The organism is bacterium (assembly GCA_037147175.1).
Lineage (GTDB): Bacteria > Cyanobacteriota > Vampirovibrionia > Gastranaerophilales > UBA9971 > UBA9971.
On the sequence record JBAWVS010000014.1, the window covers coordinates 1 to 52,897 of the forward strand.

Genomic DNA, 52,897 nt, shown 5'->3' on the forward strand with positions numbered 1-52,897 from the left:
AGACGTGAAAAAAGAAAATTTGTTCTAAACTTTTAACTTAACTGAACACTAGTTATAAAAACATGATGGACGCTCTCGTCAAAAAAAGTGATAATCAAACAAAACAACAGGCTCAAGATAACTTTTTGAAAGAACTTCTCCTTTCAGACGCAACAGATGACGGACAAGTAAACGGAAGTGTTATAAATAAAAAAAATCTAACGTCTTCTCAAGATAAAAAGGATTTAAATAATTTTTATAAAAATGAAAATAACAATAATTTATTACAAATTCTTCTTAACTATTTGTCGAGTTTAGACAAACAAACAGCAGATGGAGAAACAGAACAAATCGATACTATAGACAACAATTTACAAACAGACACGCATATGTCTTTTGAAGATTTGATGAATTTATTAGTAAATTTATATAATTCTCAAGAAATAGGTCTCAATGGTATCGAAAATAAATTTATTACACCTTATTTTAAAAAACGTAGTTTACAAAATGATAAAATAAATGTTCAGCCGTACAATCCTACAGCAAGCGCGGCTTCAAACGGGTCAATTATAAAATTCAATCAGTCAAAGAATCTCGGCATCCCTCTCGGAGGAGGGAAACTTTTAACGGTAAAATGTAAATCAGGAGCAAAATTCAATGTCAACGAAAAAGTTGCTCCCCAATTTCAGGGCTTCATAAACGAACTTGAAGCAATGGGCTATAAAATAAAACCAGGTTCGTCCGGTGGCTTTAATTTCAGAAAAATAAACGGTTCAAATAATTACAGCCAACACGCTTATGGCAACGCTATAGATATCAATACTGCTGAAAATGCTATCGGAAAGAACGGAGATCTTCCTCCAAATATTGGTGAAATAGCTGCTAAATACGGTATTTCATGGGGCGGAAATTTTAAAAACAAAAAAGATCCTATGCACTTTGAAGTAGCCGAACTCCGCAGTTAATTTTAAAAATAAAATTGTTTAATAAAAATTATCCTTTATAATTTTATTAATTAGAGTTGCAGAGTATATTTTATGCGTTGTAAAAGATTTTCAACAGTAATTTTCAGTGTCTTTATTGCTTTAATTTGTTGTACAAATTACTCTCCGGCTGATAATGCGCATTATCTTACAATTATTCATACAAATGACGTTCATGGTCGTTTAAAGCCTATTGATTATGGGATAAGACATGATGTCGGCGGATTTGTCGCACGTGCAAATCTGATTCAACAATTTAAATCTCAAAACAAAAATGTTTTAGTACTTGATGCAGGTGATATAGCACAGGGGACTTTGTTTTTTAAATTTTTTAACGGTGTTCCTGATGTAAAATTTATGTCGGAAGCGGGATATGATGCAGCAGAGCTGGGAAATCATGAATTTGATAAAGGACTTGTGGTCGTAAAAAACATGATTGAATCGGCAAATTTTCCGTTTTTATGTTCAAACATAAGATTTTTAGACAATCCTGCACTTCAAAAAGAAATTAAACCATATATTATAAAGGATTATAACGGATTTAAAGTGGCAATTATAGGGGTTATAGCTCAAGATTTAAATACACTGGTCGGCAATTATACTGATTTTAAAACAATAGATCCGATTGAAAGCACAAAAAATATAGTTAAAGAAATAAATTCAAAAGTCGACTTTATTGTAGTTCTTTCTCATACAGGCTTTGAAGAAGATATAAAAATTGCAAAAGCTGTTCCTGAAATAAATGTTATAGTCGGAGGACACAGTCATACATTTTTGAAGCAGCCTAAACAAATTTTTCACGGCAAAACGGAAACTTTAATAGTTCAAGATGGAGAATTTGGAGTAAATATAGGACAGCTTGATTTAAAATTTGAAAATAAAAATATAGAAAAATATAATTATAAAAGCCTTCCTGTTAACGGAAAAGATGAAAACAAAGTTTTTTCAGAAAAAATAGCAAACCTTTCACAGGAAATTGATTCTGTTGCAAATCAAAAAATCGGACAAATAAATACACCTCTTGATGCCGAAAGAAATAAAATTAAAAGTCGGCTGACAAATGCAGGTACACTTATTGTTAAGTCAATGAAAGCAAAATGTCTTGATTCTGACATTGTTTTGCTGAATGCCGGCGCAATAAGAGCAAATAAATCTATAGAAGCAGGTTTTATAACAAAATCTGATATTTTTCAATTATATCCCTTTGATGATACTGTTGTAACCGCAGAAGTAAAAGGCAGTGCGATTAAGTCTATCCTCGAGACAAGCTCAAAAGAGTTGCCAAAAGCTTCAGACTCATTTTTACAGTCCTCAGGGCTTGAATACAGTATAAATACGGCAAATTGTCCCCAAATCCTTTCAAATAATGGATTATATATTTTGAAAGAAGGGGAAAGGGTTTCGGACATAAAAATCAACGGAAAACCTTTAATAGCGGATAAATATTACAAAGTTACAATGAATGACTATATTTTTAGCGGCGGAAACGGTTATTCGCAGTTTAAAAATTCAAAAAACATAAGAAAAACAGATATATTAGTTCAAGATGCCATTGTTGATTATATAAAAAAAAATTCTCCTATTTCGGTTGAAGTGGAAGATAAGATTAATTTATACTAAACTAAAATCACAAATTCAAACGAATCCCTGTATAAAAAATTAAAATTTAAAAAGGTAATTATTAATGAAAAATATATCGAAATCAACAATCCTGTTTTTTCTTATAGGACTTGGATTGTTGGTTCTTACATTTATAAAAAACCCCGGTTTTTTTGATTTTCAAAATATTGAAAAAGCAAGAAGCCTTTATAGAACAGCTAGAGAATACCAGAAAAACGGCGAATACAAGAACGCATTTTATACTTACACCAAAATATCTTCCGGTTACCCTGCTTATGACGCTGTATTGTTTTATCAGGCAAAATGCGCTGTTGAACTCCAGGATGAAAAAACAGCGATTTTAAAATTTAAAAAGCTATTATCAAACTATTCTGACAGCCCACTCGCTCCTCAAACAAGTTATAATTTGGGTCAGGCATACATAAGAACCAAAAGTTATTCGGAAGCAGAAAGCCAATTTGCTGAAACAATAAAAAAATATCACGGAACAGACTTTGCTATAGGCAGTTTTTATTATCTCGGACAGGCAACAAAAGAGAAAAACAAAAAAGCAGCAGCGCAATACTGGCTAAAATATATAGAATTAGCACCTTCTGGACGTTTTGCCATGGATTGTTACGAAGAATTGAAGCATTTACCCTGCAAATATTCCTCTATACAACTAAAAGAAATTGCCATAGCTCTTTATAATGATGAAAATTATACAAAATCAATTTTTTATCTTAAGAAGGTTCCTCTAAAATACAGCTGGTACTATCTTGCAAAAAATTATGAAGAACTTGGCGACAAAAACAAGGCACTTTATTTTTATAAAGAAGGTTTAAAAAAATCTTCTTCGGATTGCGAAAAAAGAGAAAATTTTGAACAAGCAATGCAATTTTATGTTTCATCTGATTCTGAAGGCTTAGATAAACGATGGGATGATGTTTTAGGATTTTCAAACACAGCAAGAGACTTTGCGTTGTTTCACAAAGCGCAGATAACACCTAAAAACAAGTCTCTTAAATATTATTGGGAAATAATTAACAAATATCCTAAAAGCAACTTTGCTTCTGAAGCATTATGGAACATTTTTTGGGATTCTTACCTTAATAAAAGAGATAATTATGAATTAGCAATAAAATTAGGTAATAACCATATTTCAAAATACGAAAATACCAAAGCTTCTCCTGCAATTTATTTTTGGTTGGGGAAAATATATGAAAAAAGAAACGAAAAATCTAAAGCATTTTATTATTATCAAACAGTGCTTTCTAAATATCCCGACAGTTACTATGCTTTCAGGGCTGATGGAAGACTAAAAGCTCTAAAAACAGGGGTTGATCACGGATGGAGAACAAATTTATATAACAGGATTCCGGAAGACCGGACTGAAATCAAATTACCTTATTCCGGCGGAGAAATAACAGGATTATATGGCAAACAGGCACTGGAATTAATAAATGTCGGTGATTATGAAACAGTTTTATCCTTTTTAAAAGATGATGCGTTTCTGGAAAGCTGGATAGACCTTCAGAACGGAATAATATCAAGGTCGATAGTTATCGCAAGAAACAAAATGGATAAGCTCTCCGAAAAACCAAATTGGAATGACGCCAGATGGAAACTTCTTTATCCCGTTTATTATCCTGAAAATATAAATAAAAATTCGGGATTAAATGCTCTTGACCCTGTAATAGTCCTTTCTTTAATGAAAGAAGAAAGTTATTTCAATACTTTTGCCCTTAGTTATTCCAACGCAAGAGGTCTTATGCAAATTTTACCCTCAACGGCAAAAGATATAGCAAGATGGAAAAATCTGGGAAGCTACAGCGGTGTGCAATTATTTGATCCTGATATAAACATAAAGCTTGGTACAGCTTATTTAAGCCATGTAAAAAGTTCTTTGCACAATAATATGCTTTTTGCTGTTGCTGCTTATAACGGAGGCCCTCATGCAGTAGAAAAATGGCTTAATGCTAACCCGAACAGAGATACTGATGAATTCATAGAGAATATTCCTTATGAACAGACAAATACTTATGTAAAAAAAGTTTATAAAAGCTACTGGAATTACAAACAGATTTATAATTTAAGATAATTGAGAATTTTAAAATATGGCTTCAGATAAAATGCAAACAGTAAAAGTTAAAATCCCTGTCCAACAGGAATATTTTTATCCGATTATTATCGGAGAAAATCTTCTGAATAAAATCGGGGAGCTTGTCAAAAGATATTCGCAAGCCAAAAAGCTTCTTATAGTGACCAATAAAACAGTTTATCCTATTTATGGCGAAAGAGTAAAAGCTTCTTTGACAGAAGAAGGGTTTGAAATTGGTTTCGTTATTCTCGAAGACGGTGAAAAATACAAGAATAGTCAATCACTTGAACTTATCTGGCGAAAAGCTATTGAATTTAAACTTGAAAGAAAAGATGCCATAATAGCTCTAGGCGGCGGTGTTGTAGGAGATATTACAGGATTTGCGGCCTCTACTTACTTAAGGGGAATTGATTTTATTCAAATTCCTACCACTTTGCTCTCTCAAGTTGATTCTTCAGTCGGAGGCAAAGTCGCAGTCAATCACACGCTTGGAAAAAATCTTATAGGCAGTTTTTATCAGCCTAAATTTGTTTTAACCGATATTTCAACTTTAAAAACTTTACCTGAAAGCGAGCTTAAAGTAGGACTCGCTGAAGTAATTAAATACGGGTTGATTGAAAAATCATGCAAATTGAAAGCAGAGGGCGAGCAGCCAAGAAGCGGTTTAAGCCCCCTTGATACAAATTTTCTTGAATATTTAACACAAAACAAACAAGCAATATTTGCTCTTAATATTGATATTATCCAAGAACTTGTAAAATATTGCTGTGAACTAAAAGCTGCTGTCGTAAACAAAGATGAAAAAGAATCAGGATTAAGAGCAATTCTTAATTTTGGACATACCATCGGGCATTCCATCGAAAAATGTTCGAATTATGAAAATATAAACCACGGTAATGCAATCGCAATAGGAATGAAAGGGGCTTTGTTCATAGCAAAAGCAAGAAAACTTATTGACGAAAATTATTACAAATCCTGCATTCAAATCTTTGATTTATACGAAATGAATTATAAAATTCCCGAATTTATAGAACAAGAAGCGCTTTATGAAGCCATGCTGGGTGACAAAAAAGTTTTGTCGGGAAAAATCAGATTTGTTCTATCAATAGAAGAATCAAAAGTTGATATTTTCAATGATACAGATAAAGAAACGATTTTTGAGGCAATAAAAACACTTTATTAATTGGAGGATTTGGTTTTGTTAAAGAAAAATTCAATAATTAGATCCATAATATTATTTTTGTCGGGAACAATTCTTTTTTGGGGCGTTGGCTCAATTAACCTGAGCCTGATTGAAAAAAACATAGTTTATAAACCATCAAATCAATTATTTAAATTAATACCTCAACTTGCCTCAAAAGCAGAAGAAAGAAGTTTTCTTTCAAAAGACGGGATAAAAATATCTTATATAAGAATAAAAGGAAATGAAAAACTTCCGACAATTCTATTTTGCCACGGTAACAGCGGAAATATGACACGGGATGACAATCAAAATAAAATTGAATTTCTTGTAAAACAAGGTTATGAAGTTTTTACGTTTGATTACAGAGGGTTTGGAAAAAGCAGCGGAGAAGTCGATGAAAAAGGTCTTTACAAAGACTTAGACGCGTTTATTTCTTATTTAAACACTCAATATAAAATACCCTCCAATAAAATTGTTTTATGGGGGCATTCTCTGGGTTCTGCCATAGTAATTGACGAAGCCTCAAAAAAGAAATTTGAAGGTGTGATTACCGAAGGAGCCTTTACCAGCGTTGAAGATATGAAAAATTACAGGATTGCACATAAAAGAAACGGAAATCCTGTTCATCTTTTTATAAGAGATTTTCTTTTCAATAGTATGCCTATTACTCAGCAATTCAGGTCTAAAGAAAAGATAACAAAGATAAAATCCCCTATGCTTATTATTCATGCACAAAATGATGAAATGATTCCTGTTGAAATGGGGAAAAAACTGGCTGAACTTAAGCCCGATGCGCAGACTTATTTTTCAAAAATCGGACATCACTGCGATTATGGCTGGCAAAACAAGCCTATTCTTGAATTTTTAGAAAAATTGCATTAAAAACATAAACTTCGTATAAAGTTTTGTAAAACAATAGAAAACAAAATATCAACTTTTTTTTTCAGGGTTTTTTATGCAAATAGAAGATGTGAGAGAAGAAAAGATTATGTTGAAAAGTTTGTCAGGGAATTCAGTAGCATTTGGTGCTATTAACTATGAAAACAAAACAGCATCGGGAGAAGTAAAAACAAAAACCGCGTTATTTGGCGTAACCGATATACATGGCAACTTTTCGGCAATGTCCAGATTAGTAACTGCCTCTAAAGAATTTACACAAAAATATAATTCAACTCAAAGAGATACTTTTAAAATATCATCGGGTGATATAGGTTTATCTTCAAGTGAAGACAGACAAAGGCACAGTCTTGATTTTCTGAAAAAAATAGGAATAGATATAGCTACCCTTGGAAACCATGAATTTGATGTTGGTTCAGCGAAACTTGCAAAAATAATTCTGGAATCACCGATTAAGTTTGTCTCTTCAAATTTTGATGTACCGGTAGACAACCCCTTGCATGCTTTAATGTCCAAATGTAATTTCCCTGACAATAAAGATTCAACGAAAAAGATTTTTAAGTCATATATTGAGACAAAGCCTAACGGAGAAAAATATGGTTTTATTGGCTCTTTACCGACAGATATGGATAAAGTTGTAACTGGGTTTGAAAAATTAAAAATAAACGTCTTTGATTTTGATAAAACAAAAAAAGCACTTGCAGAAGAAATTAATAACCTGAAAAAACAGGGAATTAATAAAATAATTTTTGCGTCCCATCTTAGGGATCAACAAGATGAAGAAATAGCCAAAGACAAAGAAACTGCCGGAATAGATGTTATCATCGCCGGTCATTCTCACAAAAAAATAGAAAAAGTCGTCATGTCTGCCGCCAATGAGCCTGTAGTAATTATGGAAGCAGGAGAAAACGGGGCTAATTATTCAGAAATGGAAGTGGATTTTGACAAAAACGGAGTTATACAAAAAGCTGTCGGAGAAGTCAAAGAAACAAAAATCCATAAAGAAGATGCTGATTTCGAAAAAGAAACAAGTAAAAAATACGGAAGCAAAGAGCCAATAGGACAAATAATTGATGGTATAGGTTCAACAGGAACAGTAGACGAAAAAAACGCAGCTATGTCAGGTATTGTTACTGATATATTCAAACAAGAAACGGGCGCGCAGATTGCTTTTACAAATATTTCAGCTTCAAGAAAAATCCCTGACGGTTCTATTAGTGCAAGAGAGGTAATTACAGAAATATTTCCGTTTGAAGAGGCATTGATTAAAGTAAGGTTAACAGAGAAAGAACTTATCGAGACTCTAAAAATCAGTGCTGAACAACCTAAATTCAATATGATGCTTCAATCGTCAGGATTGAGATATACAATAGATTTGAACTCGCCTCAAAAGATTAAAGATGTAAAAATAGTAGATATTCAAGGTAAACCTGTTGAATCTTTGAATGCCGAAAACCCGTCAGACAAAAAAACTTATACGGCCGTTTATGTAAAAGGTTTCTTATATTCAGGCGGCTTAGGGTATACAAGCCTTAAAGATAAACCAATAATTCAGGAATATTCGAAAACCTTTAACGATTATTTTATTGATTATGTAAAATCCCAAAAAGAGTCAATAATATTAAAACATCATGAAAGTTTCTCTATAATAAAATAATTGTTAATCACTCGAACATTTCTTGAATTAAACTTTCATAACGCTTCTGAATTTCATTTTTACGAAGTTTCATTGTCTGCGTCATTAAACCGTTTTCAATAGTAAAAGGCTCATTAAGTATCTTAAAATATTGTATTTTCTCAAAAGGTCTGTAATGCGGTCTTGATTTAACGCATTCCGTCAAAACTTGTTTAAAAAGTTTTTTAACTTCAGGCTTTTTCGTTATTTCAGAAGATTCATGATCTTTGATATTGCGGTTTTCAAACCATAATTTTATTGATTCTTCGTTAGGAATAACTAAAGCACCCAAAGAATCTTTATCTTGCCCTACAAGCATAATCTGGTCGATAAAAGGGCTTTTCAGACAAGCTTCTTCTATAGGTTGCGGCTCTATATTTTCTCCGTTAGACAATACTATTATATCTTTAGCCCTTCCTGAGAGTACAAGCTCACCGTTTCGAGTAATCCAGCCCAGATCTCCCGTATTTATCCAACCGTCCTTAGATAAAATTTTATCAGTTTCCTCGGGGTTTTTGTAATATCCGCTCATTACTTGCGGACCTCTGACCAATACAACACCTGTTTCGTTATTTTTCACAGGGATAAGTGTTTCAGGGTCAACGATTTTTAATTCTGTTTCATCAAGCGGTCTTCCTACAGAGCCTCTTAGGTTTTCTTCCAGCGAATTTGCTGCTATTCCGGGGCTTGTTTCAGTTAAACCGTACGCATTTAAAAGATTTATTCCTATGATTTCATAAAAATCATCAAGATGTCGCGCAATTGCACCGCCGCCGGTTATTCCCTGATACAAATTACCTCCGAAGACAGACCTGATTTTATGGTAAAGGGATTTGTCAGCAAAATTATGGATAGGACGAAGCAAAGCAGAAATAAATAAAGCATTTAATCTCGAAACCAAAGAGGCATTGTGATTGTAAATGTCGGCATTTTCAGCCAGTCTCTTAAATTTGATGTACATTTTGCTAATTTTTAAACAAGATTTTATAAAGTTTTTCTTCGATAGAGACTGTTTTTCAATTCCTGCGGTTATTCCTGTATAAAAAGCCTCCCATAATCTTGGTACAGAAAAGAAACAATCAGGTTTGAATATTTTTATATCATCTTTAAGATTAAGCAAATTTGTATAAGCAAGAGTCCCTCCGCTGGCGAGAATACAATATTCGCCCGTTCTTTGATAAGCATGCCATGTCGGTAAAACAGAAAGAGAAACATGTCCTTTTACAAATTTTATACGAGATAAAAGAGCTTTTATCTGGTATAAAAAATTACCATGCGTTAACATTACTGCCTTAGGGCTGCCTGTTGTTCCTGAAGTATAAATAAGTGTAGCAAGATCATCTTTTTTGATTTTAATAGGATTATGCAAAGAAGTTTTTCCGATTTCTATAACCTCATCAAGCCTATAAACAGGAATTTTTTCTGTAATAAAACTGGAAATATCTTCATCTGAAAGGCAAACAACAAATTTTAATTCTAAATTTATCAGATTATCTTTTAATCTGGAGATTACGGAAATATTTTCAGCAATTAAACCTACACTATCACTGTGTTCTAAAATATATTTAAGTTCTTCATCAGGAGAAGCAGCACCTCTTACAGCATCAACAGCACCGGCAAATAAAATCGCCTGATCGGAAAGTATCCACTTAGCTGTATTTTCCGAAAAAAGAGAAACATGTTCACCCTTTTTTAAACCCAAAGATTGTAATCCATAGGAAAAAAACTTTATTTTTTCGTAAAATTCTTTATAAGTAAATTCATAACCGGAATATTTATCTATAACCACTTTAACATCAGCATATTCTACAGAATAAGACTCCCATAACTCTATTATAGATTCTGCTTTTTCATCAAAAAAAACTGAAAATTGTTTTGGAGTGGTTAATTTTATTTTATTTTTATTATTTTTTCTTGTTGATGTACGCATTTTCCGGTCATTCTCTCAAGTTGCATTTTTTGTGTCATCTGTATTTTCAGCAAAGATACTAATTGTATTGTCCTCTATATAGTACACAAAGGCAAATCTTTTTATAATACTCAAAGTAATAATTTTTTATATTTAAATATAAAATTAAAATAAATTATCTATTTTTATTCAAAATATTTACAAATAGAGAAACACCAAAAGAAAAAATTATTTTCAAACTGATTATTAATTCGCTGTTAATTGCTTTTCAAGCAATATTTTTTCTGCTCTGGCAAAATCTTCAGGGGTATCAATATCTACAGATGCTTCCATTTCAAAGATACCGACATTTTCACCAAGGAAATCCCCTGTTTCTCTTAAAGCATCTATTCTTATAGCGTAAAAAGCCCCTGTTTCATGGTATATATCTTCCATAAGATGACGCTCCTGGGTTCTTGGTCTAAAGTGATAATCATAAATAGCTGTATTTTGACCGTCAAAACCTTTTTTCCACAGAGGCATATTTTTTCTTAAAAGAGATCCGCCAAAAATAGAATCCTTATCAGAGTTTATTAATTGTGTAAGTGCCGCATCAATTAGTTTTTCATCTCTTGTCGGGCAAGTTGGCTGCAATATAACGACAATATCAGGAACATATCCGGTAAGTTCAAGTTTTTCAAGCACATTTATCATTACCGGAGCAGTTTTTGCAGTATCAATAGCAAGCTCATAAGGTCTTTCAACAACTTCCGCCCCATAATCCATTGCTACTTGTGCAATTTCAGCATCTTCTGTTGAAACAACCACCCTGTTAATAAGTTTTGATTTCAAACCTGCTTCTATTGTATGCGCAATAAGAGGTTTTCCGGCTATCATTTTTATATTTTTTCTTGGAGTTCTTTTTGATCCGCCTCTGGCAGGAATTATTCCGAGTATTTTCATTTAAATCTCCTTTTATTAAAATAAAATACTAAGAGCCTATCTTGCTAAAAATATAAAAATTCAGATATATAAGCTTTTAAGGCTCGTTTTAGGGACTGCGGTTAAAATCATAAACGGCTTGTTTGACAAGGCGATTTTGATTTTAACAAGACAGCTTCTAATATAATTTTAATTATAATTTATTTTTTGTATTTAAAAACACTAGCAAAAATATGATTTTTATTTTTTAATATAAAAAGTAATTTGTATTTATTTCATATAAAATATACGAATGAACATTGAAATATGGTATTCACTATTTTCCGTTTTTTAAAAGCTTTAACTTAGAAGCTATCTTGTTAAAATCAAAAGCTGCTCTAAAATAAAAATTAAATTATTTAAAACTAAATTTATTCATCTGCTTGTTACTTTAAATAAATACACGGGGGGTAATTTATGGCTGAAACATCAGAAATCAGGAATGTTGGTTTAATTGGGCATGTCGGAACGGGAAAAACTTCTCTTGCTGATGCAATTTTGTTTAACGCGGGTCAAAATACAAGACTCGGAAAAGTCGATACAGAAACGTCCCTTATGGACTATGAACCCGAAGAAATAAAAAGAAAAACAACCATAAGCTCTGCAATAGCAAATTTTTCGTGGAAAAATAGGCAAATAAATCTTATAGACACTCCGGGCTCGGCAAATTATATTGCTGATTCCAAAAACTGCATGCAAGGAATCGATTCCGCGCTCCTTGTTCTGGACGGTATAGACGGAATAAAAATTCAGTCCGAAAAACTTATAAAACAGGCGAGAGAACTGGATTTGCCAATTACTGTGTTTATAAATAAGCTTGAAAGAGAACACTCCAATTATAAAAACGTAATTGCCAATCTTGAAAAATCTTTTCAGGCAAAACCTGTTTTAATTCAAATGCCCATAGGAGAAGAAGCTTCTTTCAAAGGTATTGTGGATTTATTGGAAGAAAAAGCTTATGTTTTTGAACAAAATGAAAACGGTAAGTTTTTAACTCAGGATATTCCTGCTGATTTAAAAGCGGAAACTGATTCTTTAAGAGAAAAATCTCTTGAATCAATAGTGGAATGTGATGATGAAATTCTTGAAAAATATCTGGAAGGTCAAACATTAACTCCTGATGAAATAAAAAAAGCTCTTAAATCAGGAATTAAAAACTGTCAAATTACTCCCGTTCTCTTTGGATCGGCGTTAAAAAATATCGGGATAGCTCAAGTCCTTGATTTTATTAATAATTATTTACCTTCCCCTTCTGATAGGGGCGAAATAAAGGCATTAAATCAGGATGAATCAGAAATAACAATTAAACCCTCATCATCAGAACCTCTTGCTGCTTTAGCCTTCAAGACCGTAATTGATCCTTACGCAGGTCAACTCACTATAATCAGGGTGTTTTCAGGAAAAATATCACCTGATTCAGTAATTTATAATGCTACAAAAAAATCAAAAGAGAGAATCGGGCAAATTCTCCACCTTGTCGGCAAAAAGCATGAACCTGTTCACCAGGCTTTAGCGGGGGACATAATTGCAATTCCCAAGCTGAAAGAAACACATACAGGGGATACCATTAGTGATGAAAAAAAATCCGTAACCATCCCTGCTGTTAAAATGCCTGCCCCTGTTATATCTTTTGCTATTAAGTCAAAAAATAAAGGCGATGAAGAAAAAATATATGCGGGTTTAAAAAAACTTATGGAGGAAGATCCGACTCTTCATTTAAGCAGGGATGCCCAAACAAAAGAAATGATTTTATCAGGCATGGGACAGGTGCATCTTGATGTTGCAATTGAAAAATTAAAAAGAAAATTCGGCACGGAAGTACTGCTTGAAGCGCCTAAAATTCCTTATAAAGAAACAATTTCCGGGAGTACAAAAGTACAGGGCAAGTATAAAAAACAATCCGGTGGAAAAGGTCAGTATGGCGACTGCTGGATAGAACTTCATCCGCTTAAAAAAGGTAAGGGCTTTGAGTTTGTCGATAATATTGTTGGAGGATCGATTCCGAGACAATATATTCCTGCTGTAGAAAACGGTATAAGAGAAGCTATGAATGAAGGCGTTCTTGCAGGATGTCCCGCAGTGGATATACAGGTAGTACTTTATGACGGAAGCTATCATCCTGTTGATTCTTCAGAAATGGCATTTAAAGTAGCCGGTTCAATGGCTTTCAAAAAAGGCTATATGCTGGCAAATCCTGTATTGCTTGAGCCTGTAATGCATGTTGAAATCACAGTTCCCGAACAAAATGTCGGAGACGTTATGGGTGATTTGAACAGCAGAAGAGGAAGGATGCTTGGAATTGATACAGAAGGTCATACACAAACTGTCAAAGCAGAGATTCCAATGTCTGAAATGCTTCAATATGCCGCAGTATTAAATTCAATGACGAGCGGTGCAGGAATGTTTGCAATGGAATTTTCTCATTATGAAGAAGTTCCTGCGCATTTATCTCAAAAAATTATTGAACAAAATAAAAAAGAACATAAAGAAGAAGATTAAATGTATAGAAAAACAGCGGGTAATTTTATCCGCTGTTTTTCTATGCATTGATTGTTTTTATTAAATCATACAAAGAAATTTGAGCTTCTCGATGATTTGACTTTAATTTAAGAACTTTTAGAAAATATTCTTTAGCAAAATCATAATTTTGAGCTTGTGAATAAATTAATCCGAGTTTATAACATGCCTCAAAATCGTTGGGATTTGAGTTAATAAGGCTTTGATATTTTGCTATTTCATTTTCTAAATCAGGATCTGCTAATTTTTGGCTGTCTGTTTTATTCATCAACAGCATTATTTTAGAAAATAAAGTTTTAGCTTCAAGATGATCAGGAGTAACCTCAAGAATTTTTTTCAACTCATCAAGAGCTCTATAATATTCTCTTTTTTCTATATAAATAAGAGCCAGTTTATAGTAATATTTGGAAGGTTCACCTGCATTATTTATTATTTTAATTACTTTGTATAAGGCATCCTGGGCTTCTTTATGATTAGGATTAAGTAATAATGTTGTTTTAAGACTGTCTATAGCATATAAATATTCTTTCTGCTTTATATAAACAACGCCCAAATTAAAATGATTTTGCGGCTCTTTAGGGTTTTCTTGAATGGCTTTTTTAAGCGCAATAACTTCTATTTTATACTGCTCTTGTTCTTTAGCTTTTGAAAATGCCGTATAACGCTCTGTGCCCGAATCAGAAGCTGAAACATTTATTTGTGTATTATCCAGAGATAATTTTATCTGTGTTCTGGAGAGTGCTGCTTTTATTTGAATATTGTTCGGTTTTATAGCTAATGCTTTTTTAAAACACTCAAGAGAATTAGCATAATCTTTGCTTGAATAAGAAGACACACCCTCGTTAAATAAGTTATTCGCCTCATTTAATAATATTGTGGTTTTATTAAGCAATTCAACAGCTGCCTGATAATCATTTTTAAAGGCTAAGGCTTTGTTTAATTCCTCAACAGCCAGCTCTAGCTCACTTACCTTTAAAAACCCTACAGCTTTCCTAAAACATTCTTCAGACACTGCTTCTAAATCCACAGTAGGTTTTTCAGTATCTTTTTTCAGAATCGTCTCATGTTGTTTTTCGTCTAAAATTACTTTTTCAGGCTCTTCTTCAAGAAAAGATTCCTGAATATTTTTATCAAAATCTTTTAAAGCCTGTATAGCTCCTTCATGTTCAGGATTCAAAGATAAAGTATTTTTAAAGTTTTCTTCAGCAAGATTAAATTCTTTTAATTTCAAGTAAACATTACCCAAATTAAAATAAATTTCCTCATCTTGATCGTTTAAGGAAAGTGCGTAAATAAAGTTCTTTTTTGCCAAATCATACTGTTCATCTGTATAATACGCATAAGCAAGGTTAGATGCCACTCCAATATTATTTTTATCAAGCTCGAGAGCTTTTTTGAAACATTCAATAGAATCTTTGTACATGTTCATTGAAAAGTAAGAAATTCCAAGGTTATCATAAATTTGATAATCACAGGATTTTATTGCTATAGCCTTTTTATATAATTGAACAGACTCTTCGAACTGAGATTTTGTATAATAAACAATCCCCAAATTTTGCAGAGCGTCGGCATCTTTTGGATTTAGAGCGATTGCTTTTTCAAAATTGGCAATAGCCAAGTCATATTCTTCTGTTTTTACATAAGCAAGTCCCAAATTATAATAAAATTGAGGTTTTGATGAGTTTTTTTCAATAGCTTGTTTAAATAAATTTATTGCCTGCTCATATTCACCTTTTTCAAAGTGGCTAATTCCTTTATTATAGAAAACTTCTGATGATTTATTAGTGAACATACCCTTGCCCTCGAAATGCCTAAAAATTTTTGATAATGCTATAAACTTCTTATTGAAATAAATTTGTTTAATTTGCTATAATTCATAAACAAATTACCTGCAAATTATTTTAACATAATCATATTTAAAGAAATACTATAAAAAAAGTATAAATAAAATAATATAAATTTTGAAATCAGGAAAATGTAAATATATTTACATTTTCCGTTTCTTATAGTAACATTTATAACTGAATAAGTATCTGCACTAAGCTTGAAGATTAATCAAAATCACAATCCTGTGTAGAATCTTCGGTATAATTTCAAAATTTACGAAGACTTATCTGAAAATGCCGAAGTGGTGAAATTGGTATACGCGCATGATTCAGGTTCATGTGGGGCAACCCGTGCGGGTTCGAGTCCCGCCTTCGGCAAGATATCTCAGTAAAGCCTCGATATGATAATTTCATAAGCGAAGCGGGAGTAAAAAGTCTAAAAAGCCTCAAACAAAAGACTTAAGCTCATCCTCATACCAGGTTACAAATATAGGAGAAAAGTTATTAGCAACATAAAACCAACAGGCCCGGTCAAAACGGTGCCTATAATAAACGAAAGAATAAAATCAAAAGAAGTTAGATTAATTGACGATGAAGGCATAAATCACGGCGTTATAAAAACAAGTGAAGCTTTAAGCATGGCTATAACAAAAGACCTTGACCTTGTTTTAGTTAGCCCTGATCAGGATCCGCCAGTTGCTAAGATTTTAGATTATGGCAAATACAAGTTCGAATCAGAAAAACGCGCCAAAGATGCAAGGAAAAAACAACATACGGTTGAACTAAAAGAAGTCAAAATGCGCTATAAGATTGATACGCATGACTATGAAGTTAAAATTAAAAATATAAAAAAATTCCTGCTTGCTGGTAATAAAGTTAAGATCATGGTAATGTTGAAAGGTCGTGAAATTCAGCATACTAATCTGGCTTTCGATTTGATAAAAAGAATAACAGAAGATTTACAGGATGAAAATTACATTCTGGAGAAGAAAGCTTCAATGGAAGGTAAAAACGCCGTAATGATAATTGGACCTGTAGGAGCTTCATAAATACGAAGCAAGCGGATTTGCCGGCTTCAAATATTTGAACTCATTCTTTATAAATATCTTTAATGTTATTTTAATTTTTTTCATACTATAATATATGCTAAACCAAAATTTGTTTTTGGATTTATTAAACAGGTACTGGTATAAAGAACAAAAATCTAAATTAATGGAGAAAAATAATCATGCCTAAAATGAAAACTCATAAAGCTGGAGCAAAAAGATATAAAGTTACCGGCAGTGGAAAAATATTACGCAAACAGGCAGGCAGAAAGCATTTGTTAGGTCATAAAGCTACTGCAAGAAAAAATCGTTTAAGCGGATTCACGGTAGTATCCGAAGGCAATCTTGAAAAAATCAGACTTGAATTGCCTTACATAAAATATTCAAGATAAACATCTGGTAATTAACGAAAAAAAGATATAACAACAAGGAGTAATAGAATATGGCAAGGGTAAAGCGAGGAAATGTTCTTCGCAAAAGACATAAAAAAATATTAAAACTGGCAAAAAGTTTTAAAGGCGCAAGAAGCAGATTATTTGTTGTAGCAAATCAGGCAGTAATGAAAGCTCTTAAATTTCAATACAGAGATCGCCGCAACAAAAAAAGAACTTTTAGACGTCTTTGGATTGCAAGAATCAACGCAGCAGTCAGACAGCATGGCTTAAGCTACAGCAAATTCATAAATGCACTAAGCAAAGCAAATGTTGCAGTAAACAGAAAAATATTGGCTAATATAGCAGTAAAAGATCCTGATGCTTTCAAAAAAGTCGTTGACTTAGCGAAAGAAAAACTTACAGCATAATTAATTTAAAAAATATAAAAAACCTCTTTGTTTAAAGAGGTTTTTTATTTATACTAAAACGAGTTTATAAACAGAAAGAGATGACCCCTTGATAAGTACGGAAAAACTGCTTGAAACAGCAAAAGAAGCCGCTTATGCAGCAGGAGAAATCCAGCTTTCATATTTTGGAAAGAAAAAAGAAATTTCTCATAAATCAAACGAATATGATCTTGTAACAGAAGCCGATAAATTATCTGAAGAAAAAATTGTATCAATTATTCAGGCAAACTTTCCTGACCATGCCATTCTTGGAGAAGAAACAGGAGAACATGAAGGTCATAAATCCGGTTATTTATGGGTGGTTGATCCCCTTGACGGTACGACCAATTTTGCACATAATTTTCCGCATTTTGCAGTCTCTATAGGGCTTGTTAAAGACAATAAAATCATCATGGGAGTGGTTTATGATGTCTGCAAAAATGAACTGTTCTGGGCGGCAGAAGGAACAGGAGCTTACTTGAATTCCGAACCGATTAACGTAAGTAAAATCGTGGAACTGAACAAATCTTTGCTTGCTACAGGATTTCCTTGTTCAAGAGAAAAAACTCTGGAAGAAAATTTTGTTTATTTTAAAAAATTTGTTTATAAATCTCAGGCAGTAAGAAGACCGGGTGCTGCTGCACTTGATCTTTGTTATGTTGCAGCAGGAAGGCTCGACGGTTTCTGGGAATTAAATCTCTGTCCCTGGGACGTAACGGCAGGAACTTGCATAGTTCGAGAAGCAGGAGGCAAAGTAACCAACTTTGATTCTGAAGACTTTAATTCTGAAATTAAAAATATTATCGCCTCAAATTTAATTATTCATGACCAAATGAAGGAAGTCTTATATTCTTGCAGATAAAAAATACTTAACCGGACTAATTAATATAAGTATTGCCAAACAAAACAATAAGCAGTTAATATCTTATATAGAGATGTTTAGGAGTGACAGAGGAATAAAATGAAAAATATATTAAGATTATTTATAATATGTTTAACGTCATTACTTGTTTTAGGAGTAATTATTAAACCTGTATCGGCACAAGTTACGATTTTGCAGGAAAATCAAACCAATCAATGCGTAAAAACATCACGTATTAAAATAAATGCCATAAACCCAACACCTGAAACAAATCCTCTGGGAGCATATTATCCCGGATTTAGGGGCAGTAATCAGCTTGTTGTTTATACTTCCGGCTTTGGGGAATACACAAACACTAATGAATTTGGCAAAGAAGCTATAGTAATAGAAGATAAAATATTTGGATTCTGCGGTTCAAACTGTTATATACCTAAAAATGGTTTTATAATAAGCGGTCATGGCTCTGCTAAAAAATGGATAAATGAAAAATTAATGGAAGGCGCAACCGTAAAAATTTATCCGAATACTATGACGCTGGAAAGTACTATTACTCCTGAAAGTTATTTATATAAAGCAGGCCAAAGAATAAACGATGTTAAAAAAGTTATAATAGAATATAAAAGAACACTTCCCGGTTATCAGTCTAAAGTTTCCGAGAATTATCTTGATCAGGCTATACAAAGATACAATGAAGCCAGATATATGCTTGATAAATTACAGTATGAATCAGGCAGAGACCTCGCTAATGCCGCACTTAATATGGCTGATATGTCCTTTTATTATGCCGTCCCTGCTGTCCAGAATGAGTTGCATGGGGTATGGTTAAGACCTATTGAAAAAAATCAGGCGGAAATAGAAAAAACACTTGATAGACTTAAAAAAACAGGTATAGATAATATATTTTTAGAAACCTATTTTCAAGGATATACTATTTTCCCGAGTATAACAATGACTTCTTACGGAGTGAAAGAACAAAAGGCAGGTTTTGAAGGCTGGGATCCTTTGAAAGTATGGGTTACTGAAGCCCATAAAAGAAATATGAAAGTACAGATATGGTTTCAAACCTTTTATGTGGGCAGTGAAGCGATATCTAAAAGCTCAAAGCACATACTTGCCGTTTATCCCCAATGGGCTAACTGCCAAAAAAGAAATGCTGTATGTAACAAACCTATGCCTTCTATAAGTGAGCATGGCGGATATTTTCTTGATCCTGCAAATCCCGATGTCCAGAAATTTTTGACGGCGCTTCTTACCGAAATCACTACTAACTACAACATAGACGGCTTGAATATCGATTATATAAGATATCCTAAGAGCTTATCACCAAACTTTTCCGAATATCTTGATTCAACATGGGGCTATACGACTTTTGCAAGGAACGAATTCAAAAATCTGTACGGCAAAGACCCTATAGACCTTGAGCAGACAGACCCTTTAATGTCTAAATGGGTTACATACAGACAAGATAAAGTAACCGATTTTGTTTCAAAACTCCGCTCAATAGTCGGAAACAAAAATATAATGATTTCAACCGTAATCTTCCCCGGTCAACAGGACACAGCCACAACAAAACTACAAAACTGGCCAATTTGGGCGCAAAAAGGCTATATAGACGCATTTACTCCGCTGATAATGAGCAGTGACAAATACATGGCAGGCAATTCTGTCAGAGAAATCCGCAGCCTTGCCGGTAGCAATGTTTGCGTATTTTCAGGGTTATTTGAGCCTTTCACGGCAGGAAGCCCCGCTGATTTGCTCGGTCAAATCACTTCTGTAAGACAGGAAGGGTCTTCAGGAATCATACTTTTTGATAATGCGCATATTACTGATGATTTTATTACAGCCCTAAGCGCCAGAATCCTCAGAAAAGACTAGAAAAGTGTTAAACCACTCAGGATACGGCATATTATCCTTCTGAGCGAAGCGAAGAATCTTTCCGGTACTACATAAAATCAAAACACCACTTGCGAGCAGAAGCTTGAGAAGAAGCTTTACCTCTTCAGAATGCTGTTTATAGCGAGCAACCAAAGAATATGCCTAATCAACTCGAATTTCTAAACAAAATAATCAAACTGTCATTGCGAGGAAGCTCGAAGAGCTGACGTGGCAATCCATTTAGGCTTCAAACATACATTAAAATCAGATAGATTATCACGCTCCTGTTAATTTCTCAGAAAGAAAATACTCTTTTTATTATGTGATTTTTTTAAAATATTTATATCTCAGGATGTTTAGTGTGAAAATCTGTAGACTGTTCAAAGTTGTAAGCAGCTCTCAAAACAACTTCTTCTGACAATGCAGAACCAAGAAGCTGAAACCCTATAGGAAGCCCGCTGCTATCAAATCCGCAGGGAACACTTATTGCAGGAAGCCCTGCCAGATTGGCAGTAATTGTTCCAATATCCATAAGGTACATGCTTAAAGGATCAGAAATTTTTGAGCCGAATTCAAAAGCTGTTGTCGGACAAACAGGTGAAATAAGCAAATCGACTTTTTCCCATGCCCTGTCAAAATCTTTTTTAATTAAAGCCCTTACCTGTTGGGCCTTTTTATAATAAGCATCATAATATCCTGAGCTTAAAGCATAAGTTCCAATCATGATTCTTGATTTTACTTCTTCTCCAAAACCTTCTGACCTTGTTTTCAGATACATTTCCATTATATTTTTGGTGTCTTTTGCTCTGTAACCGTATTTTACACCGTCAAATCTTGCCAGATTTGCGCTGGCTTCAGCCATAGCAATAACATAATAAGTCGCAACAGCGTACTGGTTATGAGGAATAGAAATTTCTTCTATTTTTGCCCCGAGAGTTTCATAAACTTTTATTGCACTGAGAACAGCTTGTTTAACCTCAGGGTTTGTACCATCTCCAAGCATTTCCGAAATTACACCGATTCTTAAGCCCTTTATATCTTTTTTTAAGGTGGCTGAATAATCAGGAACAGGCATATTTATTGAAGTTGAGTCTTTACTATCATATCCGCTTATTGCCTGAAGGGTAAGCGCTACATCTTCCACACATCTGCCGAATGGACCTATCTGATCAAGACTGCTTGCGTATGCAATAAGCCCGAATCTTGAAACCCTTCCGTAAGTTGGTTTCATTCCTACAACACCGCAAAAACTTGCAGGAAGCCTGATACTTCCGCCTGTATCCGAACCCAGGGAAATAACAGATTCTCCTGATGATACAGCCGTAGCAGAGCCGCCGGAGCTTCCTCCGGGAACCATATTAAAATTCCACGGGTTTTTTGTTTTTTTAAAAGCGCTGTTTTCCGTAGAACTTCCCATTGCAAATTCATCAAGGTTTGCTTTGCCTATCAAAGGAATAAAATTTTCTTCAAGTTTTTTTGCTATCGTAGAATCGTACGGAGGAATGAAATTTTCAAGAATTTTGCTTCCTGCCGTGGTATGATAACCTTTTGTACACATATTATCTTTAATCGCCATAGGAATTCCGGCAAGAGGCGGTAGATCCTCTTTTATTTTAATTCTTTTATCTACTTCTCCGGCTGTTTTATACGCCAAATCCTTAGTAAGAGAGATAAAAGACTGAACTTTATCATCAATTTCTTCTATTCTTTTATATGATTCGTCAACAAGCTCAACAGCAGAAATTTCTCTGTTTAAAAGTGCTTTCCTGAGTTCTTTGACTGTTTTAAAACAATGTTTTGTATCTAACATTATTAATTCCTCAACATATACCCTTATAAACATTTTACCGCACGCAAAATGTAATAAAAAGTTTTTCTTTAGCTGAGGATAATAGTCCTGTTTTGTTATCTTAATATTATTTTAAATCTTTTTTATTTTTTGCTGTAATTTGACAAAATCCGCAAGAATTTCATTGCTTACAGGATTTCCGGAAATTTTATCTGAAATTTTTAAATTTTTAGGCTGTTTTTTCTCTTGCGAAACAGAAGTCTCAGCTTGAAGATTCGATTTAACAGACTTAGCAAGATTCAATTCATTTTTTTTCTTTTCTGTAAGTTTATTTGTAATAAATTTATTCAACATTGGCGTAAAGAAACCCAGTGCAAGCGTTGAATATGCAACACCCGTAAAAATTGAAAAATTAAGTCTATGGGACAAAGATTTTTTCATGGTTTCATTTATTTTTCTATTTTTAAACATAGCATCAATTTCCGCATGAGAGATAAGACTTTCATTTGTAAGGAAATGTCCTATTCTGGAAAACAAATTTGCTCCTTGATTAAGCGGTTTCGAAGTATTTATAAGCTTTCCGCCTGATATTTTTTTACCGAACCATTTTGAAACAAAACCTCCAAGAACAAGCCAATTTAAAAATCCGGGTATATCTCTTATGTTTGTTTCCCTTAATTCATTTTTATCAGATGACGCTAAAACACGTCCTATCAAAATAGACGGATAAATTAATGATCTTAATTGGTTTAAATTAGGCCAAATGCTGTTAAATTCAAGTTTTTTTATAAGATTCCGCGGTTTTAAAGTTTGTGAAATTTTCTTAGGATTAATCGACCAGGCGAGAGTAGTAGCGGCCAAACCAATAAAAGCTGCTGCAGAAAAAGTTTTTGCAATAACAAGTTTTATTTTTTTATTTTTATCGTTTTTTTCAGCTTCAGCCTGTTTTTTGCTTTCTTCAGAAAGTCCTACAAATGCATCACTTCCCGTTCTTTTTTTTGTCATATACCTATTAATAAATTGTTGTGAGATACCTAAACCTACAACAATAGCCAGAGCAATTAGAGTTTTTACGGGAGTTACTTTATTAATTTTTTTTATGACAGGCTCAACTTTATCGGGTTCGAATTTTGTAAAAATCTCTCTGCTTACCTTGTGCATATTTTTTATAAGCCTGTCAGCATTTATTTTAAGCTGTTTATCCCCATCAATCACTTTAAGGTTTTCACTTGCTCCTAATAATTGAACAAGTTTGTTTTTCATATTTTTTAGGTCTCTTCCCGAAGCTTTTTCTGTCCTGATAAACAACTCTGCAACTTCACCTGCAAGAGATTTAACTTCTTTTTCAGGCTTATTGGCAAGCTCAAGCCATTCTTTTCCGACAAGACCGTGTGTTTTATTAAAGACATTTTCTATAAATCTCTGAACGACCTGTTTTTTATCAGCGCCTTCCTCCCAGAATTTATGTCCGTCAACATTTTTCCACGAGTTATGAAACATTTCAAGCGTATCACTACTGATAGGAATAGCAGCATTTATTTTTAATTCCGGATTAATAAACTTGCCGAGCATCCAGCTCACTCCAACAGCGATAAAGCCTGGAATAACACAATTATTAAGAAAACCGCAAATTTCTCTAAGGCCTGTTTCTATTCCGGCATCTTTACTGCGTGTAGAATCAACATAAGTTCTCGGAGCAATCATAGAGACAATATCTACAATTGAAGGTCCAAGAATTTCACCGGTCTGAACCTGCGTACAAAAATTACTGGCAAGAGATTCAATTCCCTTAAAGGAAATTTGATCTTTGTCCTGCTTCTTTTTCTGCAATATATATTTGTTCTCTGCCGTATAGTCAGAAGAAACTTTAAAAGTCATTTAATTCGCCTTTACGAATAACTGCCTAACTTGAATACTACTTACTTTAATAAAAACAGAAAAACAAAGAAAGTTGCTTTTTTATACTTAAACAAGACTGTTTTTTACAAAAAGTAATAAAAACTTTGTCCACTACTCGAATTACAAGACTCTAATCTGCTCTTATAATGTTAAGACAATTTAAAAAAGAAAGCGAAAAATGAAAGATAAAACGAATAGGCGAGCAGTGGCCTCAGGAAACAAAAAACTAATCACAACCACTTCTTTGAGCGAGTGGGTGTTAATAATAATCCAATAAATACGTATTCAAAAAGGTATAACTTAGATTTAATGGAGAAATTTTTATGAAAAAGCACCTGATTATAATTGGTGGCGTTGCCGCAGGAACAAAAGCCGCGGCAAAAGCAAGAAGAGAAAGCCCTGATATGAAAATTAGCCTTTATACCGAGGGTCAGCATATTTCATATTCGGCATGCGGCATGCCCTATTATATAGAAGACCTTATAAAAGATGAAAAAAAACTCCTTGTAAGAACTCCAGAGTATTTTAAAGAAAAAGAGAATATTGATATTCACATAAAACATCGTGTTACGAAAATTTTTCCCAAAGACTACAAAGTTGAAATTGAAAATCTTGAAACAGGAGAAAAATTTTTTGATGAATACTCGAAACTTTTGATTTCAACCGGCTCAACAGCTTTTGTTCCTGATATTGAAGGTGTTAATTTAAAGAATGTCTTTGTTTTAAAAGATATAGAAGATGCCGTAAAAATTAAAAACCGGCTGAAAAAATCAAAAAAAGCGGTTATAGTTGGCGGAGGCTATATAGGGCTTGAATTATTAGAGTCTTTTCAGGCTCATGACCTTGATTTAACTATAATAGACCGTTCTCCGCAAATTTTAAACACTTTTGACCTTGATATCTCTTCTCATATTCAAAAATATCTTATAGAAGAAAAAAATATTAAGCTGATAACAAATGTAAGTTTAAAAAGGCTTATAGGAGAAGACGGAGGCTCTGTCAGACAGGTAGAAACCTCCGAAAATAAACTTATTGAGACTGATATGGTCGTACTTGCTCTTGGAGTAAGACCAAACATTAAGCTGGCAAAAGATGCCGGCATCGAAATCGGTGAAACAGGAGCTATAAAAGTCAATAAACGAATGCAAACCAATTTTCCCGATATTTTTGCGGCAGGCGATTGCGTTGAAACTACAAATACCGTAACAGATGAAAAAGTTTGGGTTCCTTTAGGTTCAACGGCAAACAAAATGGGAAGAATCGCTGCTATAAATATAACCGGAGGATACGAAGAATTTAAAGGAATTACAGGCTCAATGGTTGTAAAAATCTTTGATTATACAGCCTCAAAAACAGGTTTAAGCGAAAAAGAAGCAAAAAATTTTGGTTATGATTACGTGATTGCAATACTTATGCATCGTGATAAATCAGGCTATATGCCTGATGCCAAAGAAATTACCATAAAAATGATTGCTCAAAAACCTTCAGGAAGGATTCTGGGCGCTCAAGTTATAGGCAAAGGCGATGCTGATAAAAGGGTAAATATTGTAGCTGCCGCTTTAACAGCAAATATGAACGTGGAAGACTTTATGGGAATAGATTTAACCTATGCACCGCCTTATTCTCCGTCTATAGATCCTGTTCTTATTGCGGCACAAATTCTTTACAGCAAGCTAAAAAAAGAAGTGGGCAGCATAACACCGGAAGAACTTCAAAAACATCTTAAAAAAACTGAGAAGGCTGCAATTATCGATATAAGAAACCGTTCAGAGTTCAAAACATGGCATATAGAAAATTCCCGAAACATATCTTTTGATAATCCGGAAGAAAAAATTGCTCCGTCAGATAAAGAAACCATAATTTGTTGCGAAGGAGGCATGGAAAGCTATCTGTTAACTTTAAAATTAATGGAAAAAGGTTATCAAAACATAAAATTTGTTGATGGCGGTATTAATTTCTTTAAGAATATTAATTAAGAAGCTGTCTTGCAGGGAGCTTTGTTTTGTCAGGATTTACAACAAGGGTTTTTTCATGAGTAAAAATAACAAAACCCGGCTTTGAGCCTGAAGGCTTCTTGACGAATTTTCTTTTTGTATAGACCACAGAGACATTTGACGATTCTCTTGCCTGACTGTAATATGCTGCAACATAAACCCCTTCATGAAGCGCTGCTTCAGACACTTCGTTGTTGTTTTGAGGGACTTTTATCAAGACATGAGAGCCTGGAATATTCAGGGAATGAAGCCAAATATCTTCGGGAGCGGCTATTTTTAGTAAAAATTCATTCTGTTTATTGTTTTTTCCCGCTAATATACTGAACCCGTCAGAAGAAATAAACTCTGTAAGTTCTAGATGTTCTTTTTTTTCTTTTTTGGAGCCTTGATAATTACTTGATTTGATTAAATTTTGAGCCGTTAATTCCTGTTGAACTTCTTTTAAATCCGACAAACCCTCTGCTAAATTTATTGATTCTCTTATGGTTTCAAGATAAGCAATTTCCTGCTGTATTTTTTCAGCTAATTCTCTTCCATGCCTGGCTGCATTTTTAGCTTTGTTATAGAGTTTATAATACTTTTGGGCATTTGCGTTAGGAGAAAGCATCTTATCAAGGGGAATTTTTATGATTTTATTTTCGTCAAAAAAGTTTTCAAGTTCAACATATTCATCGCCACGCATAATTTTATAGAGATTCGACATTATAAGATCGGCATATTGACGGTATTTTTCCTGTTTTTCATTATTATTTTCAGGAAGTGCATGAGAATATGAAAGCAACTGCTTTTCTTGCTTCTTAAGCTCTTTTTTAAGAATACCTGCCAGATAATTTTTAAGTCTTGTAAAATTATCATTAAAAACCTGATGACCAAAATACAAATCTATCATTGCATTTACAGAATCTACTGATCTCCATTTTATCGACTTATCAAGACCTGTAATTGAATAATATTTTTTATCTTCGCTTATAGAAGGATTAATGTTATCAAAATTTATTGTTTCAGTTATCAAATCATATAAATCAGATATTTTTTCCTGCGAAACAGCCGATGTTTTGTCTTTTTCAATATTTATCCCGAGAAAATTACAAAATTCAGTGGCAAGAGCTTTGCTTATAAATCCAAATTTTTCGTTAAGCCAAATATTTATCGGCATATCGATAATTTTTGCCCACTCCGAAAACTTTTCTTTGCTTAACGTAATAAAGTCATATTTATGCTGTTTTGGGGGATAAATATACGGCAAACCTCCTGCAAGTTCTCTTTCTCTGCTTTTTTCGTGGCTTACGGGATGCGCACAGCCCTGAATCACGTTATTATCATAGTTATACAAAATAATATTGCTGTGTTTGCCCATAAATTCACAGGAAAGAATCATTGGAGTTCTTTCCCCGAGTTCATTATAACTGTCAAATTTGATTTCAAGTATTCGCTCATAATCAGGCTGCGTAACAGCATTGATTTTACAGCCTTCCATGTGTTTTCTCAGAAGCATACAAAACATAGGAGGCTTTTGAGGAATTTCAATATTTCTTAACTCTTCTCCTTCGAGACTCAAAAGCGAAACATGCGGATATTTGGGGTCAACGCATATATAAAGCTTATGAGTTTGTCGCAAAGCTCTTATAGTCAACAAAACTTCATTTTTAGAAGGCTGCTGAACTTTTTGGACACGCCCTTCCGTCAAAATCGGTTCTATCTCGCTTATTAAGGCTTTTAGTGAAAGTGAATCAAAATTTATCATTATTTAAACTCAGGCTTTCTTTTCTCGAGAAAAGATTTTATACCTTCTCTGGAATCCTCTGACTGTAAAGCTTTTAAGAAGTTTTCAACCTCTGTTTCTTCGACAGCAGTCTTTTTTAAGACTTGATCAATAGTATTTTTTATTAAATAAAGAGAATTTGAAGATTTTTCAGCTAAATTTTCACAATATTCCATAGCTTTTTCTTCAAAATCCGAATCATTAAAAATTTCTGCCACAATCCCTAAATCCATAGCGTTTTTAGGAGTTATTTCTTTACCTGTTGAGACAATTTCAAAAGTTTTGTTTTTTCCGACTATTTTTAATAATCTGCTTATTCCTCCATAGCCTGGAATTAAGCCGATATTGACCTCGTTTAATTTAAAAGAAGCTTTTTCTGATACAAGAATTAAATCGCAAGCAAGTGCCAGCTCAAAAAAGCCACCGCATGCAATCCCATCCACGCCAATAATTACAGGTTTTTTAGACTCCTCAATTTTTGTCATTAGTTTTCTGTTCTTTTTTAACAAATTCTTAAATTCATTTGGATTTTTATCAAAAAGCTCAAACTTTTCATCATATTCTTTAAGATTCACTCCGGCAGAAAAAACTTTTTTTCCTGTTTTTGATTTTCCACAAGCAGCTTTTATTAGAATTATTTTAATATTATTATCGTTTTCAAAAGCATCCAGAGCAAAATTTATTTCATTAAAAGTATCTGATTTAATTATATTTAAATTCTCGGAATTATTTAAACATATAACACCGATTTTACTGTGATTTTTTATTTTTATTCTTTTAAATATCAAGATTTTATACCTTATCAGATTTATTATTTGACAATATTATATAAATATTAATTTTATTATTACTTAAATTAACCGGCAGATTTTTTTAAAAATATTTTTGTATTATATTATTTACTGCCTATATTAATATTAATTCTTTTAGGCTTTTTAGCGTTATACAGTTGATTAATCAGGTTATTATGTTTTTTATTTATTTATGATTTAATAATCTTAAATTAAAAACTGTCGACAATATAATTATTATATGTTAATAATTTATCTGTAATATTATTATTTTTTTATAAACATTTCAAGGAATTTATATAATATGTGTTGTTAATAAAATATAAATAAAAACGCGTTTTATTAAAATGACTATTAATTTATAAATTTTGTAATTTTTCGTTACAACTAAAATACGGAAATTTGAAAAAGAATATTAAATAATGCTATGTTAAAAACAGAGGTAATAATAAATAAACAAATTTAACCGTTTGGGATTATAAGGTAGTGAGAAATGAGAACAGAATCTATGACAATTAATTTAACTCAAGCACAAGACTCAAAGGGATTAGACCCTGAAAAACCAATGTTTCCTATCAGTGTTGTGGCAGACTTATTGAAAGTTCATCAAAGAACATTAAGAATTTATGATGACGAAAGGATTTTAATGCCTTCAAGATCTCCTAAAAACAGAAGACTTTATTCTTTTAATGATATTGAAAGAGGAAAGTTTATTCAGTACTTGACCAGAGAACTTGGAATTAATCTTGCAGGAATCAAGATTATTGTTCATTTGCTGAAACAACAAAACATTCCTCCGGCTGACTATCTGGTTCACATCAGCAAAGTAGCCAATGAATTAAATATTTCTCCTGAAGTTCAGGAAGAAAACAGAATAAAACTTTCCAGAAGAGGACGAAAATCCAAAACTTCTGATGAAGAAAATGAAGAATAAAAACAAACTGTCATTTCAAATTTGATAGTATTATTTGGAAAGATATTTAAAAAAGTCGTTATTTTCAGCGACTTTTTTGCGTTTTAAAAGTTTTATAAACATAATTTTCGCCATCCGAACTTATTATCACCGCAAAATCCCTGTCTGTCCTGAAAGTTTTAACGTTAAATTCTTTTAATTCTTCTAAAATTTTACCGTTTGGATGTCCATACATATAACCTTTTTTACCAACTGAAATTACGGCTAATTGAGGTTTTAAATAATCAAGAAAATTATAATTTAAGGAATTATAACTTCCATGATGACCTATTTTTATTATATTTACAGGTTTTTTTACATATTTTTCAATATCATAGAGCGAATCAGCTTCGCTATCTGCCATTAAAATTGATGAAAAATCTTTATAAAAAATGTATAAAATAATACAGTCTTCGTTTTCATTATTTTTGTATTTTTTATAAGATCTTATAACTTTAATCTTTACATCTTTGTCTAAATTTATGTTTTCACCGTCGTATAAAATTCTGTTTTTAATATGATTTTTTTGAAAATAATTTTTTATTTTCAGGCATGTTTTTGAATTTTCCCTCAACCCGTTATGAAGAATCTCGTTTACTTTAATATTATCAAGTATTTCAAGAGTTCCGCCGACATGATCGCTATTTGGATGGGTTAAGACAACAGCATCAAGCTTTATAATTCCTCTATCCCTTAAATAAGGGACAATAGAAGTTTTAGCAGGAATATATTTCCCGTTTGGACCCGTATCAACCAAAATATTTTTATTGTTCGGAGTATGAACAAGAATAGCATCGCCCTGTCCTACATCAAAAAAAACAAATTCAAGTTTTCTGTCAAAATTATCTTTAAAAACAAAAATTAATAAACTTAAAAATAAAATTAAAGACACAACATTTAATTTTTTAGAAGAAAAATTTGCCTTAATTACAAATAATAACGCAATAATAAAGCCGTAAAAAATTATGACTGCAAAAACATCAGGTTTTGCAAGGTAATAAAGAGCATGAGGAAGATTGGAAACATATTTTGAAATAAAAAGAATAATATCTATAAAAGGCTCAGATATTTTATCGAAAATCAGGCATAAATTTCCTCCTATCACGGGTACAAAGCTAAAAACGCTTCCAGTAAATCCCAAAAAAGTTATAATCCCGACAAAAGGAACAACGAGGATATTTGCTAATAACGAATAAGTTGAAAAATTATTAAAGTGAAATATTTGAATCGGTGATGCCCAAATTTGCGCAACAAGAGGAACTACAACAACTCCTGATACTGCTTCGGGAATAGGATTTAATTTTTCTAAAAGAGGCGTAACGCATAACAAAATACCGAAAGTTGTTATAAAAGACAGCTGAAAACTTATATTTGCAAGCAGCAAAGGGTTAATTAAAAGCATAAGAGCGCATACAAAGACTAAAATAATTAAAGTGTCCGCTTTTCTGTCAAGCAATTTTGCCAGAATAAGAAATTCTGCCATAACGGCCGCACGCATTACAGAAGGAGGTAAACCGGTCAAAAGCGAATAGAAAACTACCAGAATTGCACCTGTAATCATCTTGGGTTTGTAAGAAATTCTTAACTTTGACGCAATAAAAAACCATGCTCCAAAAATAAAACTCACGTTCATTCCTGAAGCTGCAAGCAAGTGCAAAAGACCTGATTTCATAAATTCCTGTTTTATTTCATCGGGAGCAGGAACCGCAAAATCCCCAAAAACCATTCCTTCAAGCACTTCCAGCTTAGGTGATTTTATATATTTTGAATTTTCAAGAATAATTTTGTTTTTTATTTTATTCAAACTCTGTATTAATAACCATTTACCCCCTTTAGGATGCTCAATAATATTGAAATCATTATATTTTACATTTGTAATGGTAAAAACACCCTGATTTTGTAGATAATTTTTATAATCAAACTGTCCGGGATTTGTCGCCTCAAAAGGAAGTTTTACAAATCCTTTAACTTCTAAAATATCCCCTATAAGAATCTTTTTGAATTTTTTCTCTTTATCATAAATATTTACAATGGTTTTAGCTTTTATTGGTTTCCAATTATCCTTAAATTTGTATGAATAAACTTTAAACTCAAATTTTGTTTTGTTTATTGACTTTGAGCTAGGTTCAGCTATTACCCTGCCCTTTAAATAAACACTTTTAGGAGCCAGCTTACATAATGAATCGGGTCTTGGAGTTCTTAAACCACAATAAAATACCGAAAAAACAACAATTATAAGACATAATACAGAAAATTTTATTGAAAAGACTTTTTTATAGGCAAGAATCGAAATTAATAAAACAAAAACTATAACCAGCAAAGGAATTAAATTAAGCAAATATGCTCCAATTCCTGCAATAAAAGCAGAGCAGAGTATCATTGTTTTTTGCGGTTTTGTTAAAGGCATTTTTTTTCCTTTATAATATGATTTTTTAATTATAAAACAATAAAATTCAAATTCTAAAAACGTAATAGATTGAGCAGAGTTTTAATATATGTTAAGATTATTGTATCTTTCAAAATTGCCGGATTTAATTCTTAAAACTTATAAAAAGGAGTAGATAAATGCGAAAAGGTTTTACACTTGCTGAAACCCTTATTACAATGGCTGTAATAGGAATAATTATGGCTTTATCAATTCCTGCCGTTATTCAATCAACAAACGATACAGCGCCCTTGTTTAAAAAAGCGTATAATACCGTAGAAGAAGTTACAAGTGAACTCATAAATGACACTTCTCTTTATCCGAGCGGGGATCTTAGCAGTGCGGCAAGTGGAACAGCTAATTGTTCTGCGACAGACTTAACAAATGGAGAATGTTTTTGTAAAAACTTTTTTGCAAAGTTAAACACTGTAGGAACAATAACTTGTACTGCCGCAGCTGCTGTCACACCTACCGTAACAGTAGGCAGTCCGAATACAACAAATGCTGATGCTTCAACAACAAATGCAATGAATTGGTATAATTTACATTCTGCCGTAGCAGATAAAGCCGCTTCCGGTTTTAATACAGGAAATTGTAATACCGGTTCTACAGGCATTGATACAAGTACAAACACCTGCGTAAAAATAAGCGTTGATGTTAACGGAATGAACAAGGGCTCAAATACAAATACACCTCAGGCTAATCAAGATATTTTTAACATATATGTAACTGCAACAGGAAAAGTTGTTGTGGAAACCAGTAATTCATTAACTTATGATGAAGCATATATTCTTCAACATTAAGAATCAGACTAATACAACATTTTTCCATCCTGAAGTGCTTTTGCGGCACATTCTAATCCGCCATTATAAGCATTGAGGGGACAATCATTTGCTCCATAATAAGAAACAGCCGTATTTTTTGTCCCAATATCTCCGTTGAAAATAATTTTACTATTGATGTCTCTGTTTGTGTTAGTTGGATCAACGACTTTAACTATAAAAAATCGGAAGATATCCACACCAAATCGATTAGGTCTATTAAAACCGTTTACATCAACGTCAACTTCAGCGCAGGCTATATTATTCGAACCGGAATCTTTAACAGTACTATCTGTGCATGCGGTGCTTAAAGCCTTAAAAGCTAACATTGAGCCATCGTTCAAAACAGCCATTGAATATGTACTCAAATCTAAACCGTTTGCGCTTCCGTCAAATTTATAATAATTAGCCGACCAACAATTTGTATGAGCAGCTCCGGCATTACATAATTGTGTGATTTTTAAAAATCTTGAATATAAATTTCTTAAATTATCATTTGCATTACCAGTTGTACTCCACGCATTTTCCATTACTCCCGAGTTATTTGATTTTATTTGCTGCGTGGCAAAATCAAAATCAGTATAAAGCTTCCTTAATGCGTTTACATATTGATTTTTTTGGGAAGTACCGCCTACAAAAAAAGTCGGGATGGTTAAAGCTGCCAATATGCCTAATATGGCAAGAGATACAACCATTTCAGCAAGGGTAAAAGCTTTTTTTGACGTTTTATTCATAAAATCATTTTCCTTTTTAACGACTTCTGTTTTATGCATGGGAAATTATACTTAATTATTATGTACTATAGTTTATCTCCTGCCTGTTAAGAACTTGGGAGGCACACCCATAACCATCTTTTAATGTATTCTTAGTATTACAATTGCCGGCTGCATTATAAATAGTATGGGCTTCTCCTCCGGCATAAAGACCGTTTGAACCTAACAAAAACATAAAAATATCCTTGCCAATAATATTTGGTCCATTAAAACCGTTAACATCCGCAACTATATAACCGCATAAAATTTTGTCCGTGGCCGCATAAGGAAGATTTAAACTCACACCTGTTCCATTACATGAAGTATTTGGTATATAAAAAAGCAAAAAAGTTCCGTCAGCAAGAACTGCTCCCTGATAATTTGTATTAGCATCAAAACTTTCTACCGATGCTCCAATCGATAATTTGCCGGTAAAATTTGCCCAACAATTTCCTACAACGCTACCAACTGAGCATGTTTTATTGTATTCAAGGATATTGCCATATTTATTGTCCCTTGCATCAGTTGAACTCGTAAAAGCACCTATTAAGGTACCTGCATTGTTTGACATAATTTGATTTGTGGCTGTATCAAGAATCCCGTAAGTTTTTTTAAGCCCGTCGATAAAAGAAGCCTGATTGGTACTTTGAAACAAAGTAGGAATAGTCAAGGCCATTACTGTACCCATTATAGCCAATGTTATCAAAACTTCTGCCAGAGTAAAAGCATTACTGTAATAAACTTTTTTTTGTTTTTGCATTTTTTATAAATTCCTCATCATAAAAAAATTCATTGTTTAATACATCTTTAATTTAATATACAAAACATCTAATAGTTCATCGTACCTTCTGTAAGGATTCTTCCTGAACATGCTACTCCATTAATTGAATCAATAGATGAAGTATCACAATAAGTACTCCAGGGAGTAAATCCTTTTAAACCATCAGGGAATAGACCTTTACTGGTTATTCTGAAGATAAAAACATCTCTTCCAAACCTATTTGGAGGATTAAATCCATTTACATCAACCCAAAAAGATCCGCAAGCGATATTTACTCCATTATCTACGTAGCTATTATCAACACCGCCTGTACAATTAGGATTTGCTAAGGACATCGCAATAAGCATGCCATTAGATAATATAGCTGTCGGAACAATCATTATATCCCAACCCAAATAATTTCCTTGAAGATTATTTACATTAGGACTAAAAAAACAACCACTTGTTCCGATAGAACATTTTTTTACACAATTTAATCTTGTACAATATTTATCTAATAATTCACTTGAATTACCTGCGATTTTAAGCATCGTTCCGCTGTTATCAGTCATTATTTGGCTGGTAGCCGTTTTAAGTATTAAATATGCTTTTTTTAAACCGTTAACATAATTGTGTTCATTCGTTGTATTTATAAGATTAGGTATTGTAGCCGCAATTATTATTCCTAAAACAGCTAAGGTAATAAGGGTTTCTGAAAGTGTAAAACCTTTTTTTCTTTCCATAAAAATCTCTTTTCCTGATTTAACCATACTAATTAGAATAGGTATATTTAAGTTTATCAAACTTTTAAGGCTTTTGCATATATATTAAAAAACAAAATTACAAATAAGCTGCCTGATGAGAAAAAGGCAGCTTATTTGCTTAATTATGACTTTCATTATCTTCCGAGGTTTACAATAGTATCCATTATCTGGTTTTGAACGGAAAAAGCTCGGCTGTTTGCCTCAACAGCTTTTTGTGCAAGAATCATATTTGCAAATTCTGTCGGCAAATCCACGTTTGAGGTTTCAAGAGATCCTGAATCAATAGAACCAAGCCCTCCTGATCTGCCTATTGCAAAACTGGGATTTCCTGCTGCGGAATTGATTGAAAAAAGGTTTCCTCCGATTGCTTCAAGTCCTTTAGGGTTAACTACTTGGGCAAGCTGAAGTTGTAATTGTGCCGGATCAATAAAATTCCCTGCTGACTGAGTAACATTATTTCCCGAAACTTCTTTACTTCCTGATGAAACATATTTTAAAGTTCTTGACGGCTCACCTGTAACGCTAAGCTTTGCTCCGTTTGAATAAGAAACCTCTATTGCTCCGTCATTAAGTATAGAATAAGAAGACACTGTATAAGTATTAGGCAGTGCGGAACCTGCTGCGCTGGCTTCACCTATATCTACTTTCGGAGTATCAGATAATGTTGCGCTGGTATACGTAGGAGAAGAACCGGTAAAATTTGCAACCGTTGCAAAGTTACTTGTGTCGGCTGCATTGCCAAATGTTACTGTATCAGATCCTGATATCACTATTTTATTTGAACTTAAAGTCGCTGTACTTGATGTAAGTTTCGAATTAATTTTATTTACTATATCCTGCATTGTATCAGTTTTAAGAACATCAACCTGTTTTGCTGTTCCATTAACAGTAACAGTAAATTGCAGAGGGGATGCAGTTGTTCCACCTGTTACAGCCGTGGTTCCATCGGAAATTACGTTTGTTTCATTGAGAACTAAAGAAGTAGGTATATTAATAGTTGTATCACTTCCTGTTGAACTTGTTGTACTGGCAGTGCCTGCAACTTTATAACCAACAGCGTTAACCAAATTTCCTCCGGAATCTACAGAGAAATTTCCGGCTCTTGTAAGCAACATTTTGCCTGAAGGATCTACAACAGTAAAGAACCCTTCACCCTGAATATTTAAATCAGCGGATTTTCCGGTGGATTGAATAGCTCCTCTTGTAAAATTTCGACTTATTTCAGCTATCGTGACACCCAATCCGACTTGTTTCGGATTAACTCCTCCGCTTGTAGTCGTTGGGGTTCCTCCTGCAGAAATAGTATTTGAAAAAATACTTGCAAAATTCATTTTACTTGATTTAAAAGCTGTTGTGTTAATGTTTGCAAGGTTATCCCCGATTACATCTAACATCGACTGGTTGTTTGTGATACCCGAAATTGTTGTAAATAATGACATTAAAGCCTCCCCTTTTATATATTATTTTCCAGAATTTTATTATTTTTTATCGCATTATATATTTAACCGCTGCTGGCTCCGCTGCTTGTAGAACTTGTGCTTGCTTCTTTAACACTCAAAATATTATTTAGCGGGTATTCGTTTCCGTTTACCACAACACTTGCCCCGCTTGAATTAATTTTAGCTTCGCTTACCGTTCCCGAAATTGTCTTTTTAGTATCATTCGGATCAGTTAAACTTACGTCTTTTCCGATAAGAGTACTTGCCTGCATCATTTGATTGGATGACGTCACCGACTTGTTAAGCTTTTGAAGCTCACTGATTTGGGTAAATTGAGCTTGTTGAGACATAAACTGATTACTGTCTGTAGGATTTAAAGGATCCTGATTTTTCAACTGAGCCATTAACAACTGCAAAAATGCATCCTGTCCCATGTCAGAACTTCCTGCGGTTTTGGCATTTTTTTGAGCCTGCACTGCGGCCGTATTATTTTGTAAAGTTGTTAAAGAATTGGTTATGTCTATTGCTGATGTCATAAAACCCCCTGCCTCCGTTATATTTATTATATTTTGTAATCAACTGTTCCTGAGTGGAAAACTTTATTTTCTCCGACTGAGTCACCTGTTTCATTTTCTGATTCTTCATTAAACTCATATGATGCATTATTTAAATACGCTGAAGAACTTTCTCCTGAATGCTTTTGCTTATCAGATTGATAATTCATGTTTGATGTATTTGAATTTGCCTGTTCAAAGTTCTTTTGATTCTCCTCAGAATTCATATTTTGATTAGATGAAGAAGACTCCTGAACATTAACAACCATTTTGCCAACATTAATTCCCTGTTCTGCCATATTTTGCCTCAAGGTTTCAAGACCTTTGGTTAAAATATCTTTAACCTGAGTATTTTCTGCGGTAATTTGAGCTGTTAAGACCCCGTTCTGCGAAACAAGATTAATATTTACCTTGCCAAGATTATCAGGTCTTAACACAATCGAAACTTGAGACTTATTTGTTGATATATCTGACGAAATTTTATCCTTAAGCTGGTTAAGAACAGAATTTTCAGGGGTTTGTGTTTGTTTTGTGTTTAAAATTTTATCAAATTGAGAAGTTTTTTGAAGATCGATTTTTTGCAAATTATTTTCATCTGAAGATATAACCTGAACCTGACTAATATTTGATTTTAATTCCTGCTGGTTTTGTTTTTGGTTTTGACCGTCAGAATCCTGTTTTGAAGAGTTGGTTTGAACCTGAATATTTGTTATAACAGGTTTTGCGTCTTCATTATTAATAGTATCAGCCAATTTTTCAGAAACAGGTTTTAAATTTTCGGAATGAGGCTGTTTAATTTGAGTTTTATCTATGGCATTAAGCTTATTTAAAACATCTTCTGAAGCCAAAATCTCCGGTTTTTTAGATTGATCTTGTTTTACAGTTTGATCGATGATTTTTGTATCTGTTTTTTTAAGTTCTTCAAGATTTATTTTATTTATTTGCTGCTGATCTTTGGAAGTTTCTTCTTCAACGTCTGTAGATTTTTGTTGTAAGACATTTTCTGCCTGTTTATTCGTTATTTTTTCGTTTGCAATTTGTTTTTGAAGTGTGGTTAATTCTTCAGGCAAAGTTTTTTCTAAATTAGCAGTCTTAAGTTCCGCTGTATTGTTTTTCGGCAACGAAACATTAGCTTCATCAGTATTTTGCAATGCCGTTTGAATCTGTTCTTGTTGATTTAAATTAATATTTTCGGCAACTGTCTCAGTATTATTATTTTCCTGCTGATTTAAACTTGTTGTTTCTTCTTTAACTTCAGAAACAGCATCCTTTTGGTTTTCTTTGGTTTCAGAAACAGTATCTTTAGCTTCGATATCTGCATCTTTTTTCTCTTCTTTAAGTTTAAAGAAGACTTCTTTCTTTATTGAATTATCAATATTTTTGTTATCGGCAAGTTTATTGTGAAAATTTTCATAATCAGACTTAAACCCCTTTAAATTTAAGTTTTTACTATATTGATTTAAGTTTTTTTGTGAAAACTTTTCTGTTTTATCAAAGGAAAAGTTAAAACTTTTATTAGTCGATTCAAAAATATTTAAAAAACCGTTGCTATTGTCTTTTGAATAATTTTTTTGCGTATATTCATTATTTTTAGTATTTGAATCAAATTTAACAGTATCAATTAAATTCTCAATAGCCATTTATAACCCTCTATAAAATAAATCCCCGAATTTTGTTGTCCTATCCCCGACCTGGCTGAATAATTTTTACCCCTGCTTTGCATATCTGCCTGTTGCAATTTCATCGATTAATAACATTTCATGCCTGTTTATGTTTTCTTTAAATTCGTCTAGTGCTTTCTCCTTTAGCTTTTCCATAACTTTTTTTGCTTTTAGTGCTTCTAACATAAGCTGATTTTTTTCTTCGAGTTCTTTTTCTGCCTGTTCTATGATTGTTTTTTGCTTTTTTATATTTTCTTTAAGTGTAAATATATAATTTTGATGAATTAAGATGATTGTATTATCTATATTCCCTGCTTTTAAAACTTCCTCTAAACTTAAATTTGTTTCATCAAGGGCTTTAACAATATTTGCCATCACAAGATTTTCGCAGTGAAGTTTGTTTTGAGCTTTTGCAAACCCGAGCTGACAATCCTCAAGTTTTTTTTGCCGTGCATCAAGAACACTCTGCAATCTAAATTTAAAACCTTTCACCCATTAACCTCGACCCGCAAATTTACTTTTATACCAATTATCGTCCTCGTTTTTGGTTCCTGTTTTCAGAGCGGTAACCTTTAACCTGATTCATACCCGAAAACAAATTCAAATTGGGCATAAAAACATGTATTTAGAGATTAACCCATGCACAGGGTCGATTCATCCCCTAAAAAAAGTATTTGGACTATAGCCCTTTTTAAATACGTATTCGTCAAATCATTATTTAGCCCCTTCCTTGAGAGAGGGGGCTAAAGTCAATTCGAACGGCTAAATAAATTAATCAATCTGTCATTGCGAGGAAGCTTGAAGAGCTGACGCGGCAATCTATTCAGGCTTTAAATAGGTATAAAATCAGATAGATTTTCACGCTCCTGTTAGCCCTCAAAATGACAATACCAATATTCATTTAGATTTCGACTATTTAGCAATTCGGGTTATTTATAACTGTTAACAAAATTCTTTACTGACCTGTCCCAGCTTTTTTCTGCATCGAGAGGAAAAAAGCAGCCAGGAATCTCTTGTTTGCTGCGATGATAAGCTACACATTCGCAGCAAATACCTTTTCTTGAACACCCGTCATAGCTGCAAGTGCAGTTTTGGATATTTTTTGCGGTTTTGCATTCCATATATTTTCCTTATAAAACGTTACTGTTTGCACCACAACATTTTTTGAATTTTTGTCCGCTTCCGCAAGGACACGGGTCATTTCTTCCAACTTTTTCACCGGAAGCTATAAGATTCTCAGTCAAAAAGGCAGGTACAAAATTCTCAGCAGCCCTTGAAAGAGGAGTTTCTATCACATCAGAAGGTTCTTCCTGCATATGCACAACCTGAACTTCAAATTTTGTCCTGAAAAGATGTGCAACGGTTTCTCTCTGAATTTCATGCATCATATCATTAAACAGGTCGAAAGCTTCTCTTTTATACTCTATAAGAGGATCTTTCTGTCCGTATGCCCGCAGCCCTATGCCTTCTCTTAAAATATCAATATTATGCAAATGGTCAATCCATTTGCTGTCAATGATTCTAAGGAGAGTATCTCTTTCCAGCATTCTCATTACACTGTTTTCAGAGCCCGGTATTTGTAATGAATATTCCCCTTCGTCATGGTTTTCTAACATAATTTTGTTATAAAAAGCCACTATGTCATTTTCATGATTTTCATAAGCGGAAATCGTCATATTTTTGAGTTTTTCAAGCAAATCAGAATACTTAATGTTTTTTACATCCTGAAGAGAAAGATTTGAAAGCTGCGGAATAACTGAATGAATAGCTTTTAAGAGGGAATTGAGCGTTTCGTCGTCATATTCCAGATAAGGAGTTTCAGGACTGATATAAACAGACATAATCCTGTTTAATTCCTGTTCAATCATATGAATAATATCTTCATTGATATTTCCGCCTTCAAGAACCTTTCTTCTCTGCGCATAGAAGAGTTCTCTCTGTCTATTCATAACATCATCATATTCAAGAACGTGTTTTCTTATGTCAAAGTGGTATACTTCAACCTTTTTCTGAGCTGATTCTATACTTTTGCTTACTATACCTGCTTCTATTGCCATATCTTCTTCTACATTAAGCATGTTCATTAAGCCGCTAATTTTGTCCCCGCCAAAAATTCTCATCAAATTGTCTTCAAGAGAAAGGAAAAATCTTGTAGAACCGGGATCGCCCTGTCTTCCTGCTCTTCCTCTCAGCTGATTATCAATACGCCTTGATTCATGCCTTTCTGTACCGATGACACAAAGACCTCCGGCATTAACAACCTTTTCATGCTCTTCCTGCGTAATCAGGTAAGCTTTATCGAGAGCTTCATTTTTAAGTTTTTCGTATTCTTCAGAAGAAATTTCTTCTTTGTTGACACCTTCAAGCATTTCTTTTGCAAGAAATTCAGGGTTTCCTCCGAGAATAATATCAGTTCCTCGACCTGCCATGTTTGTTGCTATTGTAATAGCCCCGTATCTTCCCGCCTGTGCTATAATTGTCGCTTCTTTTTCGTGATGTTTTGCGTTTAATACGTTATGTTTAAGCCCTTTTGCCTTAAGCATTCCCGATAAAAGCTCTGATTTTTCGATACTGATTGTACCTACAAGTATGGGTCTTCCCTGCGAATAAAGGTCTTCAATTTCCAGAACAAGAGACTTGAATTTTTGTGTTTCTGTTTTGTAAATAACATCAGGAAGATCCTGCCTTATGTCAACTCTGTTTGTCGGGATTTGTGTTACTTCAAGATGATATATTTTGCCGAATTCCGCTTCTTCGGTAACAGCAGTACCTGTCATCCCCGAGAGTTTCGGATAAAGCCTGAAAAGATTCTGGAATGTAATACTTGCAAGCGTCTGGCTTTCATCCTGAATTTTGACGTTTTCTTTTGCTTCAACAGCCTGATGAAGCCCGTCACTCCAGCGGCGACCTTCCATCATTCTTCCCGTAAATTCGTCAACTATAATAACTTCACCGTTTTTTACAACATAATCAGTATCTTTCATAAAAAGCTCTTTTGCTTTCAAAGCTTGTAAAAGATAATGGGCAAGCTGTGTTGAAGCATCAAAAATATCCTGAACGTTTAAAAGTTCTTGAGCTTTGTCTATGCCGTCTTCTGTAAAAATTATGTTTCTGTTTTTTTCTTCAACTTCATAATGAATATTTTTTTCAAGCTGAGGGGCTATTTTTGCCATTATTTTATATGTTTCAGCAGATTTTTCAAGCCTTCCGCTTATAATTAAAGGAGTTCTGGCTTCGTCAATAAGAATACTATCGACTTCATCTATGATTGCAAAGTTGTAAGGTCTTTGTCCACATTGTTCAAGGCTTCCCGACATATTATCTCTTAAATAATCAAATCCGAACTCATTATTTGTACCGTAAGTAATGTCTGCCTGATAAGCTTTTTTCTTTTTTTCAAAGTCTTTTTCTGCCATATTTGAAAGAACAAGTCCTACTTCAAGACCTAAAAATTTGTAAATTTTACCCATCCATTCGCTGTCACGCTTTGCAAGGTAATCATTTACCGTAACAATCTGAACGCCTTTGCCTGTAAGTGCATTTAAGTATGCAGGTAAAGTTGCGACAAGTGTTTTACCTTCACCTGTTCTCATTTCTGCAATTTGTCCTTGATGAAGGACTATTCCGCCTATTAACTGCGTATCAAAATGACGCATATTAAGGGTTCTTTTTCCTGCTTCTCTCACTACAGCAAAAGCTTCAGGAAGAATACCATCGAGAGTTTCTTTTTCTAGGGCTTTATCTCTTTGAGGATCGTCAGATCTTTGTCTTTCTTGAAATCTTTGTTTGAATTCCGCTGTTTTTGCCTTTAATTCTCCGTCAGAAAGCCGGCTTATTTCCGGTTCAAGCGAGTTTATATATTCAACTGTAGGCTGAATTTTTTTAATTTTTCTTGCGTTTGGATCTCCCAAAACTTTTAACAATAAATCTATCATTTTTTATATATATCCCCGAGCTTATAAATTATTCTCATAAGATTTTACCATATACAAAATTTCTTACACATTGCATCTATAATCTAATTGACTATTGAAACGGATATATTATTTTTTACCCTGCTTAATAATATAAATTATACTGGAACTTAACAAATAAGCTTTTGCTTCGCATGTACATAATTTAATTGTATGATTCTTCTTGAATAAAAATGCGGTTTAATAGAAATAAACTTAAAATAAATACGGAGTGAAATATGGATTTAACATCTTTAATAGGTCCTATAGCCGGTATTGCGCTTGTTATCGGGTCTTTCTTGATGGAAGGTGGAGATATTGCGTCACTCATTCAGGTGACTGCTGCGCTTATAGTCTTTGGCGGAACTTTTGGCGCAGTTGTTTTTAGTTTTTCTCAGGAACAACTTATTTCTGCAATGAAAGCGACAAAAAGGGTATTTTTTAATCAACATATTGATCAAAAAGAAATTATTGCAGAACTCGTAAGATATGCAACAAAAGCCAGAAAAGAAGGCGTTATTGTCCTTGAAAAAGAAGCAAAAAACGCAAGTGATCCTCTTATAAAACTCGGACTTGAAGCAGTAAGCGACGGAGCTGACCCTTCTCTTGTCAGAGATTTGATGGAAACGCAACTTGCACAAATGGAAACTTCTTCAACAAGTGATATGAAAGTTTGGGAAGCAGCAGGTGCTTATTCCCCTACCTTCGGAATTATCGGTGCAGTAATGGGACTTATTAACGTAATGAAAAATCTTGCTGACCCTTCTGCTCTCGGAGCAGGGATTGCTGTTGCCTTCGTTGCTACTATTTACGGTTTAATCGGAGCAAATTTAGTATTTATTCCAATGAATACAAAAATTAAAAATAAAGATCATCACATCTTTTTAGCTAAACAAATGATGATTGAAGGAATACTTTCAATTCAAGCCGGCGAAAGTCCTGCATTGATTGAAAGAAAGCTTCAGGCTTTTATCCTTGAATCAGCTGCTTCACATGATGGCAAAAAATCTGCTGAAGAAGCTATGGCCTAACAGAAAGAAAAAAGATTATGGCAAGAAAAAAACATGCTGAAGAACACGTAAACCTTGAAAGATGGCTTATATCTTATGCCGATTTTATTACATTACTGTTTGCAACGTTTGTTGTGCTTTACGCTCTTTCCCAGATTGACCTTGCCAAATTCAAAGATTTAAAAATTTCCCTTGCTAAAGCTTTTTCTTCATCTCCTACTATCCTTCAGGGCGATCCGGGTATGCTTAATAAAAGTAATAAAGTCATGGATTCAGGAGGACAGCAGGATAACCAGAATTTGATTCCTCCAATGCTTGATGCACCTTATGCAAAACAGGAAGAATCCAATTTTGAAGAAGCAATGAAGAGCCTGGACAGTCAAAATTTAAATGAGACCAATGGAATCAAGACAGAAGTAACCGAAAAAGGTCTTGTAATAAAATTGCTTGGAGGTATTGTTTTTGAATCATCAACAGCAACAATAAAAAAAGATTTTTATAAACAACTTGGAAAAATAGGAATTATTCTTAAAAATAAATTCCCGAATCATTTAATAAGAGTTGAAGGGCATACGGATAATTTACCGATAAACTCCTCTGTTTATCCTTCTAACTGGGAATTATCATCTGCAAGGTCAGCTTCTATAATTCGTTATATGATGAAAAATTTTGGCATTTCAAAGGACAGATTCAGTGCTTTAGGTTATGCGGACAGCAGACCGGCAGCTTCTAACAATACAGAAGCCGGAAGAAAAGAAAACAGAAGAGTTGAAATTATTATATTAAGAAATAATTTGTTAAAAACCGAAACAGTATCTAAAGAATTTAAACAGGATCTCAAAAAAGAAATTGATAAATTTAAAGAAGTTACAAAAATAGAAGGAAACGATTCTTCAACAACCAGCGATGCTGTCAAAAATCTGCTAAAAGAAGGCAAATCAAAAGGCAATGTTATAATACTCGATAACTCTGACGATGCCTACAAAAAAGATGCGCAACAAATACTTAAAGAGATTAAAGAAAAAGAGCAGCAAGCAGAAGACGACTCAAAAGCCAGAAAACAGGCATTTTTTAACAACGTAAAAAAACAATTTTAAAAATACGTTGAATAATATCAGATCGTATCAGAAAGGTTTACCTGTACTTTTCCAACGCCATAGCTTGTTAATTCTACGATTATATTATTTATACCTTCTTGTAATTTCAATCCGCTTTTCATAACACAGGTAATTTCTTCATTGAGCTTGACAATCAAGGGATCTTCGGAAGAAATTTGTTCGGCTATAGTTTCTACACCTGATTTTATGATTTGAATAACGGAAGAATTATAAATATCATCATTAATTTTGACAAAATTAATCCCTGTTATAAGTCCCGGAGCTAAAATATTTTTCAAATCAAAGGCAATGCCTTCTTCTATGTGCCTTAAACTACCCTTTTTGTAAATTTTTTTGAGTAAAAAGCTCGGGATAATAGTCAAGTTGAACCTCTCTTTTTTGTTTTTCAAAACTATCAAACAAGTTCTTCTATAGATACAAGACTAAAAGTTTTAATATTTCCTATCTTTATTTTAACATATAATTGTGCTTGTTCATAGTCTTCATTATTTTGACTATTATCTTTCCTCCATACTATCATTGAAAGTTTATTCTCCGGTTCCAAAAACCCTTCCGGCAAATAAAACCTGCTCTGAGGTCCTTTTGATTTCCAGAATTTTCCTATCAAATTACCATTCAAATAAATATCAGCTTTGTTGAAAACTGCTTCCGATAAATCTAAAAATAAAGGATTATATTTGTTATTATTTTCCTCAAGCCTGAAATTTGCACTCAGCCACGTTAAATAAAAATTTTCCGAAGCATTTTCAAGATCATTTTCAGGAGCAAAATCCCATTCTTCAATCAGCGGAGTCAAGCCGCCTCTTATTTTCCACTCAATTACTTTTTGGGACTCCTGCCTGTTCTCCATAAACTGCGTTTCATTCAAAGGCTGAGGGGGTTTACCTTCCATTTGCTGCGAGCAAGAGGTTGTTTTAAACGATAATATCCCTCTCGGCATAATGACTTCATTTTGAAAACCCTTGTCAAATCCGAGGTTCTGGACGAGAACCGTTAATTCATTGACTCCTGCCTTGTTCAAATTCTTTTTATCAACATTAAATGTTATAGTTTCCGAAATTTCATTGCCATGCTCAAAGGCAAGCGAATCATGCGCATATATTTGTTTTCCGTTTAAATAAATAGCATAACAGTGCTTTGCATTTATTTCAATCTGGTCAAAAGCCTCTTTAAAACTGCCTTTGTACCAAATATAACCGTCATAAATTTTATTGGAAACGCAATCAAATTTCTCTATTTCGCTTAAACAATCCCAATTTGAATAATCATAATTCACATCAATTTCAGGAGCGCAGCTATAACTTTTCCAGCCTGTTAATTCAGGCAAAGTTTCTTCCTGCAAAGCTTTTACTGTTTTTGTTTTCAGGTTTATTTCTTGGTTATACGCTTTAAACTGCATTTCGGGAGAGTAATTCTCTTCTTTTAAATCTGCCTCGATATTTAAAATTTTTACTTCTGTATCCTTGCTGAAAGCTGCTTTATCAAAATTATTCGTTAAAAAATCAGCACCTATAAGGACTTTGTTATCAAATAGCCATGTTTTATCAGCAGTTTCAGGATTTATAAAAATAAATTCCGTTATTTTATTATTTTTAGTAAATTTAAAAGAATCTAAATCTTTTAAATCAGTAGATTTAATATTTAAATTTAAGTTTTGTGAATTAGTTTCATAATCAGAAACAAAAATCTCTGAATTTTCATCAATAATAAAGAAAATTATTTCGTGATTATCTTTATTAATTCTGCCAAAAATCTCAAAAGAAGAAAAATCTATTTTACATGCGTTTAAATTCAGCTCAACAGGCATGATTTTCATATCAAAAGGCTTAATAATCAGATTATATTTATCCAGAACTTTTAAATTTTTGGGATTTGCCTGATTGCTCTCATTATTTAGATTCCTGACAAAAAGCCATTTGCAATTATTTAAATTATCCTGCCTGAGTCTGACAAAAATATTTTCTTCCATAATATCTGCTCCATCAGAAATCAAGTCTGTTGAAGCAAAGTTAAAAGAGTTTAAAAAATAATTTATTTCTTTTGCCTTGTAATAATTTTCTCTGGGGATGCCTGATTCAGAAATAGGCGCCGCAAAATCATAGGAAGTATAGACTTCAGAGCTTGCAAGTTTATCCCAGGAAGTGCCTCCGCAGCCCATATAATGGTTAAACATTGTTATACCCTGAGAAAGAGCTGTTTTTGTGACAATATTTATATGTTCTTTTTTAAATTGCGACCATATTTTTTCATACCCTGCACCGCCCCATTTATCAAACCAGCCTGCCTGAAGTTCCGCTATAAAAAGCGGTGAATTATCGCAACAGTCAGCCAGGTTGCTTTCTGCATTATCCAAAACACCGAAGGCATCAGGGAAATTTTTCCAATCATAATCCAAATTAATTGTCGGATATGTATCAAAAGCATAAATATTCACAATATCCGAATATAAACCTACCGAAAGTGCATCATTATGGAATATTGGAGCTTTTACACCAAGAGAACGCGCCAGATCATAAAGCTCCTGCAAATAATCAGGTTCTGCTTCATTTGTAAAGTATTCATTTTCTATCTGAAAAGCGATTATATTATGATATTCGTTTATTATCGGAATAATTCTTGAATACCATTCCTTTAGAGGCTTCATATACGCCTCTGAATAGATAAAATCCCCGTCTTTTTTGTTTCTGATGATAACATCCGGAATGTTTAGAAGCCATTCAGGAAGACCTCCGAGAGAAAGTTCGGCATTTATAAACGGGCCGGGTCTTGCAATAACAAATAAACCAAGTTCTGCCGTCAAATCCAGAAGCGCTCTGATATCTTTTATGCCGTTAAAATCATAAACACCTTGCTTGTGTGAATGATAACCCCAGCAAAAATAAAGGTCTACGGTATTATAGCCGCAGGCTTTAATTTTACTAAGCCTGTCTCTCCATGTATCAATCCCCGGACACCTGAAATAATGAAAAGCCGCACTATTTATTAAGGTCCTCTTGTTATCAAAAATTAAAGAATGTTTATCATAATCTATTATCATAATAGACTTATTTTTTAGTATATTTGATTTTTAGTCAAGACCCCCGAATTGTGAAGAATTATAAAATTTTTTTAAAAACAGCAGCAATTATTTTTGTGTTTTGGTTTTATATAAATGCATGATTAAATAATCCTACGGATGGAAATGTTTTAATGTTAACTCCAATAAGGCAAAACTCATATTTATATAATACAACATCAGAAATTCAGAAAAATGCCGTTCTCAATCGGGGATTTATTGAATCAATGGGCGTAGAAGTGCCTTTTGCCTTAATGGCAAATAATAAAGATGAAAGAATCGAACGTTTGATGAGAGCAGTATGGTTTGTTTTTGCTTCTTTTGTCGCGCCTGTTATATTTATGCCGAGAATAAACAAACAGGTTTTAAAAAATTCAAAAATCGCAGAAAATGCCGGAGAAACACTTATATTAAGGGTATCAAAAAAGTATTTAACAAAAAATGCGGATTACATGCTTGAAGGTTTCAAGAAAACAGCAGAAGAACTTGAAAAAAATCCAAAATTTAAAGATGCATCAATTCATTTTAATAATGTTTTAAAAAACTTTCCCGACAAAGAAAAACTAAGAGAAAATTTAATAAAAGCCCATCAGCATATTTTTTCTCTGGAATTTGCTCTATCAAGCTTGCTTGCTATATCAAACCCATGGGTAATCAATTATATAACAGAAAAAAGAACTAAAAGAAACGGATATGTCGGTGAATTTAAAATGGCAGGTAAAGAATACACCAATAAAAATGCAATGAACCATGAAAAAACTAAAAAAATCAAAATGGCACTTTCTTTTTTATTTCCAATTTTGCCTGCAATAATAATCCCCAAAATAGCTTCCAAAGCCATTTTAAAGCCTATTGACAAATTAGGAACAATAGGAAAATTCCTGAAAAACAACGCACATATATTTGATTACAAAGATGCTGTTTATGCTAGTAAAGCCGCCTGTTTCGGCATTATGGCGTTTGGTGATTTCCCTTCATATATGCTTGCTTGTAGAGACAAACACGAATTAAAACTCAGAGCTACAGGGTTTAGTTTTATAATAGCCATGCTTTTTGCCGGTGATTTTATATTGAATAATATTGTCGGCAGAATAAGTGATGAAATTTTTAAAACAAAATTAATGAACAGAGAAGGGTTTGAAAAAACAGGTTTCTTAAAGAATTTCTTAATGCATGTTAATAGTTTCGAAAAATTAAATGCAATGCCCCATCTTTCAAAAGTAAACAAAAGAGCAGCTCTTGCCATGTATTGGGGCAATTTTGCTCTTACTACAGCACTACTTGGCTTTGGCTTGCCGTTTATTTTAAATAAAGGTCTTAAAAAAGACGTTGCAAAAGATCAAAAAAATATTTCTAAAGATACGTCAAAACCACAAAAAAAAACCTGAGTTTTTGACTCAGGGTTTCTAATCTTGTTAGAAGGGAAGGTTAGGAAGTAAGTTCAGGAAGCTATATCGTATATATATATAAAATATTCTGCTTATACAAAATTGCGTCACAAAACAAAAATTGTAATATTTTGTAACATGCTTTTTGCATGGTTTTCAAAGGGTTCCAGTAAATTTTTACTTTGAATCCCCTGTCATCTTTGTAATATAAGCCAACAATATTTTTTATTTTTTATTTTTTATTTGAAAGTTTTTTTATTTCTCTCTCGGCATTTTTAAGAGAGAATTTGGCTAGAGGTTTTCTTGTCCTGCTGTCATAAAATACAAGCCAGTGCCTTTTCTTTGGATTATCTACAGAAAAAGACAATCTCCCTCTCATTTCGCTGTTGGGAGTTATTTTTGTAAACCACATGCTTGTATCACCAAAAGGAGAAGCGTAATATACAGTTTTATAATCGCTTAAAAGTGCCATATCAAAAGTACTGAATGTTTTATCAGTGTTATTTTTTACACCAAGAGTTAAAGTAATAGTATTTAACTCTCCAAAAGGATCTTCTTCGACATTATATCCGATAATTTTTACATTAAGTCCGTCAAGAGCCAGATCCTCATCCCTTAAGGCTTTTTCTGACATAACGGGAAGGGCAACACTTTCATTTACGTTTACTTTGATTTCATCACCCGGTTGTATTAAAACATCATGCCCTTTTCTTACAAGAGAAGCCGTCATTCCGATAAGAGCGCCTATCCCTGCTCCGCCTGCAACAGTATATCCATGACTTGCAACTGTTGCGCCAAGACCAAGGACTTTAAACGCCAGTATTCCTCCTATAACTCCTCCTGCCACAGTGTAAGCAGTATCCTCAAGAACTACTTTTGCTGCAGAAGCAGCAGCGTTTCTTTTTGTTGTCATACTTGCAACTATAGGTATTTTCCTGTTATCGGGAGTTATTAAATAATCAAATTTTAGTGTCATATAAGCATCTCTGCCGAGTCTTTTTTTGTCCGTAAGCTCTGTAACCACCCCATGTGCAACCGTACCGGAAGGAATCACTATCCCGCTCTGTGTAGAAAAATCATCTGTTATTTCAGCAAAAAATTCATCGCCTTTTATGTGAAAATTGCTGTTTATAACACTAGATACGGTCATTTTAAGCTTTGCACCTTTTTGAACAGCTTCTACCTGCCCTGTAAACAAATCCTTATTTTCGTCAAGCTCATTATAATCAACTCCTCCGTTAATAGGCTTTCCTGAACTCGGGAACATTGTTTCGGTCGGGGTATTTATTGCCTGATCTTCACTAAAACAGGGCATGTTAAAACTTAAAAGGAAAACTGCCGTTAAAAAAGCTGAAAAAAGCCTCTTTATCTCTAAATCTTTACTCATTTGCTACCCGAAATTTTTATTTTTGTAATATTTTTATCATACATTACTTTATTTAAAACGTCATTATTCCTTGTTTAAATCCTTTTGAATTCTTATTTTGTTAAAATATTCCTGCATATTTGAAGAAACATTTATATTTTGCAGTGATAAATTGTATTTATTAAACTCCGCAAGCGTATCTTGCTCGTAATGCAATACTTTTTCCTGTTGAGGCGCAGGCAATTTTTGTTGAAGAAAATTTTCATTTTTCTTTTGATTCGGATTCTCAAGAAAATGTATTAAGTGATCAAGCGTATAAGCAGAAGAAAACTTATAACGAAGAAGAATATCTTTTTGAGCTGAACCCACAGGAAAATTATAAAGCCATTTTAAGGTAATAATATCTCTTTTTGAAACAGAAGTTACACCGTATTGATGGGGGACATACATTATGTCTTCGGGATAAGGACTGTGATTAAGCCCTAAAGCATGACCTATCTCGTGAATAATAGTATGTCTGACCTCGTTTTTGTCTTCATACTGCTTATGAATAAGACCATCCGAAAGACCAATTTGAATTTCTGCTGAAAATAGCCTTCCTTCAGGATCAAAATTAAACAAACAATGCCCTAATGATGACCTGTCTACACGTTTCCATTCTATGTTTATTTGCGAATTATATAGATTATCAACAAATTCAAAAGATATTTTCTCGTTGGAAGCTTTTTTCCAAATTTCAAAAGCTTCTTTTATCATTGCATAATAGAAATATTCCTGTCCTTTTTCTTTATACCAACGAAAAGGCGCAACATAAACCTTGAGAGGCATACATTTGTCGGGCCACCTCAGCAATTTATCGTCCTTAAGGCAATTTGTCAGATAAGATGCAAAACTCATTATTTACGCAAGTACCTGTTTAAATATATTATTCATTTTTTTAGTTTAGTGTAATTTTAAAATTTAAACAGGTTTTTAACAAGTGTATGATTTTTTTTAAAAAAATAATCTAATAAAAACTTCTTCTGTTAAAATAAAATTACTGTCAGAATTCGAGGAGGAAAAAAATTATGATGAAAGGTTTTAACATCCAGCAGATGATGAAACAAGCACAGCAGATGCAGAAAAAAATGGAAGAAACTCAGGATGAATTAAGGACTATTCAGATAAAAAGCGAGGCAGGCGGCGGCGTTGTTTCAGTTGTTTTTAACGGAAAAAACGAATTTCAGTCAATAAAAATCAAACCTGAAGCTATAAATCCCGATAATCCTGAAAGCGTTGATGCAGACACAGTTGAAATGCTTGAAGATCTTATTGCAGGCGCGCTTAAAGATGCAAACAAAAAAGTTGCCGAGATAACCGAAGCAAAAATGGGTTCTATTACCGGTGGAATGAATATTCCGGGATTATTTTAATGCAATACACAAAACCTTTAGCCAGGCTTATAGAAGAATTTCAAAAGCTTCCCGGCATTGGTCCAAAATCAGCACAGAGAATGGCTTTTCATATTCTTAAAACCCCTTCTGCCGAAGTACAGAAGTTTTGTGATGCAATACTTTATGCAAAAGAAAAAATTAAATATTGCCAAACCTGTTTTAATATGTCCAGCGAAAATCCTTGCGAAATCTGCACCGATGAAAGACGCGATAAACATATATTCTGTGTTGTTTCAGAAACAAAAGACCTTATCGCCCTTGAAAGAACAAGAGAATACAAAGGCAAATACCACGTTTTACAAGGCTTAATTTCTCCTCTTGACGGCATAACACCAAATGACCTGAGAATAAAAGAGCTTTTAGAAAGACTCGGCAAAGAAAATCCCGAAGAAGTTATTCTGGCTTTAAATCCTTCTGTAGAAGGCGAAGCAACAAGTCTTTACTTAAGCAGATTAATTAAACCGCTGGGAATCAAAGTTTCAAGAATTGCTTTCGGACTTCCTGCGGGAGCAGACTTGGAATATGCAGATGAAGTTACCCTTGCGCGAGCTCTTGAAGGCAGAAGAGAGATTATTTAAAAATTAATAAAATTTTTAGCAATTTTATTAATTTTTTGTTTTTATATCAATAAATAAAGGGAAATGATATAAAAATGTCAACGATCCAAAATAATTCTTCTCTATTCATAAATATAGAAGATAAAGAAAATAATCCTAAAAGCATTTCTTTATTGAAAGAAACCGTAGGCTTAGCAGCTGGAGCAGGAGCGGGGTTTTTTGTTAAAAACGGAGCAAATTCAGCTTTAATAAATTATAACCGAAAATTATTATCTTCTATAGATAAATTTCATTCTTTTAATTCCGGTGTGATGCTTCAAGAAGCTGAAAAAATGGCAACTGAAGCAGATTTGTATCAAAAAGGATTTAAAGGAATAAGAATAGTTGATGCATCAAGCGAAGAAAAATTAAAACAATCTATA

The 52,897-nt window shown here is 33.3% G+C and carries 42 protein-coding genes and 1 tRNA gene; 22 read left to right on the forward strand and 21 right to left on the reverse strand.

The genetic code is table 11. The annotated features are described in order from the left end of the window. Nucleotides 1-62 precede the first annotated feature (62 nt). The 6 genes from WCG23_04865 to WCG23_04890 all read left to right on the forward strand — a co-directional run bounded on the left by WCG23_04865 (nt 63) and on the right by WCG23_04890 (nt 8,399). A complete protein-coding gene (locus tag WCG23_04865) occupies nt 63-944 on the forward strand; it encodes a M15 family metallopeptidase (protein ID MEI8389201.1) in 882 nt (293 codons plus the stop codon). Nucleotides 945-1,016: 72 nt separating this feature from the next. After that, a complete protein-coding gene (locus tag WCG23_04870) occupies nt 1,017-2,582 on the forward strand; it encodes a 5'-nucleotidase C-terminal domain-containing protein (GenBank protein ID MEI8389202.1) in 1,566 nt (521 codons plus the stop codon). Between the two features lie 64 nt (nt 2,583-2,646). Further along, on the forward strand, nt 2,647-4,662 hold the full coding sequence (locus WCG23_04875; protein MEI8389203.1) for a transglycosylase SLT domain-containing protein: 2,016 nt from the start codon (nt 2,647-2,649) through the stop codon (nt 4,660-4,662). A gap of 16 nt (nt 4,663-4,678) precedes the next feature. After that, on the forward strand, nt 4,679-5,845 hold the full coding sequence (aroB, locus tag WCG23_04880; GenBank protein MEI8389204.1) for a 3-dehydroquinate synthase: 1,167 nt from the start codon (nt 4,679-4,681) through the stop codon (nt 5,843-5,845). 15 nt (nt 5,846-5,860) lie between these two features. Then, a complete protein-coding gene (locus WCG23_04885; GenBank protein MEI8389205.1) occupies nt 5,861-6,727 on the forward strand; it encodes an alpha/beta fold hydrolase in 867 nt (288 codons plus the stop codon). A gap of 73 nt (nt 6,728-6,800) precedes the next feature. Then, the gene (locus tag WCG23_04890; protein MEI8389206.1) at nt 6,801-8,399 is read left to right on the forward strand and encodes a 5'-nucleotidase C-terminal domain-containing protein; all 1,599 of its coding nucleotides are present in this window, start codon (nt 6,801-6,803) and stop codon (nt 8,397-8,399) included. Nucleotides 8,400-8,406: 7 nt separating this feature from the next. Here WCG23_04890 and WCG23_04895 read toward each other — a convergent pair whose 3' ends face one another. Next, entirely contained in the window at nt 8,407-10,347 is a 1,941-nt protein-coding gene (locus tag WCG23_04895; GenBank protein ID MEI8389207.1) for an AMP-binding protein, read from the reverse strand. Nucleotides 10,348-10,572: 225 nt separating this feature from the next. Next, on the reverse strand, nt 10,573-11,268 hold the full coding sequence (locus tag WCG23_04900; GenBank protein ID MEI8389208.1) for an acylneuraminate cytidylyltransferase family protein: 696 nt from the start codon (nt 11,266-11,268) through the stop codon (nt 10,573-10,575). Between the two features lie 435 nt (nt 11,269-11,703). Between WCG23_04900 and fusA the strand changes: the two genes are divergently transcribed. Next, on the forward strand, nt 11,704-13,785 hold the full coding sequence (fusA, locus tag WCG23_04905) for an elongation factor G (protein ID MEI8389209.1): 2,082 nt from the start codon (nt 11,704-11,706) through the stop codon (nt 13,783-13,785). A 40-nt stretch (nt 13,786-13,825) separates the two neighbouring features. Here the strand turns inward: fusA and WCG23_04910 are convergent, their stop codons facing one another. After that, nucleotides 13,826-15,595, reverse strand: a complete 1,770-nt coding sequence (locus WCG23_04910; protein MEI8389210.1) for a tetratricopeptide repeat protein — start codon at nt 15,593-15,595, stop codon at nt 13,826-13,828. A gap of 330 nt (nt 15,596-15,925) precedes the next feature. On the opposite strand from WCG23_04910, the gene WCG23_04915 reads away from it, so the two are divergent. The 6 genes from WCG23_04915 to WCG23_04940 all read left to right on the forward strand — a co-directional run bounded on the left by WCG23_04915 (nt 15,926) and on the right by WCG23_04940 (nt 20,232). After that, nucleotides 15,926-16,007, forward strand: a tRNA-Leu gene (locus WCG23_04915). Nucleotides 16,008-16,141: 134 nt separating this feature from the next. Beyond that, nucleotides 16,142-16,678, forward strand: coding sequence for a translation initiation factor IF-3 (infC, locus tag WCG23_04920; protein MEI8389211.1), 537 nt, complete (start codon nt 16,142-16,144; stop codon nt 16,676-16,678). Between the two features lie 179 nt (nt 16,679-16,857). Further along, nucleotides 16,858-17,067: a 50S ribosomal protein L35 gene (rpmI, locus tag WCG23_04925; GenBank protein MEI8389212.1), complete on the forward strand. Its 210-nt coding sequence runs from the start codon at nt 16,858-16,860 to the stop codon at nt 17,065-17,067. 50 nt (nt 17,068-17,117) lie between these two features. Beyond that, on the forward strand, nt 17,118-17,477 hold the full coding sequence (gene rplT / locus WCG23_04930) for a 50S ribosomal protein L20 (protein ID MEI8389213.1): 360 nt from the start codon (nt 17,118-17,120) through the stop codon (nt 17,475-17,477). An 88-nt stretch (nt 17,478-17,565) separates the two neighbouring features. Further along, nucleotides 17,566-18,357: an inositol monophosphatase family protein gene (locus WCG23_04935; GenBank protein ID MEI8389214.1), complete on the forward strand. Its 792-nt coding sequence runs from the start codon at nt 17,566-17,568 to the stop codon at nt 18,355-18,357. 99 nt (nt 18,358-18,456) lie between these two features. Further along, the gene (locus WCG23_04940) at nt 18,457-20,232 is read left to right on the forward strand and encodes a family 10 glycosylhydrolase (GenBank protein MEI8389215.1); all 1,776 of its coding nucleotides are present in this window, start codon (nt 18,457-18,459) and stop codon (nt 20,230-20,232) included. 340 nt (nt 20,233-20,572) lie between these two features. Here the strand turns inward: WCG23_04940 and gatA are convergent, their stop codons facing one another. Together gatA and WCG23_04950 are read right to left on the reverse strand one after the other, a co-directional pair. Next, nucleotides 20,573-22,042 carry an Asp-tRNA(Asn)/Glu-tRNA(Gln) amidotransferase subunit GatA gene (gatA, locus tag WCG23_04945; protein MEI8389216.1) on the reverse strand — a complete coding sequence of 490 codons (1,470 nt, stop codon included), beginning with the start codon at nt 22,040-22,042 and terminating at the stop codon, nt 20,573-20,575. A 111-nt stretch (nt 22,043-22,153) separates the two neighbouring features. After that, entirely contained in the window at nt 22,154-23,899 is a 1,746-nt protein-coding gene (locus tag WCG23_04950; GenBank protein MEI8389217.1) for a hypothetical protein, read from the reverse strand. A gap of 344 nt (nt 23,900-24,243) precedes the next feature. Between WCG23_04950 and WCG23_04955 the strand changes: the two genes are divergently transcribed. Continuing rightward, nucleotides 24,244-25,896 (forward strand): FAD-dependent oxidoreductase, encoded by a 1,653-nt coding sequence (locus WCG23_04955; protein MEI8389218.1) that lies wholly within the window; start codon nt 24,244-24,246, stop codon nt 25,894-25,896. Here WCG23_04955 and WCG23_04960 read toward each other — a convergent pair. Then, nucleotides 25,889-27,658 carry an NFACT RNA binding domain-containing protein gene (locus WCG23_04960; GenBank protein MEI8389219.1) on the reverse strand — a complete coding sequence of 590 codons (1,770 nt, stop codon included), beginning with the start codon at nt 27,656-27,658 and terminating at the stop codon, nt 25,889-25,891. The two genes, WCG23_04955 and WCG23_04960, sit on opposite strands and share 8 nt — an antisense overlap. Further along, complete coding sequence (locus tag WCG23_04965; GenBank protein ID MEI8389220.1) at nt 27,658-28,464, reverse strand: enoyl-CoA hydratase/isomerase family protein; 807 nt, start codon at nt 28,462-28,464, stop codon at nt 27,658-27,660. The genes WCG23_04960 and WCG23_04965 overlap by 1 nt, the downstream gene beginning before the upstream one ends. A 496-nt stretch (nt 28,465-28,960) precedes the next feature. On the opposite strand from WCG23_04965, the gene WCG23_04970 reads away from it, so the two are divergent. Beyond that, on the forward strand, nt 28,961-29,401 hold the full coding sequence (locus tag WCG23_04970) for a MerR family transcriptional regulator (GenBank protein MEI8389221.1): 441 nt from the start codon (nt 28,961-28,963) through the stop codon (nt 29,399-29,401). A 64-nt stretch (nt 29,402-29,465) separates the two neighbouring features. Here the strand turns inward: WCG23_04970 and WCG23_04975 are convergent, their stop codons facing one another. Further along, a complete protein-coding gene (locus WCG23_04975; protein MEI8389222.1) occupies nt 29,466-31,826 on the reverse strand; it encodes a DNA internalization-related competence protein ComEC/Rec2 in 2,361 nt (786 codons plus the stop codon). 158 nt (nt 31,827-31,984) lie between these two features. On the opposite strand from WCG23_04975, the gene WCG23_04980 reads away from it, so the two are divergent. Next, nucleotides 31,985-32,647, forward strand: a complete 663-nt coding sequence (locus WCG23_04980; GenBank protein ID MEI8389223.1) for a type II secretion system protein — start codon at nt 31,985-31,987, stop codon at nt 32,645-32,647. 8 nt (nt 32,648-32,655) lie between these two features. Here WCG23_04980 and WCG23_04985 read toward each other — a convergent pair whose 3' ends face one another. The 9 genes from WCG23_04985 to secA form a co-directional block, all read right to left on the reverse strand. Then, entirely contained in the window at nt 32,656-33,399 is a 744-nt protein-coding gene (locus tag WCG23_04985; GenBank protein ID MEI8389224.1) for a type II secretion system protein, read from the reverse strand. A gap of 58 nt (nt 33,400-33,457) precedes the next feature. Next, a complete protein-coding gene (locus WCG23_04990) occupies nt 33,458-34,177 on the reverse strand; it encodes a type II secretion system protein (protein ID MEI8389225.1) in 720 nt (239 codons plus the stop codon). 68 nt (nt 34,178-34,245) lie between these two features. Continuing rightward, nucleotides 34,246-34,920, reverse strand: a complete 675-nt coding sequence (locus WCG23_04995; GenBank protein MEI8389226.1) for a type II secretion system protein — start codon at nt 34,918-34,920, stop codon at nt 34,246-34,248. A 155-nt stretch (nt 34,921-35,075) separates the two neighbouring features. Beyond that, complete coding sequence (locus WCG23_05000) at nt 35,076-36,380, reverse strand: flagellar hook-basal body complex protein (protein ID MEI8389227.1); 1,305 nt, start codon at nt 36,378-36,380, stop codon at nt 35,076-35,078. Between the two features lie 62 nt (nt 36,381-36,442). Beyond that, nucleotides 36,443-36,916 (reverse strand): flagellar hook capping FlgD N-terminal domain-containing protein, encoded by a 474-nt coding sequence (locus tag WCG23_05005; GenBank protein MEI8389228.1) that lies wholly within the window; start codon nt 36,914-36,916, stop codon nt 36,443-36,445. Nucleotides 36,917-36,942: 26 nt separating this feature from the next. Beyond that, nucleotides 36,943-38,574 carry a flagellar hook-length control protein FliK gene (locus WCG23_05010; GenBank protein ID MEI8389229.1) on the reverse strand — a complete coding sequence of 544 codons (1,632 nt, stop codon included), beginning with the start codon at nt 38,572-38,574 and terminating at the stop codon, nt 36,943-36,945. A gap of 66 nt (nt 38,575-38,640) precedes the next feature. Beyond that, nucleotides 38,641-39,087: a flagellar export protein FliJ gene (fliJ, locus tag WCG23_05015; GenBank protein MEI8389230.1), complete on the reverse strand. Its 447-nt coding sequence runs from the start codon at nt 39,085-39,087 to the stop codon at nt 38,641-38,643. A 437-nt stretch (nt 39,088-39,524) separates the two neighbouring features. After that, nucleotides 39,525-39,716, reverse strand: coding sequence for a DUF6485 family protein (locus WCG23_05020; GenBank protein ID MEI8389231.1), 192 nt, complete (start codon nt 39,714-39,716; stop codon nt 39,525-39,527). A 9-nt stretch (nt 39,717-39,725) separates the two neighbouring features. Continuing rightward, nucleotides 39,726-42,530 (reverse strand): preprotein translocase subunit SecA, encoded by a 2,805-nt coding sequence (secA, locus tag WCG23_05025; protein MEI8389232.1) that lies wholly within the window; start codon nt 42,528-42,530, stop codon nt 39,726-39,728. A 257-nt stretch (nt 42,531-42,787) separates the two neighbouring features. Between secA and WCG23_05030 the strand changes: the two genes are divergently transcribed. Both WCG23_05030 and WCG23_05035 read left to right on the forward strand, forming a co-directional pair. Then, a complete protein-coding gene (locus tag WCG23_05030; GenBank protein ID MEI8389233.1) occupies nt 42,788-43,579 on the forward strand; it encodes a flagellar motor protein in 792 nt (263 codons plus the stop codon). A gap of 17 nt (nt 43,580-43,596) precedes the next feature. Continuing rightward, nucleotides 43,597-44,655, forward strand: a complete 1,059-nt coding sequence (locus WCG23_05035) for an OmpA family protein (protein MEI8389234.1) — start codon at nt 43,597-43,599, stop codon at nt 44,653-44,655. A 17-nt stretch (nt 44,656-44,672) separates the two neighbouring features. On the opposite strand, the gene WCG23_05040 is transcribed toward WCG23_05035, so the two are convergent. Then, entirely contained in the window at nt 44,673-45,038 is a 366-nt protein-coding gene (locus WCG23_05040; protein ID MEI8389235.1) for a hypothetical protein, read from the reverse strand. 32 nt (nt 45,039-45,070) lie between these two features. Beyond that, nucleotides 45,071-47,713, reverse strand: coding sequence for a beta-galactosidase (locus WCG23_05045; protein ID MEI8389236.1), 2,643 nt, complete (start codon nt 47,711-47,713; stop codon nt 45,071-45,073). 152 nt (nt 47,714-47,865) lie between these two features. Here WCG23_05045 and WCG23_05050 point away from each other — a divergent pair, with 152 nt between their 5' ends. Further along, nucleotides 47,866-49,119 (forward strand): hypothetical protein, encoded by a 1,254-nt coding sequence (locus tag WCG23_05050; GenBank protein ID MEI8389237.1) that lies wholly within the window; start codon nt 47,866-47,868, stop codon nt 49,117-49,119. Between the two features lie 232 nt (nt 49,120-49,351). Here WCG23_05050 and WCG23_05055 read toward each other — a convergent pair whose 3' ends face one another. Both WCG23_05055 and WCG23_05060 read right to left on the reverse strand, forming a co-directional pair. Continuing rightward, the gene (locus WCG23_05055; protein ID MEI8389238.1) at nt 49,352-50,506 is read right to left on the reverse strand and encodes a hypothetical protein; all 1,155 of its coding nucleotides are present in this window, start codon (nt 50,504-50,506) and stop codon (nt 49,352-49,354) included. Between the two features lie 63 nt (nt 50,507-50,569). Then, nucleotides 50,570-51,382 (reverse strand): matrixin family metalloprotease, encoded by an 813-nt coding sequence (locus WCG23_05060; GenBank protein MEI8389239.1) that lies wholly within the window; start codon nt 51,380-51,382, stop codon nt 50,570-50,572. A gap of 173 nt (nt 51,383-51,555) precedes the next feature. On the opposite strand from WCG23_05060, the gene WCG23_05065 reads away from it, so the two are divergent. The 3 genes from WCG23_05065 to WCG23_05075 all read left to right on the forward strand — a co-directional run. Further along, entirely contained in the window at nt 51,556-51,897 is a 342-nt protein-coding gene (locus tag WCG23_05065) for a YbaB/EbfC family nucleoid-associated protein (GenBank protein ID MEI8389240.1), read from the forward strand. Beyond that, a complete protein-coding gene (gene recR, locus WCG23_05070) occupies nt 51,897-52,496 on the forward strand; it encodes a recombination mediator RecR (GenBank protein ID MEI8389241.1) in 600 nt (199 codons plus the stop codon). Before WCG23_05065 ends, recR begins: the two co-directional genes overlap by 1 nt. Nucleotides 52,497-52,570: 74 nt before the next feature. Next, nucleotides 52,571-52,897, forward strand: a 327-nt coding sequence (locus WCG23_05075; protein ID MEI8389242.1) for a hypothetical protein, incomplete at its 3' end; no start/stop codon positions are given.

What these genes read in the sequence shown, in the direction of transcription:
- WCG23_04865 (MEI8389201.1), top strand. Translation starts at nt 63, where the DNA reads ATGATGGACGCTCTCGTCAAAAAAAGTGATAATCAAACAAAACAACAG.
- WCG23_04870 (MEI8389202.1), top strand. Translation starts at nt 1,017, where the DNA reads ATGCGTTGTAAAAGATTTTCAACAGTAATTTTCAGTGTCTTTATTGCT.
- WCG23_04875 (MEI8389203.1), top strand. Translation starts at nt 2,647, where the DNA reads ATGAAAAATATATCGAAATCAACAATCCTGTTTTTTCTTATAGGACTT.
- aroB (MEI8389204.1), top strand. Translation starts at nt 4,679, where the DNA reads ATGGCTTCAGATAAAATGCAAACAGTAAAAGTTAAAATCCCTGTCCAA.
- WCG23_04890 (MEI8389206.1), top strand. Translation starts at nt 6,801, where the DNA reads ATGCAAATAGAAGATGTGAGAGAAGAAAAGATTATGTTGAAAAGTTTG.
- WCG23_04895 (MEI8389207.1), bottom strand. Translation starts at nt 10,347, where the DNA reads ATGCGTACATCAACAAGAAAAAATAATAAAAATAAAATAAAATTAACC.
- WCG23_04900 (MEI8389208.1), bottom strand. Translation starts at nt 11,268, where the DNA reads ATGAAAATACTCGGAATAATTCCTGCCAGAGGCGGATCAAAAAGAACT.
- fusA (MEI8389209.1), top strand. Translation starts at nt 11,704, where the DNA reads ATGGCTGAAACATCAGAAATCAGGAATGTTGGTTTAATTGGGCATGTC.
- WCG23_04910 (MEI8389210.1), bottom strand. Translation starts at nt 15,595, where the DNA reads ATGTTCACTAATAAATCATCAGAAGTTTTCTATAATAAAGGAATTAGC.
- rpmI (MEI8389212.1), top strand. Translation starts at nt 16,858, where the DNA reads ATGCCTAAAATGAAAACTCATAAAGCTGGAGCAAAAAGATATAAAGTT.
- rplT (MEI8389213.1), top strand. Translation starts at nt 17,118, where the DNA reads ATGGCAAGGGTAAAGCGAGGAAATGTTCTTCGCAAAAGACATAAAAAA.
- WCG23_04940 (MEI8389215.1), top strand. Translation starts at nt 18,457, where the DNA reads ATGAAAAATATATTAAGATTATTTATAATATGTTTAACGTCATTACTT.
- gatA (MEI8389216.1), bottom strand. Translation starts at nt 22,042, where the DNA reads ATGTTAGATACAAAACATTGTTTTAAAACAGTCAAAGAACTCAGGAAA.
- WCG23_04950 (MEI8389217.1), bottom strand. Translation starts at nt 23,899, where the DNA reads ATGACTTTTAAAGTTTCTTCTGACTATACGGCAGAGAACAAATATATA.
- WCG23_04955 (MEI8389218.1), top strand. Translation starts at nt 24,244, where the DNA reads ATGAAAAAGCACCTGATTATAATTGGTGGCGTTGCCGCAGGAACAAAA.
- WCG23_04960 (MEI8389219.1), bottom strand. Translation starts at nt 27,658, where the DNA reads ATGATAAATTTTGATTCACTTTCACTAAAAGCCTTAATAAGCGAGATA.
- WCG23_04970 (MEI8389221.1), top strand. Translation starts at nt 28,961, where the DNA reads ATGAGAACAGAATCTATGACAATTAATTTAACTCAAGCACAAGACTCA.
- WCG23_04975 (MEI8389222.1), bottom strand. Translation starts at nt 31,826, where the DNA reads ATGCCTTTAACAAAACCGCAAAAAACAATGATACTCTGCTCTGCTTTT.
- WCG23_04980 (MEI8389223.1), top strand. Translation starts at nt 31,985, where the DNA reads ATGCGAAAAGGTTTTACACTTGCTGAAACCCTTATTACAATGGCTGTA.
- WCG23_04985 (MEI8389224.1), bottom strand. Translation starts at nt 33,399, where the DNA reads ATGAATAAAACGTCAAAAAAAGCTTTTACCCTTGCTGAAATGGTTGTA.
- WCG23_04990 (MEI8389225.1), bottom strand. Translation starts at nt 34,177, where the DNA reads ATGCAAAAACAAAAAAAAGTTTATTACAGTAATGCTTTTACTCTGGCA.
- WCG23_04995 (MEI8389226.1), bottom strand. Translation starts at nt 34,920, where the DNA reads ATGGAAAGAAAAAAAGGTTTTACACTTTCAGAAACCCTTATTACCTTA.
- WCG23_05000 (MEI8389227.1), bottom strand. Translation starts at nt 36,380, where the DNA reads ATGTCATTATTTACAACAATTTCGGGTATCACAAACAACCAGTCGATG.
- WCG23_05005 (MEI8389228.1), bottom strand. Translation starts at nt 36,916, where the DNA reads ATGACATCAGCAATAGACATAACCAATTCTTTAACAACTTTACAAAAT.
- WCG23_05010 (MEI8389229.1), bottom strand. Translation starts at nt 38,574, where the DNA reads ATGGCTATTGAGAATTTAATTGATACTGTTAAATTTGATTCAAATACT.
- WCG23_05020 (MEI8389231.1), bottom strand. Translation starts at nt 39,716, where the DNA reads ATGGAATGCAAAACCGCAAAAAATATCCAAAACTGCACTTGCAGCTAT.
- secA (MEI8389232.1), bottom strand. Translation starts at nt 42,530, where the DNA reads ATGATAGATTTATTGTTAAAAGTTTTGGGAGATCCAAACGCAAGAAAA.
- WCG23_05030 (MEI8389233.1), top strand. Translation starts at nt 42,788, where the DNA reads ATGGATTTAACATCTTTAATAGGTCCTATAGCCGGTATTGCGCTTGTT.
- WCG23_05035 (MEI8389234.1), top strand. Translation starts at nt 43,597, where the DNA reads ATGGCAAGAAAAAAACATGCTGAAGAACACGTAAACCTTGAAAGATGG.
- WCG23_05045 (MEI8389236.1), bottom strand. Translation starts at nt 47,713, where the DNA reads ATGATAATAGATTATGATAAACATTCTTTAATTTTTGATAACAAGAGG.
- WCG23_05050 (MEI8389237.1), top strand. Translation starts at nt 47,866, where the DNA reads ATGTTAACTCCAATAAGGCAAAACTCATATTTATATAATACAACATCA.
- WCG23_05055 (MEI8389238.1), bottom strand. Translation starts at nt 50,506, where the DNA reads ATGAGTAAAGATTTAGAGATAAAGAGGCTTTTTTCAGCTTTTTTAACG.
- WCG23_05060 (MEI8389239.1), bottom strand. Translation starts at nt 51,382, where the DNA reads ATGAGTTTTGCATCTTATCTGACAAATTGCCTTAAGGACGATAAATTG.
- WCG23_05065 (MEI8389240.1), top strand. Translation starts at nt 51,556, where the DNA reads ATGAAAGGTTTTAACATCCAGCAGATGATGAAACAAGCACAGCAGATG.
- recR (MEI8389241.1), top strand. Translation starts at nt 51,897, where the DNA reads ATGCAATACACAAAACCTTTAGCCAGGCTTATAGAAGAATTTCAAAAG.